Genomic DNA, 50,715 nt, shown 5'->3' with positions numbered 1-50,715 from the left:
GACACACGAGGTTCGAACTCGTGACCTCAACCTTGGCAAGGTTGCGCTCTACCAACTGAGCTAGTGTCGCATCAACAACGTTTCCGCTGTTCAGGGCTGCGAATTATAAGAGCATTTTGGTTTGATGCAATAGTCTGAGCCAAATATTTTGTTTTTTTTTATCGTTCGCGCAAAAAACCAACATTACGCATTAAAAATGGCGTTATTTACGCCATATCAACTGCTGCTGCGTTGCTCCCTACCGACGACCAACTCAGATCTTAAATACCGTTTCACGATAATATTGCAACTCAGCAATGGATTCGCGAATATCATCTAACGCAAGATGAGTGCCTTGTTTTGTAAAACCCGCGAGCAGCTCTGGTTGCCAACGGCGAGTCAACTCTTTCAAGGTGCTCACATCAAGATAGCGGTAGTGAAAGTATGCCTCAAGCTCGGGCATATGACGATATAGAAAACGACGATCTTGACCAATACTGTTACCGCAGATAGGCGATGCACCTTTTGGCACCCACTGAGATAAAAAGGCCAACGTCAGTTCAACCGCTTTCGCTTCATCGACGTCACTGCGCTGGACGCGCTCAACCAAGCCGCTTGCCGTGTGAGTATTGGTGCACCAATCGTCCATTTTATTGAGTTCAGCCTCTGATTGATGAATCGCCAATACCGGCCCTTCGGCCAAAATGTTTAATTGGCTGTCTGTCACAATCGAAGCGATTTCAATAATTTTATGCTGATCCGGATCGAGGCCGGTCATTTCTAAATCAATCCAAATCAAATTTTGATCGCTAAACGACATAACACCCTGCCTATTTGTTTGTGGGCAAAAGAGGTACTATACCTCAAAATATTGATTCTATCTCATTCAAACACGATAGATTGCGTACTGAGTGCCTCACTGCATGCTACGTCAGTACCTCCATCATTGATACCAACACACTAAGTAGAATTTTTGTGGCAAAAAAGAAAAAGCTAACCAAAGGGCAAGTGCGCCGTGTGCGCAGTAACCAACAAAAACGACTCTCACAAACCGAACAGGTCCACTGGGATGAATCGATGCTCGGCGCACAGCGTAAAGGGCTGGTTATTACTCGATTTGGTCAACATGCTGATATTGAAGACTCGCAGACAGGCGAGATTCAGCGCTGTAATTTGCGTCGTGGCATCGAGTCCTTAGTATCCGGTGATCGCGTCATTTGGCGTCAAGGGCTCGAGTCTATGGCCGGGATCTCCGGTGTTGTCGAAGCCGTTGAGCCTCGCCACTCGGTCTTAACGCGCCCCGATTATTACGACGGGCTCAAACCGGTCGCCGCCAATATCGATCAAATGGTCATTGTCTCCTCGGTACTGCCAGAACTGTCACTCAACATTATTGACCGTTATTTGATTGCGGCCGAAACGCTGCAAATTCGTCCTCTTTTGGTACTCAATAAGATTGATTTACTGGATGAGACCGAGCTTGTTCAATACCAAGCAACGCTCGCGTTGTATCAGCGCATCGGCTACCGCCTAATTTGCGTCAGCAAAAAAACCAAACACGGTATCGCCGAACTCGAAGCGGCTTTGCAAGGACAAATCAATATTTTTGTTGGTCAGTCAGGCGTTGGAAAGTCAAGTTTAGTCAATGCGTTATTGCCAGAACTTGAGCTTGAAGTTGAAGAAGGTGAAATTTCTGAAACCTCAGGTTTAGGCCAGCACACCACAACCGCCGCAAGGTTGTATCATATTCCATCTGGTGGCGATCTTATCGATTCACCCGGGGTGCGCGAATTTGGCTTATGGCATCTTGAACCCAATGAAGTTACCGAAGCGTTTGTTGAGTTTCGCCCTTATTTAGGAGGCTGTAAGTTCCGCGATTGTAAGCACGGTGACGATCCTGGCTGCGCTTTACGAGAGGCGGTCGAACACGGCGAAATCAGCACCTCTCGTTTTGAAAATTATCACCGTATTATCGAGAGCATGGCCGAGAATAAAGCCAATCGACAATATTCTCGAAATAAAAAAGCGGATCTGTAATTGCGCACAAAAACCGCGCTATCTACTGACAATCTCACGAATTTTCAGTAACATTCCGCGCCCTACAATCAATTCGATATTCGGAACAGATGATGGATAAGCTCAAAGTTAAACTGCAGTATTGGATCCCTCAGCATGGTTTGACCCGCCTTGTTGGCCTTTTTGCTGCCGCGCGCGCCGGTCGCATCACCACAGCGGTGATCCGTTGGTTTATCAAGCAATATCAAGTCAATATGAATGAGGCGAAGCACGCCGATCCTGCTCACTACGACAGCTTTAACGCGTTTTTCGTCCGTGAACTAAAAGACGATGCACGCCCTATTGCAGAAGGTGAAACGGTCATTACCCACCCTGCTGATGCGTGTGTCAGTCAATTTGGTCCGATAGAGCAAGGTCGACTGATTCAAGCAAAAGGACACGACTTCTCAGCGCAAGAACTGCTCGGTGGCGATGCGGCGTTGGCAAAAGAATTTGATGATGGTGAATTTGCCACACTTTACTTGTCACCTCGTGACTATCACCGCGTGCATATGCCGTGTGATGGCACACTACGCCAGATGATCTACGTCCCGGGCGATCTCTTTTCAGTTAACCCCCTCACAGCAGAAAATGTGCCTCATCTATTTGCGCGCAACGAGCGTGTGGTCTCGATTTTCGACACTGAATTTGGCCCCATGGCGCAAGTGTTAGTGGGCGCGACAATCGTTGGTAGCATTGAACAAGTTTGGGCTGGCACCGTGACGCCACCGCGCGGCAATACGGTGTACAAATGGGATTATCCGGCCACGGGTGACAAAGCCATTGTGCTGAAAAAAGGCGAAGAAATGGGCCGCTTCAAATTGGGTTCAACCGTGATCAATTTGTTTGCTAAAGATGCGATTCGTTTTGATGAAAGCATGGCGCTTGGTGAGCCGACCGTCATGGGGCGTCCATACGCTCACGGTAATGCTACCGCTAACGAAGCGTAAGCCACTTCCCCGATTTCTCCACAGATGAAAAAAGCCCTCACGAAAGTGAGGGCTTTTTTGGTATTGCTAATAGCATTCACACACTATTCGGTGCGTATACCTTGCACCAGTTTGGTTAAGCTCGAGGAATGCTGATGCAAGTCCGTGACATTTTTACTGGTGTTTTGAATGATCTCAGTCACCTGCCAAGCTTGCTCACGAACATGCTCGACATCGGACGAAATTGAGCTCGCAACAACGCCTTGCTGATTCGTGGCAGTTGCGATCTCCGTGGTACGATCGCTGATATTTTGGCTGCGCGTGGCAATATCAAGGATCTCTTGACTCACACAATCCATTAACGACTCACTTGCCGATGCATTCTCCACCGTCCCTTGCATAATCGTCCGCAAATGACCGGTATTGTTGGATAAGTCTTGGATCATACGTTGAATTTCGATCGTCGCTTGTTGAGTTCGTCCTGCCAATGTTCTGACTTCGTCAGCCACGACAGCAAAGCCTCGACCTTGCTCGCCTGCGCGCGCAGCTTCAATCGCAGCGTTAAGTGCCAGCAAATTGGTTTGCTCGGAAATAGCACTGATGGTCGCCACCATACTGCCAATTTCGGTACCATTATGTTCGAGCGACGAGACCGCATTTGACGCAGTATCAATCTCACTGCGCAAAGCTTGAATCGCTGCCAACGTTTGACTCACCTGCTGGTGACTGTGTTGAGACGCGCCGCTCGATTGCGTTACATCCGAAGAGGTCTGCGCCGCATGAGAAGCCACATCACGAATTGAGCTCGCCATCTCTTCAATTGCGCTGACCAAAGAGTCCAAATGAACGCCTTGCTGCTGCGACAAAAGCTCACTTTCACGATTACTTTGACTAAGCTGACTCGATAAGGACTCCATCCATTGCGCCGCTTCTTTGATTGCGATAACCAACGCTTGTTCGCGCTCTGCCACTTTATCCACCGTTGCCGCAATAACACTGAACTCATCGCGCACAGGCAGATAATTCATTCGGCTGGTTAAATCACCGTTTAACATTCGCTGAAGTGAATGATTCATGGTATACATTGCGCCGCCAATAAAGCTCGACACATAATATAACGCCGCTAAGGTCAGCCCCAGCAATACCACCAGCAAAGCCCAGTCACCCCCATCAAAATACGTCCACACATTTGCTGCTGTCGGTACACTTTCTAACGCGTTCAATGCCGTGGTTATTTGCGCGGGCGCTAAAGAAGTCGCGGCCAAGGCCGTTTGATAGCTTTGTGATAACTGCAGCAGTTGCGCCTCTGCGGCCTGATTGAATGCCGTTACCATCGCTGCGACCAGCAAAGTAAAGAAGAGTAAAATCAGTAAAAATTTATCCGTCAAACTGATTCGAATGAGATGTTGGTCTACCCAACGAAATGCGGTCGCTTTCATAAAATGCGAGATCCTTGCCTCAAAATCGGTATACATCTAAATCACATCAAAAGGTTCATTTCAAAGCCAGCAGGCTAAATTGCGCCACTTGATATCGCTTATACCCAAACAACTTGAAGATGCAGATAGGCAACAAGCGAGCAAAGCCTCTGAGCATAGATAAGCTATGTGATGAGGTTTGTGAGTGCCAGTCAACACCGCTGCAACTTCAAGTGGGACGGGTATAGATATAAGATCTAAAAAACGCATGATACACGGTGAAAGCGTTGCGACGCCATGTGAAATTTTTGATTAAAAACAAACCAATGGCAGTTAATTTTTTTTAATTACAAAACTCCCACTTGGCTCCAACATTAATAAAACGAAATCCCTTAGGCTCGTGATAATTAGGCTTTGTTGAGGGAGAAACTATGCCAAAACGTGGTATGGAAAATTTAGTCAAATTACTGATTTGTTTTGCAATTCCAATCTTTGTCTTATTGATGCCTATCAGCGCGATCCCGATTGAGGGATTGACCATCGTTCAGCATCGTCTACTCGCCATTTTCTTACTTGCTGCCCTATTGTGGGTACTTGAACCTGTGCCGGTATTTGCCACGTCCATTTTAATCATCGCGCTTGAGTTAGTGATGATTTCCAACAAAGGGTTAGTGTGGTTTCGACTTGAAGCGCCCGAGCATGAATTTGGTACTCTTTTGCCCTACACCGACATTTTTTCGGCGTTTTCATCGCCGATCATCATTTTATTTATGGGGGGATTTGCCTTAGCAATCTCCGCATCCAAATATGATTTAGACAATAATCTCGCTCGCGTGCTATTACGCCCCTTTGGCCAACAGCCTCGTTTTATCATGTTAGGTTTAATGTTGATCACCGCCATCTTTTCGATGTTTATGTCCAACACTGCGACAACCGTAATGATGCTCGCGCTGCTTGGGCCGATAGTGGCCGCAGCTCCCAAAGGTGATATTGGGGTAAAAGCACTGGTGCTTTGCATTCCCATCGCGGCCAACACCGGAGGGATAGCCACCCCCATAGGCACGCCACCCAATGCCATCGCGTTGCAATACCTTACTGGTGACAACAGCATCGACTTTTTAGCATGGATGACGATGGGCCTTCCTTTTGTGGTGGTGCAACTGACGATTGCCTGGCTACTGCTGCAAAAACTGTTTCCTTCAAATTGCCAAACCATGTCGCTCAAACTGACTGGAAAATTTCAGCGCAATTGGCGCGCCGTCGTGGTGTATCTCACTTTCGCGGTGACCATTTTGATGTGGATGACAACCAAGCTGCATGGCATGAACTCATATGTGGTTGCGATCATTCCACTGGCGGTCTTTACCTTAACGGGGATCATGGGCAAAGAGGAGCTGAAACTGATCAACTGGGATGTGCTTTGGCTGGTGGCTGGTGGTATCGCGATTGGCATTGGGCTTGATAAAACCGGCTTAGCCAAAGCCTTGGCTCACGCTATTGATTATGAATCACTCTCCCCCATCGCGGTCGCCATCACCCTTTCGCTGGTTTGCTGGCTCATGGCAAATTTTATGTCCAATACCGCAACCGCAAACCTATTGATGCCGATTGCGGCCGCCATTGGCGCTTCAATGCCGTCGCTGTCCGCTGTTGGTGGCTTACAAGGCCTGCTGGTGGTCGTTGCTTTCTCAGCCTCTTTAGGCATGATTTTACCTGTCTCAACACCGCCCAATTCACTGGCCTACTCAACTGGCTTAATTGAAAGCAAAGACATGGCAAAAATTGGCATTTTGGTCGGATTAATTGGCCTTGGCATCGTCTATGCCGCCATGCTGATATTGGGTTAGCGTCAACAGGCCTAAATGAGCGGCAATAAAAAACCCCGAATCTTCGGGGTTTTTTTAGCCTTAAGCACCAAGGTGACTCAAGCAGTTTGATACCTAAGCTCTAAGTCGGCTTAGGTTCAAGTGACTATTTGACAATCACGTCGCCTGACATCTCTGCTGGAATTTCCAAACCTTCCAGAGCCAACATGGTTGGAGCAAGATCAGACAGCTTACCACCGGCTTTAAACTCAACGGCTTTTTCACCAACGTAGATAAGTGGAACCGGCAAGCTCGTGTGAGCGGTATGAATGCCACCAGTCTCAGGGTCTACCATCATTTCAGCGTTACCGTGGTCTGCTGTAATCAACAATTGACCGCCAACCGCTTTGATAGCTTCGACGACGCGACCAACACAGCTATCAAGCGCTTCGATAGCCTGCTCTGCGGCATCGTATACACCAGTATGGCCAACCATATCTGCGTTTGGATAGTTACAGATGATGGTGTCGTACTTGCCAGACTCAATCGCTGCAACCAGCTTATCTGTCAGCTCATACGCGCTCATTTCTGGCTGCATATCGTAAGTCGCCACTTTAGGAGAAGCCACCAACTGACGCTCTTCACCGTCAAATTCAGTTTCAACACCACCGTTGAAGAAGAAAGTTACGTGCGCGTATTTCTCAGTTTCAGAAATGCGTAGCTGAGTTTTACCCAGTTTTGATAACCACTCACCGTACGTATTGTCTAATGACGCAGGTGGGAAGGCAGCAGCCAGAGGAATATCAGCAGCGTATTGCGTTAGCATCACAAAGTGAAGCGCTGGGAAAACCTCACGAGCAAAGCCGTCAAACTCAGGGACAAAAGTACGCGTGATTTGACGCGCGCGGTCAGCGCGGTAGTTCATGAAAATCACCGCATCGCCATCTTGCATGATGGCATCTTCTTGGCCTTCTGCTTTGATTGCGGTCGCTTTGACGAACTCGTCGTTCTCATCACGAGCGTAAGCGGCTTCTAAACCTTCAACCGCTGTCGCGTAGGTGTAGTCTGCTTTTGCTTGAGTCAAAAGATCGTATGCAACCTGAACGCGATCCCAGTTGTTGTCACGATCCATTGCGTAGTAACGACCAATCAAAGAAGCGACACGACCTTTGCCCAATTGAGCAAAAAGGTTTTGGAAACGCTCTAGTGACCCTTCCGCACTGCGTGGTGGTGTATCACGACCATCGAGGAAGCAGTGTAGATAGATTTTTTCTGCGCCACGGGCTGCCGCCATTTCAACCGCAGCGTAGATGTGATCTTCATGAGAGTGAACACCACCTGGTGACATCAAACCCATAATGTGAACCGCTTTGCCCGCGGTCACAGCAGCGTCTACCGCTTCAACAAGCGCAGCTGTTTCTTGGAATTCGCCATCCGCAATTGATTTGGTGATACGAGTCAGATCTTGATAAACGATGCGACCTGCACCGATATTGGTGTGACCCACTTCAGAGTTACCCATCTGGCCATCAGGCAGACCCACATCCATACCAGATGCAGAAATCAAGGTATTTGGGCAAGACGCAATAAGTGCATCCATTACAGGGGTTTTCGCGTTTGCGATTGCGTTGCTGGTGCTGTCTTCACGGTATCCGTAACCGTCAAGAATAACTAGAGCCATTGGCTTCTTAGCTGACATAGTATTGACCTCGTCAAATTGCGTAACTATCGGTCTGACGACCTTGAAACAAACTAGCGTAATTTTACTACACTTTTTAACCAAAACTGTAGGTTAAGATCAAGTATTGTGGTGTAAACGATGTTGCTTGCTTTCAATTCGTCGTGGATGATTCACCCGGCCGTTAGCTTTATACAGGCTAGGCTAAGCGGGTGATCAAAAGATAGCTTTAGCATGAACTAATCGGTGTCAATTCGACAGTCGGTTTTATCAATCGCTGCAATAGGTCCCACTCTTTTCACCTGGTGAACGTTTTCGCGATAACCCACTCGCCTCAGCAGTTTAACCTCGCTATACTGCTCAGCACTTTATGCCCAAACAACTGGGAATTGCAGCTAGACGGCAAACGAACAAAGCTGCAACTTCCAGTAGAAAGGGGATACCTACCTGCAACCGTGTAAGAGCTATAACTATGCAAGAATATATCGATTTTTTTCAGCAAAACACCATCATGGCCTTAGTTTGGCTGGGCTTATTTGCTGCACTTATTATGAATATCGTTAAGTCGATGAACGCGGCTTATAAAGAAATTTCTGTTGGCCAAGCCACTCACCTTATCAATCGTGAAAACGGCGTGGTTATCGACATTCGTACTCGCGATGAATTCAAAAAAGGCCACATCACTGACGCGCTTCACATTTTGCCATCAGAGATCAAAGCGGGTAACTTCGCGAGCCTTGAAAACCACAAATCAGACCCAATCATCGTGGTATGTCGCAACGGCCAAGCCGCGCAAGAAAGTGCAAACTTGCTTGCCAAAGCGGGCTTTAGCCAAGTCAACGTGCTGAAAAATGGCCTGACCTCATGGCTGGATGCCAAGCTACCGCTTATCCGTGGCGCAAAGTAATTCACCAGACTTTTTGCCTGTCGCCAGTGACCCACTGCGCAGCAAATCGGCAAATCGCGGCTTAAGATGTGACATTTTCCACGTAATTGCCGCTTGGCCTAGTTATTCCGATTCGGCTCGGTTAGTCTCAAGGCAAACGAATTTGGGCGCTATGCCCCGCAAATCATTAGTTAAGGATTCAATAAAATGGCTGAAGCAGCACCACAACAAGACGCGCAAAATTTCGCAATCCAACGTATCTTCCTAAAAGACGTTTCTTTTGAAGCGCCAAACTCGCCAGCAATGTTCCAAAAAGAGTGGAATCCAGAAGTCAAACTGGACCTAGATACTCAAAGCCGTGAACTTGGTGAAGGCGTTTATGAAGTGGTATTGCGTTTGACTGTCACCGTTAAAAACGCAGACGATACTGCGTTCCTTTGCGAAGTACAGCAAGGCGGTATTTTCACCGCTGGCAATATGGAAGCAGGTCAACTCGCACACTGCCTAGGTGCATTCTGCCCGAACATTCTGTTCCCATACGCACGTGAAACCATCTCAAGTTTGGTTGTTAAAGGCACGTTCCCACAATTGAACCTAGCGCCAGTTAACTTTGATGCTTTGTTCATGAACTACCTACAGCAGCAAGCTCAGCAAGGTGAAGGCGAAGCGCAAGCATAAGCCATCGTCTCACTCTTGAATAAAATGCACAGCGACACTTGCCGCTGTGCATTTTCTTTTTCTGCCGCTTCAAGTGGGAAGGGTATATACCCAAACAACTTGGAGATGCAGGTAGGCGGCAAACGAACAAAGCCTCTGAACATAGAGGAACTATGCGATGAGGTTTGTGAGAGCCAGCCAACAACGCTGCAACTTCAAGTAGGACGGGTATAATATTAGGGTTTGTCGTCGCGACTTAGGTATAATCGGCAAACCACGATTCACAGACTTTTCTTTTAGGTGAACGCATGACAGACACAACCGGTATCGACATTTACGGTAAACCCATCAGCATGACCGTAATTGGCGCGGGCTCTTACGGCACCTCACTTGCGATCTCGCTCGCGCGCAACGGCGCGAACGTCGTGCTTTGGGGTCACGAACCCTGGCATATGGCAACACTCGCAGCAGACCGAGCAAACCAAGCGTTTCTTCCGGGCGTCACCTTTCCTGACTCGCTGATCATTGAATCGGACTTGGAAAAAGCGGTGCAAGCCAGCCGTGACATTCTTATTGTGGTGCCAAGCCATGTGTTCGGCCTCGTGCTCAACAGCATCAAACCATTTTTGCGCGCAGACTCGCGTCTTTGCTGGGCAACCAAAGGGCTTGAACCTGAAACCGGACGTCTACTCAAAGACGTGGCCTTTGATATTCTCGGTGACACTCACCCGCTCGCCGTACTTTCAGGCCCAACGTTTGCCAAAGAGTTGGCTATGGGTTTACCCACCGCGATTGCGGTAGCCTCGCCTGACGCTCGGTTCGTTGCGGATCTGCAAGAAAAAATCCACTGTGGCCGCACGTTCCGCGTTTACGCCAATGATGACTTCATCGGCATGCAGCTTGGCGGCGCGGTGAAAAACGTCATTGCCATTGGCGCTGGTATTTCGGATGGTATTGGCTTTGGAGCTAACGCTCGAACAGCTTTAATCACTCGAGGCCTTGCTGAAATGTCACGTCTTGGCGCGGCGCTCGGTGCCAAGCCAGAAACCTTTATGGGCATGGCAGGTCTAGGCGATTTGGTACTCACTTGTACTGATAACCAATCTCGTAACCGTCGCTTTGGTTTGGCGCTTGGCCAAGGTCAAGGCGTTGACGAAGCGCAAGACGAGATTGGACAAGTCGTTGAAGGCTATCGCAACACCAAAGAAGTGTGGCTCTTAGCCGAACGAATGGGCGTTGAAATGCCTATTGTGGAACAAATTTATCAGGTGCTGTATCAAGGAAAGAGCGCGCAAGCAGCGGCGCAAGACTTGCTGGCACGCGACAAAAAAACCGAAGGGAAATAATTGCTCAGGGTGTCATGATGAAACATTGCGAGAAGAAAAAGGTTTGGCACGCAGTCGATGCCGAAGCGCGCCAATTAGCCGAACAAGAGCCGATGCTGGCCAGCTTTTACCACGCGACCATCATTAAACATGACAGTCTGTGTTCTGCCCTGAGCTACATTCTGGCCAATAAATTACAAACGCCATCCATGCCTGCCATGGCGGTACGTGAAGTGGTTGAAGAGGCGTTTGCCGCCGATCCTAGCATTACCGCATCGGCCGCCTGCGATATCTGTGCGGTGGTCAATCGCGACCCTGCCGTTTCTATGTATTCAACTCCCTTGCTCTATCTTAAAGGTTACCATGCATTGCAAGGTTATCGTGTCGCCAATTGGCTTTGGAAACAAGGCCGCTATGCGCTTGCAAGCTATTTGCAAAACCAAATTTCAGTCGCCTGTCAGGTTGACATTCACCCTGCAGCGCGCATTGGTAAAGGGATCATGCTTGACCACGCAACGGGGATTGTGATCGGGGAAACCGCCGTCGTCGAAAACGACGTCTCCATCTTGCAAGATGTCACATTGGGGGGAACAGGCAAAGAGTGCGGCGATCGTCACCCTAAAATTCGCGAAGGTGTCATGATTGGCGCTGGCGCTAAAGTGCTTGGCAATATTGAAGTTGGCGAAGGGGCTAAAATTGGCTCTGGCTCTGTGGTCTTGCAAGCCGTACCGCCTCATACCACCGTTGCCGGCATTCCCGCGAAAGTCATTGGCCGTCCGACCTCAGACAAACCGTCACTCGATATGGATCAAGCTTTCAACGGAAAATCACAGCAATTTATTGATGGTGATGGTATTTAATATATCGTCACTGCGTGCCATGCCATTGGAAGTCGTTTTTGTTAGGAATCTTTTTCGTGCTAGACGTTTGCCATATTCAGCATACCGCTTCACGCCGCATCAAAGCGGTTTGGTGGCTTATCACAGCCATTACCCTGACACCGCTCACCTGCATGGCATCGTCACCACAAGAGCTCAAAGGCGTTAAGGCCGAAATCGCTCGACAAGCCAACGCACTATCACAGCAAGAAAAGCAATTAAATCAATTGCAAACAGCTTTGAAAACTCAAGAGCTCGATATCGTAAAAATCGAAAAAGCGATTCGCGAGAGCCAAACTCGCCAGCGCAGCGCGCAGCAGGCCGTGTCTCAACTTGACACGCAAATCCGCGAGCTAGAACAAGATCAAAAGCGTCAAACTGAGCAGCTTAAATCACTGCTGCACACCTACTACATCACTCGTGGCCCAAATAGTGGCGGGATCAAACTCGAGCCCAATAACCACGATGAACGCATCGGTTACTACTTTCAGCATTTGGCTCAGTTGCGTAGCGATCTCATCGCCTCACTGGGTCAAACGCGTCAAGATTTGGCTGAGCGACAAGCACTGCGTCAGCAAGAGCTCAACCAAATCGAAGTGCAGCTTCGTCAGCAAACAGAGCAACGCACCGCATTGAAATCGGCGCAGCAACTGCGCCAATCGACGCTCGGCAACATCAAAAAGACGATCAAAAATGATCAAGGCTATCTTGCCGAGCTAAAACGCAACGAAAGTCGATTAAAAGCCGAAATTGCCAAGGCGGCCAAGCGTGCAGCGGTGCCGATGGACGGGTTGGCAAAACAAAAAGGCCGCTTGCCTTGGCCACTCAAAGGCGCATTGCTGCATCGGTTTGGCCAAGCACAAACAGAGCACATTGCCTGGAAAGGCACTGTCATTAGCGCGACATACGGTGATAAAGTCAACGCGATTTATTCTGGTACTGTGGTGTTTGCCGACTATCTGCGGGGCTACGGATTGGTGGTACTGCTCGACCATGGCAAAGGCGATATGACCCTGTATGGCTTTAACCAAGCCGTGCTTAAAAAAGAAGGGGATAAAGTGATGGCGGGAGAGCCAATTGCTCTTGTGGGCAATACCGGGGGCCAAGATCGCGCGTCACTTTATTTTGAAATACGCCGCAACAGTCACGCGCAAAATCCTGAACACTGGCTAACGAAACGCTAGAAGCCAATCACTGAACCGACAGCTGTGTTAAACAACTTGAAAATAGACTCGCTATTTCGCTGCGTTGTTTGCCTTGCTCTCAGCCCAGTGAGCCGGCTCTGAATCCAGCATCTTGAGGTCACTTGGATATACACGCAAAACCGAAATGTCGCCACTAAGCCAAGTGGCGAATCCCATCTTCAAGCAGCAGCAACTGTTCGCGGCCTTGAGTCGTTGCAACAGGCTTCACCACATCAATCATCTGCAGCATTCCCTGACTTATCAGAGTTTCGCTAATTTCCGTGCGTGGCGTTAATGCCGCTTGATACGACAGCCAGCATGAAGCAATGAGATGAAGGGTTCGCACCAACGACACAAGCGCTTCTTCATCCAAATCCAACAATTCAAGTTCCACGAATTGGCGCATGATCACCACCAAATTGGTCTGCAAGCGATCTTGCACTGCACGATAATCGTGGTGAAGCGCTTCATCACGCGAGAGAATTTCCGGTAAATTGGCGTAGAAAAACCGATATTTCCACATCAATGAAAAAATGGAGTCGAGATAACGCTTTAATAACGTCAGGCTCTCTTGTTGGTGATCAACTGGCGTGAAGCGCTCCAAAAGTTCTTGCGCATAAAGCTTGAAGATCTCGTGAATGATCTCTTGTTTATTACGAAAATGGTAATAAAGGTTACCTGGGCTAATACTGAGGTGATCTGCAATATGGTTGGTGGTGATATTACGCTCACCATGCTGATTAAACAGCTCAAGCGCCGATACAACGATCTTCACTCGTGTTTTCATTTGTCGCTACCGCTTCCCTACAACACAAACCATTCGCTATGGGATATCAAGATGCTCGCCATTCCGATAACCACAAAACGTATCGTTGTTGATGACTTAAATTATACCCAAGTCATCTCAAGATGCATGATTCAGCGAGAATGACTTGGGCATATAACAACTCACTAGTACAACTAGTCAATGTAGTACAACCTACAGCGACCACCGAAAAATTGAGTCAAAGAGTGGTGCGCAGTAGAAAGAAACGCGATCTCGATCTCATCAAGATCGCAACTCTCACCTATCACGCTCGAGGAAATGGGAAGGCGATCACTTGCTCAATATGGTCGCATTGCAGCGCCAACATGATCAAACGATCCACACCCAACGCCACCCCAGCGCACGCAGGAAGCCCAGATTCCAGTGCCGCTAACAAATGCCGGTCAATGGGCTGAACACTTTGACCTTTTAATGCACGCGTCGCATTGTCAGCCTCAAATCGCGCCAGTTGCTCTGTCGCGTCGTCCAGCTCATGAAAGCCATTCGCCAGTTCAATCCCTTTAAAATAGACCTCAAAACGGTCAGCAACGCGAGGATCGGCTGGATTAATTTTTGCCAATGCCGCTTGTGTGGCAGGAAAGTCATACACAAACACTGGTGCGCTTTGACCAATTTTAGGTTCAATGCCGACGCTAAATAACAGTTGAAGTAACGTATCTCGGCACGTTTCTGGCTCAGCAATATCACTTAAACCTAACGCGGCAGCGGCGGTTTTTAATTGCGCCATGCTCGCTTCCAGCGGGCACACACCAAGCACTTGCAAAAACGCCTGCTGATACGTCAATCGCGTTGGTGTTTCGCAATGCAACACTAAGCTTAATAGCTCGGCCATTTCATCCATTAATTGGTGATGATCAAAGCCAATCCGATACCATTCCAGCATAGTAAATTCAGGGTTGTGATATCGACCGTTTTCTTCATTACGAAACGCCTTGCTGATTTGGTAAATCGAACCGTATCCTGCGGCAAGCAAGCGTTTCATGTGAAACTCGGGGCTGGTCATCAGATAGAGCATCGTGCCTTTGGGATAACCGGGACCCACAAATTCGGTTTTGAAAGTATCAAGATGAATGTCGGTAACCGTTGCGTGGCTCATCGCAGGGGTATCTACCTCTAGCACAGCGCGCTCGGCGAAAAAGTGACGGATCTGAGCCAAAATAGCGGCGCGTTGCACAAGCTGTGCTGCGCTCGCGCTCGGTTGCCAAAGCGTTTGCATGATGATGTCTCACACTGAAAGAAATGCGGCAAAAGTTACCATCATTTACGCCCTTTGCAAGCCGTTTCTCTCGCCAGCCTAGCACGAAAAACCCGCAATACAGTGCAGTTTCCTCATTGCCAAATGCGAACCATTCTCCTTTTGACAAAATCGTCGCTATCGCTTGATAAACAAAGCGATAAGAGACTTATTGATTCGATTAATTATTGTCGTGACTACTATCACATTACCTATTTTTTTTACATCTCACGCTTTATTTCTCACCGAAAAAACCATTTATATCAATTTTTGTCCCATCACCATCTTCTACACTGACCCTAGTTTTTTTATGGGCTTTTTCCACTGTTTGCGCCGCGATGAGTATCGGCAATACCCATCGTGCTTTCCTGCCACTCAGCGTGAAACTCGCTCGTCCTTATAAGCGGATCCCATCCGCACAATCACTTGGAGGGTAACTGTGAAAACGATTATCACAGATATCGCAGTCATCGGCGCCGGCGGCGCTGGACTTCGTACGGCCATCGCTGCTGCAGAAGCGAACCCTGAGCTGGAAGTTGCGCTGATTTCCAAAGTCTACCCAATGCGCTCACATACCGTTGCGGCAGAAGGTGGCTCGGCAGCCGTTATCAAAGACGAAGACAGCTTAGATAACCACTTTAACGACACGGTTGGCGGTGGTGACTGGCTGTGTGAACAAGATGTGGTGGAATACTTTGTCGCCAATGCCACGCGTGAAATGATCCAAATGGAGCAATGGGGTTGCCCATGGAGCCGCAAAGACAACGGTGAGGTCAATGTTCGCCGTTTCGGTGGTATGAAGGTCGAACGCACTTGGTTTGCTGCCGATAAAACCGGTTTTCACATGCTTCACACCCTATTTCAAACCTCAATGAAATACCCCAACATCAAGCGCTTTGATGAGTACTTTGTCGTGGATTTATTGGTCGATGAGGGCGAAGCGCAAGGTTTGATTGCGATTCACATGTCAGAAGGTGAACTGGTAACCATCAAAGCGAAATCGGTGGTGCTTGCCACTGGCGGTGCGGGTCGAGTTTATCACTGCAATACCAATGGCGGCATTGTGACCGGTGATGGCATGGCGATGGCCTACCGTCATGGCGTGCCTCTGCGTGATATGGAATTTGTGCAATACCATCCAACCGGCTTACCGGGCACCGGAATTTTGATGACCGAAGGGTGTCGTGGTGAGGGCGGTATCATCGTCAATAAAGATGGTTACCGTTACTTGCAAGATTATGGCATGGGACCTGAAACACCGGTCGGCCAGCCAAAGAACAAATACATGGAGCTAGGCCCGCGCGACAAAGTGTCGCAAGCGTTTTGGCATGAGCAGCAAAAAGGCAACACCATCAAACACCCATTAGGGGATGTGGTGCATCTTGATCTTCGCCACCTTGGTGAAGAGTACTTACAAGAGCGCTTGCCGTTCATCTGTGAACTGGCAAAAGCGTACGTCAATGTAGACCCAGCCAAAGAGCCGATCCCGATTCGCCCAACAGTGCATTACACCATGGGTGGTATTGAAACCAATGGCGAATGTGAAACTCGAATCAAGGGTCTGTTCGCGGTCGGCGAATGTGCCTCTGTCGGTTTACACGGCGCCAACCGTCTGGGTTCTAACTCGCTGGCAGAATTTGTGGTCTTTGGCCGCGTTGCGGGTGAGCATGCCGTCAAACGCGCTGCGGAATTCAAAGGCTGGAACGATAGCGCCATTGCCGAGCAAGTGGCCGATGTGGAAGCTCGCATCGCCGCGCTTATGGCACAAGAAGGGGATGAAAACTGGGCAACCATTCGTACTGAAATGGGTCACACCATGGAAGCCGGTTGTGGCATCTACCGTCAAGAAGACTTGATGCAAGAGACCATCGAGAAAATCACCGAGCTGAAAGCACGGTACAAAAACATCAGCATCAAAGACAAAGGCAAAGTGTTCAACACAGATTTGCTTTATGCCATTGAAGTGGGTTACGGGCTTGAAGTTGCTGAGGCCATGGTCCATTCCGCTATCTTGCGCAAAGAGTCACGCGGCGCGCACCAACGTCTCGACGACGGTTGTACTGAGCGCGATGATGTGAACTTCCTTAAACACTCATTGGCGTTCTATCAAGCCGATAGTGCGCCAAGCATTGATTACAGCGATGTGACCATCACCAAATCTCAGCCTAAAGCGCGTCTTTACGGTGAAGCAGCCGAAAAAGCCGCCGCAGCGGAAAAAGCCGCAGCCAACCAAGATGAATCAAGCGTGAAGGAGTCTACCAATGTCTAACTCCCGTATTCAAAAAGTCGACATTTTGCGTTACGACCCTGAGCGTGACGCAGAGCCCCACTTTGAAACCTTTAAGGTGCCGTTTGATGACACCATGTCGGTGCTCGATGCACTGGGCTATGTCAAAGATCATCTGGACAAAGATCTCGCTTACCGCTGGTCATGCCGCATGGCGATTTGCGGCTCGTGTGGTGTGATGGTGAATGGCGTTCCCAAACTGGCGTGTAAAAGCTTCTTACGTGATTACCCAGACGGCGTGAAAATTGAACCGTTGGCCAATTTCCCGATTGAGAAAGATTTGATTGTCGACATGACGCCGTTCATCGAACGTTTAGAGGCGATCAAACCTTACATCATTGGTAATGACCGCACGCCAGAAGATGGCACTAACTTGCAGACTCCAGAGCAAATGGCGAAATACAAACAGTTCGCTGGCTGTATTAACTGTGGTCTGTGTTATGCCGCTTGCCCTCAATTTGGCTTAAATCCTGAGTTTATTGGCCCTGCTGCGCTGACGCTGGCACACCGTTATAACCTTGATAGCCGTGATAACGGCAAAGCCGAGCGTATGCCACTGATTAACGGCATAAATGGTGCTTGGGGCTGTACTTTTGTCGGTTATTGCTCTGAAGTGTGTCCGAAAAATGTTGACCCAGCCGCGGCAGTAAACCAAGGCAAAGTGGCCTCTTCAATGGACTTTGTGATCGCGATGCTAAAACCGGACGGCAAACCGACCCAAACCGAAAAACGTACCGAGGAGGCGTAACATTATGAGCAACCGTAAACCTTACGTACGCGAAATGAAGCGCTCTTGGTGGCAAGCCAGCCCGTTTTATCGCTTTTATATGTTGCGTGAAGCCACTGTGCTGCCTTTGATTTTGTTTACTTTGTTCCTGACCTTTGGTTTAGGCGCCCTCGTCAAAGGCCCAGAAGCTTGGCAGGCTTGGCTCGATTTTATGGCCAACCCCGTGGTGATTGCGATTAATATCGTGGCGCTTGCAGGCAGTTTACTTCACGCGCAAACCTTCTTTAGCATGATGCCGCAAGTGATGCCGATCCGCATCAAAGGCAAGGCACTGGATAAGAAGATGATCGTGCTCGCTCAATGGGCCGCAGTCGCATTCATTTCACTGATCGTGTTGATCATTGTTTAAGGAGAGAGTGTTATGCAATCAAATTATCACGTTGATCGCACTCCGGCCCGTTCCGATGAGCCGATTTGGTGGAGTTTGTTTGGTGCCGGCGGCACTTGGTTTGCAATGATAACGCCGATTACCGTGCTGGTTTTGGGTGTTTTAGTGCCACTGGGTGTGATTGATGCCGATGCGTTAAGTTATGACCGTGTCGTAGCGTTTGCAACGACGTGGATTGGCGCGCTGTTTATTATCGCCACCCTTGCCCTACCCATGTGGCACGCCATGCACCGCGTACATCATGGACTACACGATCTGCAATGCCATGTCGGTCTTGCCGGCAAAGTCGTTTGCTACTTTATCGCAGCGCTCATCTCTATCTTAGCGATCATTTTTGTCTTTATGCTGCACTAACGATCGCCATAAGCCCACACAAAAAAAGCTGGCCATGCCAGCTTTTTTAATGAATATGAGTTGCAGGTATATCGTCTTATTTGACGCGACCGACGTACTCACCAGAACGAGTATCAACTTTGATCACTTCGCCAATGGCGATAAACAGAGGAACACGCACAACAGCGCCCGTTGATAGCGTAGCAGGTTTGCCACCAGTGCCTTGAGTATCACCTTTCAAACCTGGATCGGTTTCTGTCACTTCAAGCTCAACAAAGTTTGGTGGCGTTACCGCGATTGGGTTGCCATTCCATAGCGTTAGCATACAAGTGTTGTTTTCTACCATCCACTTTGCATTATCGCCAACCGCTTTGGCATCTGCGGCAAATTGCTCAAACGTTTCGTTGTTCATGAAGTGGTAGAATTCGCCATCTGAGTACAGATAATCCAAATCAAGATCCATCACGTCAGCCACTTCAACGGTGTCACCTGATTTAAAGGTTTTCTCTAGCACTTTACCAGAAAGCAGCTTACGGATTCGCACGCGGTTGAACGCTTGACCTTTGCCTGGCTTGACATACTCGTTTTCGAGAATGACACAAGGCTCGTTATCAAGCATAATTTTCAGACCGCCTTTAAATTCATTCGTGCTAACAGTAGCCATTTTTTCCTCTTATTTTCTTCGAGTCCAATTTAATGCCGCACATCATAACCCGAAAAGTCGAATCTGTTGAGCAAAACTGGCTCAAACAGTTAGCGAATGGGATCTCCGATCCTTTGACGCTTTTACAAACGTTAGAGATTGATCCCACTCCGTGGCAAGCCGGATTTGAAGCTCGAAAACCGTTTGCGCAGCGTGTGCCGAAAAGTTTTGTTGAGCGAATGGAAAAAGGCAATCCTTATGATCCGCTTTTGCGTCAAGTCTTACCCTTGAGCGAAGAGTTAGAATGGCATGACGGTTACTCCACCGACCCATTAGTAGAGCAAAACAACTCAACGCCAGGGCTGCTGCATAAATACCGCAATCGCGCGTTGATGATTGTAAAAGGTGGCTGCGCCATCAATTGCCGTTACTGCTTTCGACGCCATTTTCCCTACAATGACAACCCAGGAAGCAAACAGGCGTGGCAACAGGCATTGGATTACCTTGCCCAGCATGATGAAATTAATGAGCTCATTCTCTCTGGCGGCGACCCTCTTATGGCCAAAGACGAGGAGTTACGTTGGCTGATTGAGCGTGTTGCCGCCATTTCGCACATCAAGCGACTGCGCATTCACAGTCGTTTACCTGTGGTGATCCCCGCAAGAGTAACCGAGACACTGGGTTCATTACTCGAAGCGTCTCGACTGCAAATTATTTTGGTGACTCACATCAATCATGCCAATGAGATCAACGATGAATTTCGTCATGCGATGGCAAGGCTCAAACGCTTTGGCGTCACCTTACTCAATCAAGGTGTGCTGCTCAAAGGGGTCAATGATTCGGTTGCCGCTCAGGTGCAATTAAGTGAAGCACTTTTTGATGCGGGTATTTTGCCGTACTACCTACATGTTCTGGATAAGGTGCAAGGCGCGGCGCACTTCTATATCAGTGATGATGAGGCTCGCACCATCATGGCGGGGCTGCTTGAGCAAGTCTCCGGCTATTTGGTGCCGAAGTTAACGCGTGAAATTGGTGGTCGTCCAAGCAAAACACCGCTGGACTTGCACTTAGAGTGAGCGACTCAGTTAAGCTGTCGATGTCGTTCACTAATAAGAAAGCCGAGGCTATTGCCTCGGCTTTTGAAATGATAAAGGGTTTAAACGTTATGATGCAAACCGTTATCTTTAAGCTATAACCTGTGAGAGCAAAGAGAAAGCGCACAGTTTGCTATTGCAAATGAGCACTTTCGATGCCGATATCACGGGTTATCGCGACAAGATAAAGGTTTATGTCGGGTAGCAGTAGCGCATTGCTGCGCCACCGCCCCCTAAGAACCGTACGTGCGAGTTTCCCCGCATACGGCTCAAGCCTTTATAAGTTTCCCTTAAGAGAAACCAGCAACTAAGATAATATTGTCTTAATACCAGCTAAAACGCTTACAACTGTAGCAAGAACAGAACAGACAACGCAAACGCCTTTCCAAGTCCAATTTATAGAACTACGAAAACGCTTAGCTAGACTCGGTTTGGAAGCCTTTATCTGGGCAAGATACTGCTCTCCTTTTAGCGTCATTCTGACGTTGAAGAACATACCTCCCCCATCGGAGCTTCCATCTATTCCTTCAACTAACCCTTGAGATTTTAGATCTCTGAACACACCAACATCAAAGTCAGGTTCAGCGATTGTACAATCGTCAGGATTTGCCGAAATATAGTCTAATATCTTTTCTGCTTTCTCTTGCATATAATGCCCTTTGTTTAAACTTTGAGCAATTATACCACGTTTGAATGCAGCATTTTGTGGCAGTTAATATGAAGCATCATCAAGTTAGAGTTGTTATCTGAACCACCATCAACTCGCCTAATGATATGGTGAATATCCCATTCATCATTTGAGCCAAACTCTTGATTACAGACCCCACATTTGAAATCCTGCTTTTCAGCAATCTTCCAAAGTTTCATGTTTCCCGACAGTGACTTTTTAAGCCTCTGCATCCTTAAACGTTCAAAATATTGTTCGTCTTCAGGCAGGTAACAATTCATCTCCGACTTAATCTTAACGTGCTTGTCGATTTTCACTCTCGATGCACTGAGCAAACGGTAGTGTCCATCTTCCCCTTTTGGTTTTGGCGCACTGAATACCCAATTCCGATCCCCCACTGTTTTAAAGTATTTATCTTTAATCCAGCGTTTACGGCGATTGGAGTGGATACGTCGGCACCATTGCCAAAGCATCTTCCAGATACGGTAATCAACATACTTGAAAGCCTCACTTGCACAGACCCAACGATGGTAGTAACACCAACCACGGATCATTGGATTCAACTTAGCAATAACAGCCGATGCTGGCACCATTTTGTGACTTTGTAAGTAATCTCGTATGTTTTTCAAGAACGTCTTTACGTTTTTCTTCGACGGCTTGATTAACATCTTACCGTTGTATTTCCGTACGTTCTGACCCAAAAAGTCGAAACCCTTCTCTATGTGTGTGACAAATGTTTTCTCATCCGACAGTGACAAACCTCGCTCCGCCATAAAGGCTTTCACAATTGGCAGCACTTGTTCTTCTAGTAACTCTTTCGAGATACCAGTAATGATAAAATCATCTGCATAACGCACATAGTTGACCTTGGTTTTGTAACTGGCTTTTGTATTCTTCTTCCCAAATTGGGATTCGAGTACATCAATTAATCCATCCAAAGCCATGTTGGCAAGTACCGGTGAGATAATCCCACCTTGTGGTGTTCCTGCCTCAGTTTCGTTCCAACTTCCTGCTTCCATGTATCCAGCTTTTAGCCATTTCTTGAGAATTGCTTTCTCCATAGGAATATTTGCAATCAACCAATCGTGACTAATGAAATCAAAACACCCTTTAATATCGCCCTCTAGTACCCACTGGGCACTTGCTTTGCGACTGAGGTTCACGAAGCATTGTTCGATAGCATCAGCGCAACTACGATGAGGACGAAAGCCATAGCTATGTCGATCTGCTGTTGATTCTGACACGGGTTCAAGTGCTAGCAGATATAACGCCTGCATTGCCCTATCCTTCATTGTCGGTATACCCAGCGGTCTCTTCTTACCATTGGCTTTTGGAATGTATATTCGACGTAACGGCTTGGGCTTGTAGCCTTTGCGTGTTAGACCTTTTATTGCATCCCACTTTAGTGCTGGAGTGTTCCAAGTTTCCTTATCAACACCGGGTGTTTTCTTTCCACGATTCTCGGTTACCCGTCGAACCGCAATTGCTTTGGCAGAAAAAGAGCGTACAAGCATACGTTGTAGCTTCTTAACCTGTCGCCAGTCCTTATTTAACGTTGCTTTCGCAATTCGCACTTGTAGCTTCTTCACTCTTCGATTGCATGACTCCCAATCAATGGTGTGCCAGCTTTCATTTGAGTGTGAGAACGCAGGTAGACGTTGTGTGCTACTCATCTTGCTTTCCTCAAGGTTAATGTCCCTTAAAGGAATGAAGATAGATCTCCCCTAAGGGTGAAATATTTTCACCCTTAGGGGGACGGTATCGACCAACGAATAACTTTTCGTCAGCCAGTCCGATCAGCTTTACAAGCCATCTTACGATTAAAGACCTAATGGAAGTCTGCACTCTTTCAAGTTAAGGCAAAGTCTGAACCTCTATCCTGACCATTACAGCCAAGCATTCGCTTTTTCCATCGTTCCCATACCCACTTATCCAACAGCTTCTCTTACGAGTCACCTGCCACTTGGGCGGATAATTGGGCTTACCAAGTTCCTGTGTTTGTACAAATAGTTACTTAGGTTCTGTCTATTCAACGGTGGCACAACAGTAGCGTTCTCCCAGATGTAAAAGGAAAAACCTGTCCACATACCTTTTGGTCAGAGCGTATCAAAGACATTTCGCTCAACGCGGCTGACGTTGTTTATCAACAGTTCACGTACGTTAACCCTATAACCAAGCCTAGCCCCTCAATCGCTTGTCATTAGCAATATCTACAATACTGCTCACGCAGAAATTGCACCTTTTCAGGGGGTACATTGTCAGGAAGCTTCGCACCAATCCGTTACCAGATTCGCACTATCCCTAGGCTACAACTTGCTACAAAGTTGGTCTTATCCATTCAAACTGCTGCTGAAGGTAAGACAATACAACACACAAGCTTCAGTCGTTTTGACCGTGAAGCGCATCTTCTTGTAATGAAAACACATTGAATTACCGTGTTCTGCTAAGAAGTCAGTGCTTTAAGTGGAGGGCATATCTGACGTTGTCAGATATGTCGGTCCCAAGTTTTATTTCCTAAATAGCGGTTTCCCGCACACATTCTGTACCTTCAGATTTTGCCTAAAGGATAAACGTGCTCATAGTGAAAAGTGAGGCAGCATGGCTGCCTCAGCACTTGTTTCCTAATTGCCGTTTCCGGCGAGTGGTGTAGTGGTGAGGAACTCTTGGGAGAGCGCTATCCTTACATCCTCAGGCAATAGCTAGAACAGTTATATCTACTGATATTTCTGTTCACCTTAGTGATTAACACCAAGGAACGGTCAAATGCGACCCTTGTCGCATTACATCATGCCGCCCATACCACCCATTCCGCCCATGCCGCCCATATCTGGCATGCCTGCGCCTTCTTTTTGTGGTAGGTCTGTCACCATCGCTTCGGTGGTGATCATTAGGCCCGCAACAGAAGCGGCAAACTGCAGTGCAGAACGCGTCACTTTAGTTGGGTCAAGGATACCCATCTCTAGCATATCGCCGTACTCGCCAGTGGCCGCGTTGTAACCGTATGAACCTTCGCCAGCGCGAACATTATTCGCCACAACAGACTCTTCATCACCCGCGTTTTTGGTGATTTGACGCAGTGGAGCTTCCATCGCGCGAAGGGCTACGCGAATACCCACGTTTTGCTCTTCGTTGTCACCTTCTAGTGATGCGATTTTTGATGCTGCGCGGATAAGAGCTACGCCACCACCCGCAACAATACCTTCTTCAACCGCAGCGCGAGTTGCAGCCAGTGCATCTTCTACGCGGTCTTTCTTCTCTTTCATTTCAACTTCAGTGGCTGCGCCTACTTTGATCACCGCAACACCGCCGGCCAATTTCGCCACGCGCTCTTGCAGTTTCTCTTTGTCGTAATCTGACGTCGCATCTTCCACTTGTTGACGGATTTGCGCCACACGGCCTTGGATCATCGCTTCTTCACCCATGCCATCAATGATGGTGGTGTTTTCTTTCGTGATGCTCACGCGTTTGGCTTGGCCAAGATCTTCTAGTGTTGCTTTTTCAAGTTCTAGACCCACTTCTTCAGAGATCACAAGGCCACCAGTTAGGATTGCGATGTCTTGTAGCATTTGCTTACGACGGTCACCAAAACCAGGCGCTTTAACCGCGGCCACTTTAACGATGCCGCGCATGTTGTTGACAACCAATGTTGCTAGCGCTTCACCTTCAACGTCTTCTGCGATGATAAGCAGTGGACGAGAGGCTTTTGCGACCGCTTCAAGTGCTGGTAGCAGTTCACGAATGTTCGCGATTTTCTTATCAACCAGTAGGATGAATGGGCTGTCGAGATCAACTGAACCCGCTTCTTGGTTGTTGATGAAATAAGGAGATAGGTAACCACGGTCGAACTGCATGCCTTCTACTACGTCCAGCTCATCGTGCAGTGCTTGGCCTTCTTCAACAGTGATAACGCCATCGCGGCCTACACGCTCCATCGCTTCAGCAATGATTTTACCCACGCTAGAGTCTGAGTTTGCCGAAATGGTGCCCACTTGCTCGATTTCAGTCGTTGTAGAACAATCTTTTGATAGCGCTTTAAGCTCTTCAACTGCAGCCGTTACCGCTTTGTCGATACCGCGCTTAAGATCCATCGGGTTCATACCCGCCGCAACCGCTTTAAGACCTTCGTTAACAATGGATTGAGCCAAAACGGTCGCCGTGGTGGTGCCGTCACCCGCCACATCGTTTGCTTGTGAAGCCACTTGCTTCACCATTTGCGCGCCCATGTTTTGGAACTTGTCTTCAAGTTCGATTTCACGCGCAACTGACACGCCATCTTTCGTGATGGTTGGCGCGCCAAAAGATTTGTCGAGAACGACGTTACGACCTTTAGGGCCTAGAGTCACTTTTACCGCATCAGCAAGAATATTGACGCCTTCTAGCATTTTTACGCGAGCGTCATTACCAAATTTTACGTCTTTAGCAGCCATTTTTATTTCCTTCTAAATTCGATGATTGAATGTGCCGTTGTGATTCAGAATGAATTACTCAACGATTGCCATGATGTCGTTTTCAGACATGATCAGAACTTCTTTACCGTCGATTTTTTCGGTTTTGGTGCCATAGCCTTCCGCAAAAATCACTGTATCACCCACTTTCACGTCCAAAGGTTGAACTGTGCCGTTTTCAAGAATGCGGCCCTTGCCTACAGCAAGAATAACGCCACGAGTTGACTTTTCCGCAGCCGAGCCAGTTAGCACGATGCCACCAGCAGATTTTGATTCAACTTCTTTGCGCTCTACAATAACTCGGTCGTGTAATGGACGAATGTTCATCGGTTGTCTCCTGATCTATCCATTTGAAATTTGCTTAACGTCCAGCAATTCTAGGCTGGTTAAACGATATGTGGGGACAAAGCCTGCGATCCCAAGGGTGAGAAGAAATAATTTTGTGACTTTGCGCAAATATTCAACGTTTTAACATTTCATCGGCAGCAAAACCTTAGTGCAACCAAACTATAACAGCTCGGTCGCCGCGCACTTCAATTTCTTGTATTCTGGTTGGCCATAACCGCAACTCAGGCGTCACACCTTCTATGCGAGATAAACACGGGTTACTCAGCGCCCCAATTGCCAAAACGCTACGCACACTTACCACTCCCATGGTGTTTGGTATGGTGGCCATTTTGCTGTTCAATTTGGTGGACACCTTTTTTATCTCGATGTTAGGCACGGATGCGCTTGCTGCCGCCAGCTTCACCTTTCCAATCACGTTTGCGTTAAATTGCATCACCATGGGGGTCGGCGTCGGATTATCCACCTCGATTGGTCATACGCTTGGCCAAGGCGACACTCGCCGAGCTGCCCAGCTGACCATTCACGGTATTTTGCTGGCACTGCTGTTGGTCACTTTCGCAGCGCAAGTGCTGTTGCTCGGGCTCGCGCCCCTGTTCACTTTGATGGGCGCAGAACCGAATTTACTGCCGCTGATTCACGACTATCTGGTGATTTGGCTTATCGCCATTCCGCTTCTCGTGGTGCCAATGACCGCAAACAGCGCCATTCGCGCAACCGGCGATACCAAAACGCCCGCCATGATCATGGTCATCGCGGGACTGATCAACGGCGTGCTGGATCCATTGTTAATTTTTGGTATTGGTCCATTTCCTCAATGGGGCATTCAAGGTGCGGCTATCGCTAGCGCAATCAGTTGGGCCGGGGCGCTCATCGGCTCAACCTGGGTATTGCAGCGGCGCGTGCACCTTATAAGCTGGCCCCATTGGCGTGATATTTTGCCCGATTGGCGCCACATTATGAGCATCGCCACACCGGCTGCGATGGCGAATCTATTAAACCCTCTGTGCGGCGCTCTACTCATGATGCTGCTTGCCAAACAAGGGACAGAGGCAGTAGCAGCCTTTGGCGCCGCGCAGCGCATTGAGTCGATTTTACTGTTAGTGATGATGGCGCTGGGTTCGGCGCTCACGCCTTTTATGGCGCAAAACTTAGGCGCAAAACAGCCCCAGCGCGCTTTAGCAGGTTGGTTTTTAAGCATGCGGTTTGCTTTGGTATTTCAAGGCGTGATTTTTATTATGATGGTGCCGCTGAGTGTGCCGCTTTCGGCGCTGTTTTCTGACGATCTTGGCGTGCGCCAAACCTTATGGCATTACTTACTGATTGTGCCTGCAAGCTATGGCTGTCAAGGGATCATGATGCTGTTAGTCAGTGGGTTAAATGCGATGGTTGAGCCGTTGAAAGCCTTTTTTTGGAGTGCGTTACGCCTCTTTGTGTTTACGCTTCCCAGCGCATGGCTTGGCAGTAAACTGGCCGGCATTGAAGGGCTTTTTGTGGGAATGGCACTCGGCAACGTGATTGGTGGGCTGCTCGGCTATCGCTACGCTCGTCGTCATGAAAAGATCGTATTACGCAAACAGGAAGAATAAAAAAACGCGCTCCAATTTGAGCGCGTTTTTATCAAGATACCGACACCACTTAAAGATGCCGCATCAAGCGGCCATTGTGGCTTGGTAAGGGAATTGCGTTTTAGAACAACTCTTCCGCCACTTCGTACAAATCGTTACGAACTGGGCGCTTCATGTTCTCAATCGCGTCAATAATATCGTGATGCACTAACTGCTCTTTCACGATACCCACGCAACGTCCACCATGACCTTCCATCAATAGGTGCACAGCGTAGTTACCCATGCGTGACGCCAACACGCGGTCAAACGCTGTTGGGCGACCACCACGTTGAATGTGACCTAGCACGGTCGCGCGAGTTTCACGGCCAGTTTCCGCTTCAATTTCTTTTGCTAATTCGTTGGCGTCCATCATCAGCTCAGTCAATGCGATGATCGCATGCTTTTTGCCTTTAGAAATGCCATCTTGAATATTCTGAATCAGCTTCTGTTTATCCAAGCCTGTTTCTGGCGAGATGATGTATTCACAACCACCAGCAATCGCTGACATCAGGGTCAAGTCGCCACAATGACGGCCCATGATTTCAACAATAGAGATACGTTGGTGTGATGATGAGGTATCACGCAAACGGTCAATCGCATCAATAACGGTGTTTAATGCGGTCAAATAACCGATGGTGTAATCAGTACCTGCGATATCGTTGTCGATAGTGCCTGGCAAACCAATACATGGGTAACCCATTTCGGTCAGTTTTTTCGCGCCCATGTAAGAGCCGTCACCACCGATAACCACAAGAGCCTCGATGCCATGTTTCTTCAAGTTTTCAATCGCTTTTTGGCGAACTGACTCTTCTCTGAATTCAGGGAAACGCGCAGAACCTAGAAAGGTACCACCACGGTTAATCACGTCAGAAACGCTAGAACGATCTAGCGGGACGATGCGGTCTTCATAAAGTCCAAGGTAGCCATCTTGCACACCATAAACTTCCAATCCTTTAGACAGTGCCGTACGGACAACGCCGCGGATCGCAGCGTTCATACCCGGTGCATCACCACCACTCGTTAAAACACCGATCTTCTTAATCATGCTCACCCTCGATTTTGGCAATCAAATTTAAAACTGTAATTGTTGATAACGTTTTCTTCGCTATCATTTTATGCGCTAAATTTGGTCGTTATGTTACATTCACTGGGTGTGATTACCAATCAAAACGCCAAATTTTGTGTAATTTTTCTACTTATGTAAGAGTATTACGATTTTATTCATAAACTTCGTTGATTCATATCAGAATAGTGCGGCTTTCACTACTCTGCAGCAGATGCAAACTCTGAGCGTTGCAACGCTTTTCTTTGACGCTCTTCGCTCACCACAGACAATGGATCTTGATGAATCAAAACATCTGCGCCTACAAACTCAGCCATCAAATCCGCCTCTACCTTATCGGCAATACGATGCGCCTCAATTAACAAAAGCGTGTCTTCAAGCTCAAGATGCAATTGAATAAAACGGGTCGGCCCTGAAAGCCGCGTACGCAAATCATGCACGCCAAGCACCCCAGGTACCGCTAATGTGATTTGGCGAATGCGCTGATTTTCGTCTTCGGGTAAGGCGTGATCGAGCAAGGTTTTTAGAGCCTCTCGCACCATATTGACCGCGCTAAACAAAATGAACAGGCCAATTCCTATAGCAAACACCGCATCTGCGTGACCAAAGCCATACGCGCTTAAGCCCAGTGCGATAATAATCGCGATGTTCATCAAGACATCCGATTGATAGTGCAAAGAGTCCGCAGCAATGGCTTGACTGCCGGTTTTACGCACCACTTGCTTTTGAAACAGCACTAACGCTGAGGTAACCACAATGGCAAACACACTGACCATCATTCCATACTCAGGGTCGGCAACCGACTCGGGATGGAAAAAACGTTCAATGCCATAAAGGATAAGAAAAATAGCTGAGCCAGAGACAAACATGGCTTGAGCCAGGGCGGCAAGCGATTCCGCTTTACCGTGACCAAAGCGATGCTCTCGGTCAGCAGGTTGTAGCGCGTAACGCAACACCACTAAATTGAGCACCGACGCGCCAATGTCCAGCATAGAATCAATCAAAGAGGCCAGTAGGCTGACCGAACCCGTCAGCCACCACGCAGAAATTTTGGTGACCAAAAGTAAAACGGCGACGGCGGTGGTTAGCCATGCTGCTAGCGTCACTAAGCGATGATATTCCGTATTCATAAAGTCTGTGTCGGTTTTTTACGCCGATTATATACCTAAGTTAGCACCATAGCTAAATCGGCATCATAACTAAGTTACTTTCGCTTAACAAAACAAAAACCGCACAAGCACAACGCTTGGCGGTTTGATTTCTAACTCTCGTGAGCGATGTCGAATCAGTGAACTTAGCGACGACCTTTACCGCGTTTTTCACCACATTTTTCCAAACGCTCTTGCTGCAGTTTCGCAAGCTCAGTCTTCTGCTCTGGCGTTAACACGCTCAACATTTTATGTTGCATTTCCATGCGTTTAACGCGGCGCTCAGCTTGTTGGTTTGCCATCTCTTGCGCCAATGTTTGCGCTTGAGACGCATCAAAGGTATCGGCAAGTATCAGCTTCTGCACCGCTTGTTGCTGAGCTTTACGCTGATCGATGCGAGTTTGACGCTCTGCATCAGACACATTTCGCATCGCGTCACGCTGAGTATCACGTAGTGTCTTCAGTTCAGATTTTTGCGCTTCTGTCAGATCCAACTGGCGCAGCATTTTTTTACCCATATCGAGCTCACATCGGCCTTGCTTGCCTTTGTGACCACCAAAGCCATCTGCACTGGCTGTGCCAAATGTTAACGTCAAAGGTAGGGCTACTGCCGTTAGAATTAATGCTTTTTTCAAGTTCATAATCTGTATCCTCATTGAGTTGGGCGACGCTCTGTATTGCGCTTGAGATTAGAATAAATCGTGCAACGTAAAGTGACGTACAGAGAGCGTAAAGATTCGTAAAGTGCGCGGTTGATACTCGCGGCAAAACAAATTCACAGTACAATGCCCTATATCGCCCCAACACTTGAGGTCATTATGGCGCATATCTTACTGATTGATGACGACATTGAGCTGACAAGCCTGCTCAAAGAAGTGCTTACACTTGAGGGATTTCATGTCACTGAAGCCAACGACGGTGAAGCGGGCCTCGCTGCGGTCAACGAGCACATTGATCTCATCTTACTTGATGTGATGATGCCTAAGCTCAATGGCACAGAAACGCTGAAAAAACTGCGTGAGCAGTGGGAGACCCCGGTGCTGATGCTGACCGCCAAAGGCGATGAGATTGATCGCGTGCTGGGCTTAGAGTTGGGCGCCGACGACTATTTACCCAAACCCTTTAGTGATCGTGAGCTACTGGCTCGTATTCGCGCCATTTTGCGCCGAACTCAAAGTGGGCGTAAAGACAAGCCGTCGGAACAGATAGAGTACCAAGAGATTGTACTTTATCCCGGCAAACAAGAAGCTTACTACCAAGGTGCGCTGCTCGATTTGACCACCACCGAGTTTGCTCTGCTCAGCCACTTGGTTCAGCACCCAGGTCAAATTTTAACCAAAGAGGCACTGAGCCTTGATGTATTAGGAAAACGTCTCGCCGCGTTTGATCGCGCTATTGATATGCACGTGTCTAATTTACGTAAGAAACTGCCCGACCGATTTGATGGCAAATCACGCATTAAAACCTTACGTGGTCGAGGTTACATGTTAGTGGAAGAAGATTGATGCGCTTGCCTAAATTTAACAGCCTGTATGGGCGCATCTTCGCGATTTTTTGGTTCACCATGCTATTAGTGCTCATGGCGGTTTTATCATTGCCAGATCTCGACCCGCGAAAAACCCGTACGATTGAGCCCGAACACTATCAGCATTTACTGATGATCCGCGATAAGTTACAACGCCGCTATGCGCACTTTGATGATATCTCGCGCATTGTTGAGCGCTTTGAGCAGCGCGATGATGATGACCACGACAAAGAGAATAAATTGCGTTTTTTCTTGGCCGCAGATGATGGCACCGTGCTGACAAACAAAAAACGCGGCGACTTTCGTACCAAAGCAATTCGCAATTTCATCACCAGCCTTGATGACTCACATCAGCCAATGCAAAAGCTGTACGGCCGTTACATGCTTTCTGGACCACTTCCGATTACGCTAGATGGTCAATCATTACAGCTATTTATCGCTCAAAAGTGGGATAACGGCATGCCACTTTTGCTACGGCTGTTTGATCACCCACTGCAACTGTTACTTGCGGTGATGGCGGCCAGTACACCATTGCTACTTTGGCTCGCATGGGCATTATCACAACCGGCGCGACGCTTAGAGAACGCGGCGATGCGTGTGGCAAAAGGCGAATTCGTTACCGACCCCAGCCTTGAAACGGGCACGAGCGAATTTCGTCAAGCTGGCACCGCCTTTAACCAAATGGTAAAAGCGGTCAATCAAATGATCTCCGGGCAGCAACGCTTGTTGTCTGATATTTCTCATGAGCTGCGTTCACCTTTGACACGGCTGCGCATGGCGCAATCATTGGCAGTGCGTAAACAAGGCGACAGCGCCGAGCTTGAGCGCATTGACACCGAAGCGCAGCGCTTAGAGCGTATGATCGGCGAATTATTAGAGCTATCGCGTATGCAGCTTAATAGTCACATGACGCGTGAAAATCAGCCGTTAAGTAGCCTGTGGGAAGAGATGCTTGAAGATGCGCAATTTGAAGCCCAGCAGATGGACAAACGTCTCACACTCTCGGCAATCCCAGAGCGCATAATTTGTGGCAACCCGAAATTACTCATGAGCGCGCTTGAGAATGTGGTGCGCAACGCCATTTATTACAGTCGCGATGAGATCATGGTAACGCTACAAGACAACGCCGACAGCATCGCCATTCAAGTCGATGACAACGGCGCAGGTGTCCCTGACGACGAATTAGAGATGATATTTCGCCCGTTCTATCGCGTGTCGACCGCTCGTGACCGGCACAGTGGTGGTACCGGACTGGGGCTCGCCATCACCGAAAGTGCGGTGCGTCAGCACAGCGGAACGATACGCGCCAGTCGTAGCCATTTGGGCGGATTATCCATCCGCATCACGCTGCCGCTGGTCCTCGTATCTTGAGCGCGCTTGAGTATACTAGGCACATCGTTTTCCGTTTAAGGTTATTTGCATGTTTGACATTGCTCTGTTCGAGCCCGAGATTGCCCCCAATACTGGCAATATAATCCGACTTTGCGCCAATTGCGGTGCTAACTTACATCTCATTGAACCTTTGGGCTTTTCATTGGAAGAGAAGAAAGTGCGTCGCGCGGGGTTGGATTATCACGATCTGGCACGCGTGACGCGTCATGCCAATTATGAGGCTTTCTTAGCCTACCTTGAACAGCAGCGATCAGGACAGTATCGCATTTTTGCCTGTACCACTAAGACCACAGGGCACCACGTTGACGCGCAATTTCAAGCCGGCGATGTGCTGCTGTTCGGCCCGGAAACTCGTGGCCTGCCGGCGGATGTGATAGAAAGTTTGCCGATGGCGCAACGCATTCGCATTCCGATGATGCCCGATGCGCGCAGCCTCAATTTGTCGAATGCTGTCGCGATTATCGCGTTTGAAGCTTGGCGTCAGATGGGCTTTGACGGCGCGCGCTAGTCTAAAAAAATAACGGCAGCGTCATGCTGCCGTCACTTATTAAAATCAGATATACCCAAACAACTTGGCGTTGCAGGTAGGCGGCAAACGAGCAAAGCCTCTGAGCATAGACGAACTATGTGATGAGGTTTGTGAGAGCCCGCCAACAACGCTGCAACTTCAAGTGGAAAGGGTATAAATGGTTATTTTAACCGCTTATCCTCATCTTTACGCTCATACTCACCTTCAAACGTCTGGCCAGAGTCGGTATTTGACGGGCCTGAGCGAAAAGGATCATGCTCTTGAGACGATGGGCCAAATGGTCCATGACCACCATGGAAGCCTGCGCTCTGCACCTTCACTTTTCCCATAAGGTATTTGGCGAGCGTAGCACGTGGCGCTGGCAGCAAGACCGTCATTCCCATGGCATCTGTCATGAACCCGGGCGTCAATAACAACACGCCTGCCACCGCAAGCATAACGCCCTCAACGATTTGTTGCGCAGGCAACTCACCGCGCTGCATGCGTGATTGCACGCTTAGTAAGGTTTGCAATCCTTGACTTCGCACTAAAGAAGCCCCAACAAACGCGGTAAGCAGCACCAAGCCAATGGTCGGCCATAGACCTAAAAAACCACCCACTTGAATAAATAGCGCGATTTCGATGATCGGCACCGCAATGAACATCAGTAATAAAATCGGAAACACATGTCCTCCTTTGTTGCGTTCAAGATAATCGTGAACGCAACGCTGTGCAAGCTTTGTGCGACCACAGCGTATGAGCATCGAGGTTCGCATGGTTGAAAAATATTGACTACGTTTATACCGATATATCGGTATATACCCAAGTAACCTCAAGATGCGAGGTTCAGCGAGAATGACTTGGTTTGTCAGTGAGGCGAGGATTTGAAGATTGAGTGGTTCTCAATCGAAAATCGTCAACAAAGCTGATGAGCCAAGACAGCTCGCCCCTTGGGAGCCAATCACTGAACCGATAGCGGCGTTAAACAACTTGAAAATAGACTCGCTATTTCGCTGCGTTGTTTGCCTTGCTCTCAGCTCAGTGAGCCGGCTCTGAATCCAGCATCTTGAGGTCACTTGGGTATAAAACACTCTATTTCGTCAAAGGTGAGTTATGAATTTATTGCTGAGCCAACTGAAAGTTCTCGCGCTCAGTTGGCTCGTTCTCTGTGTGATCCCTCTTTCGCTCTATGCATTAGAACAGTTTCTTCACGTTCCAGCCTTTAGCAGCAGCTTCTACATCAACCTCGTGTTGGCCCTTGGCGTCTGTGCGGCGCTGTTTACCTTTGCGATGCAAAGCCTCACATTAAGCCATTTGCAACACGCCCTCTTACTATTGGAGCCCAATCCACAAACCACCGTGGTGGTGCTTGATCGCCGCTTTCGCATTCTCTACGCCGATCCTCAATTTGCGCGTCAAGTGTGGGGCCGAGGTGACTGGCTGTATCATTACCCTATTACTCGATTTGTGCATGACACGACCTTTGATAAGGCAATGGCGCAACACGCAAAAACCTCAACAGACGCGCCATCTTGGCATGGCCGCGTATCGTTAACGGATGGAGAAGAGCAAGACCATCCTTATCAAGCCAAACTCAGTCAAATACCGGGGTTATTACCGCGCAGCCATTACTATTTACTGCAACTGACACAAATTAATGACCAAGATCCACTGACCACCACCACCGTGGCTGGCGTTGATTACGACCCGACGACAGGCCAACTCAGCGCAAGTAAGTTTGATCAGCTACTGCATTTACACACTCGCCTGCAATCACGCTATCAATCTTCCCCTCCCGATTGTTTAGCGATTTGTAATATCGATGCCTTTCGTACTCTCAATCAGCGTCATGGCCACGCCATTGGCGATCAAATTTTGCTCGAAGTGGCTCGGCGCCTCAAAGTATCGCTGCGCGATACCGATGTGCTCGCACGCATCGGCGGAGATGAGTTTGCGATCATTATTTTGCACACCACTATTGAGCAGGCGTGTGCTTTGTTAGAGCGCATTGGCGATGATGTGGCCCGTAGCAGCAATAAACTCTTCACGTTAAGCATTGGCGTATGCGAGATTACTGCCGATCAAACCGAAAGCTATCAGCACGCGCGCACCGCACTCACTCGCGCTCAGAACAAAGGACGCAATTGCGTCTCCGCCTACAATTACACCCATTTCAAATTGGTTGGCAAACCGGACGAACAGCGTTAGCGGCGATATACCCAAGTAATGCAAAGTTATTTCTCACCTTTTCAAATAGTGATCCAGTTACTATTTTTATGCGTTTGCTTGGGTATTATGGCTGGGTAATTTATCGCACTAAGCATGAAATTCTTCTTAGCGATTGCGTGATGAATTGCAACGCAATAACAGCAAGCGAGGATCGGCTTGCGCACAACGCATATTTCACAAAAACCAACGCGTTGTGTCGATACCCAAACCACTCAGAATTGCAGCGCGGCAGTGTCGAGTCGCAAGGGTATACATTGTCGGATTTGCGCACGGATGCAGGCATAAGGCTAGTGCCATTAATAACAATAAACGTCATTCCGAGCTCAGAGGATCCTACATGACCACTCTATCAAATACCGCCGCTGAACCCTCAGCCATCACCCGCATTGAAGAAGATCTGCTCGGCCAACGTCACGTGCCCGCTGATGCTTACTATGGGATTCATACGCTTCGCGCGATGGAAAACTTTTCAATCTCTAACGTCACCATTTCCGATGTGCCTGAATTTGTGCGCGGCATGGTCATGACCAAAAAAGCCGCCGCACTGGCCAACCGTGAGTTAGGCGCCATTCCCAGCGATGTGGCCCACTACATCATCGAGGCGTGTGACTTGATGCTTAACACTGGCAAGTGCATGGATCAGTTCCCTTCCGATGTCTACCAAGGTGGCGCGGGAACCTCGGTCAACATGAACACCAATGAAGTGATTGCAAACCTTGCCCTTGAATTGATGGGCAAACAAAAAGGCCAATATCATTTTATCAACCCAAATGACCATGTGAACAAAAGCCAATCGACCAACTGTGCTTACCCAACCGGATTTCGTATTGCCGTCTACAACTCAGTGCAAAAACTGCTCACCGCCATCGACTATTTAAAAGCGGCCTTTGAGCTAAAAAGCCAAGAGTTCAGCAGCATTCTAAAAATGGGCCGTACTCAGTTGCAAGACGCCGTGCCCATGACGGTCGGTCAAGAATTTCACGCTTGGGCCGTCACGCTGAACGAAGAAATTCGCGTACTCGAGTACACATCAAAACTGCTGTTGGAAGTGAATATTGGCGCCACCGCGATTGGCACCGGTCTCAATGCGCCTCAAGGCTATCAAGAGTTAGCAATCAAACATTTGGCGCAGGTGACAGGGCTGGATGTGGTGCCTGCAGAAGATTTGATTGAAGCGACCTCCGATTGCGGTGCGTACGTGATGGCTCACGGCGCGCTTAAGCGCTTAGCGGTGAAACTGTCCAAGATCTGTAACGATTTACGCTTACTTTCTTCTGGTCCTCGCGCGGGTTTAAATGAGTTAAACTTGCCTGAGCTGCAAGCCGGTTCATCGATTATGCCTGCCAAAGTGAACCCTGTGGTGCCTGAGGTGGTGAACCAAGTGTGCTTTAAAGTGCTTGGTAACGACAACACCATCTCTTTTGCTGCAGAGGGCGGGCAATTGCAGCTTAACGTGATGGAGCCAGTTATCGCTCAAAGCATGTTTGAGTCTTTGTCTTTACTGACCAACGCGTGCGTTAACTTACGCGACAAGTGCATTGATGGCATTACCGTCAACAAAGAGATATGCGAGAGCTATGTGTACAACTCAATTGGCATCGTGACCTACCTGAACCCGTACATTGGTCACCATGAAGGGGACATTGTCGGTAAAATCTGCGCGGAAACCGGTAAGAGCGTGCGCGAAGTGGTGCTTGATCGCGGCCTGCTCACCGCAGAAGAGCTCGATGATATTCTCTCGGTCGAAAACTTCATGCACCCGACCTATAAAGCCAAACGTTACGAGTAAGTTACTCGCTAAATTGTGATGCCACATCAACCCATTAAGCCCCTCTCGGGGCTTAATTTATTACGAACAGCCAATCCATTGGGTTGTGATCCTGATATGCCTCTTTTGATTTGTCGCTAACGCTTTGCAACGATTTACCTTATCCTACGGTCTGATAAGTTTTAATGGGTTTATTTAATGAGATCACCAATGCGTATTTGGTTTGCTACAGCTTTGGCGCTGCTACTCCATTTTGCCGCGCCCAGTTACGCGTTTTTTGACGATAATGCGCCACTTCTCAGCAGCGGCAGCAACCAATTTGTTCCCGTTGACCAAGCCTTTCCCTTTAACTCGGTCCAACGTGGAGCCCGAGTTTTGGTCGATTGGCAAATTCGTGACGACTATTACCTCTATCAAGAGCGCTTAAGTTTTCGTGGTGAAAACGTCACCATCGATAACATTGCCATGGAAGATGGCACGCCTTATCACGATGAATTTTTTGGTGATGTACACATTTACACCACCACGTTAATGGCAACGCTGCAGCTGCAAGATTGGCAGCCGGGTGCTAAGCTGATTGTCGAATATCAAGGATGCGCGGCAGCAGGTTTCTGCTACCCACCAGAAATTCGCACCGTCGATATCACCGCGTTTGACAATGTCACTGCAACACAAACACCAAGCGCGAGCGCTGACACCACAACTCAATCGCAACCCACGAGCACCACGCCGCAGCCTGAAGACTCACTGGCGGCGACATTGGGACAAAACTGGTGGACACCATTGCTGTTTTTTGCGCTTGGCATCGGTTTGGCATTTACGCCCTGCGTGTTGCCAATGTATCCGATTTTAACCAGTTTAGTGCTAGGTCAAGGCAAGTTATCACCACGTCGCGCCCTCGCACTATCTTTGGTTTATGTGCAAGGTATGGCACTCACCTACACACTACTTGGTCTGGTTGTCGCCTCAGCTGGCATGCAGTTTCAAGCCGCAATGCAGCACCCCTATGTACTTATCGGCTTGAGCGTGCTTTTTGTCTTGCTCGCACTCTCTATGTTTGGCGTCTACACCCTGCAATTACCAAGCAGCGCGCAGACCTGGTTAAATAAACTGAGCAATCAGCAGCAAGGAGGTCGCTGGGTTGGCGTGTTCATCATGGGCGCCATTTCAGGCTTAGTTTGCTCGCCGTGCACCACAGCGCCACTTTCAGGCGCGCTGCTTTACGTGGCGCAAACGGGAGATCTATTGACCGGCGGTATCACCCTTTACGCCTTAGCGCTTGGCATGGGCATTCCGCTGATTTTAGTCGCTGTATTTGGTAACCGATTACTTCCCAAAGCGGGCAATTGGATGACCCATGTGAAAACGCTGTTTGGCTTTGTACTGCTGGCTGCGCCGTTGTTTTTGCTTGAACGAATTGTGCCAACATTTTGGGCGCAACTATTGTGGTCACTGCTTGGCATCGCCGCCTTTGGCTGGCTTTACCATTTGAAAAACGCACTGCCCTTTGGTGGCTGGAAACAGAGTGTCGTGGGCATTATTGCGGTATTGGGCCTAGTGGCATCAGCCCAGCCTTTAGTCACGCAGTGGCTCAACCCTCAAAGTAGTGCAGAGCACGCCACGAGTGTCAGCTTTATTCAAATTGAAACGCTCGCGGATCTCAATCGAGAGCTCGCCAGCGCGAAAGCACAAGGCAAACCGGTCATGCTCGATTTCTACGCTGACTGGTGCGTCGCTTGTAAGGAGTTTGAAAAGTACACTTTTCATACGCCTGCCGTGGCAAATAAATTGCAGCACTTTGTCTTGCTGCAAGCTGATGTCACGGCAAACCGAGTGCAAGACATTGAACTGCTCAAAGCCATGCGCGTGTTAGGCCTGCCGACAATTGAATTTTGGAATGCCGAAGGGGAGGCTCTGCCTCAGGCGCGCCTGACTGGTTTTATGGCCGCCGATCCCTTCTTGGCCCATTTAAATCAGATGATGGCAACCTCATCAGCGCAATAGCGAAAAGCGATCTTTCTTACGCCGGCGTATTGCGCAGCAAAGCAATACGCCAAGGCCCCAAATGGATATATTGCCACCACTAGAGGTGGTTGACAGCGCTTGGTTGGCCTCATCGCGCGAATTGGCATCATCCAACACCATATTATCTCGCATCGCTTGGGTTACCACGAGCGCGGGAGCCTCTCTGTCGTTTTTGACACGCTCTATCCACGGTAGGTATTGGTCAATTTTAGTAAACACGGCGGTATGATCTGAAAACGTCACCGAGCAGCCATTCCAACCAAAACTGGTGATACCAACCTGAACGTACTCACTCCCATTATGCCAATACAAAGGACCACCCGAGTCACCATCACAGGTGGTATTGTTGACTTGGGTTGTCGGGTTATATTGCCCTGAGGTGCAAATTTGCGTCGACTCCGCTGGCAGCTCGCAATCGGTGTTGGCCACATAATTCAAGGTGATTTTCAGCAACTGTCCTGAGGTCTGTTTTTCGGTCAGGCCATAGCCTAAAGCCACAAACTCCTGACCCGCCTTTTGGTAATAATAAGTATCAGCACTAGAGGCTAGCGGTAAATAAGCTTGTGCCGGCAAACTCAATGGCTGATCCAAGCGAATGATCGCAATATCATTGGGCCAAGCGCGGCCTTGATAGTCGGATGAATTGACAAAATCGGGGTGCACATAAAATGCGGCGGCGCGAATCGCTTGTTCGGGATTTGCCACAAATTCACTTTCATCCCCCATCTGCGGTGCAATCGAGGTGTACACCAAGCGTGAGGTGGCCAATGCCTTGCCATCGTAAAGACAATGGGCCGCAGTCAAAACATAGTTGGCATCTAATACCGTGGCGGAGCAATACAGTCCATAGAAACCGTTATAATGCGTCGTATCGTAATAGATGGCGGCAAGCGCGGGCCACTGACGGACGTCAACACGGTCGCCATTGTATATCCGTGGCGCAATGGTCGTTTCATTGGCGTGCAGCGAGGCACTTAAGACCAGCAACAGTCCTAATGTGGTATGTGAAAGATGCGTCCTCATGCTAATTCATCCTTGATCCATTTAGCGGATTTAAACACCATCATGGTGCGATGAAAAGCCATTCCAATCACACCAGACATCAACTTAACCTACTGAGTAAGAATAAAAAAATCAACAAGGATACGACTAGGACGTGAACTCGTTCACCCGCACAATTTCGGCTTAATGTTGGTATAAAAGACGATGGAGCTCTGAATTTTGTTGCTTATCTATTGTGTCCTTCTTGCTCAATGCGGATAATTTTGTAACGAATTCGTCAAAAGTGATTAACCTCATGAACGCCAGTTACACGATCATTATCGCCGATGACCATCCGCTGTTTCGTAATGCCCTGTTTCAGTCGGTGCACATGGCTATCAGTGGCGCTAATTTGCTCGAAGCCGACTCATTGAGCGCGCTGCTTACTTTGCTTGAAAAAGAGCCTGAGCCTGATTTAATCCTATTGGATCTTAAAATGCCTGGCAGTAATGGCATGTCAGGGCTGATCCAACTGCGCGCCGATTTTCCCGATCTGCCCATTGTGGTGATCTCAGCCAGTGAAGAGCCCGCCGTGGTTTCACAAGTCAAAAGCCATGGGGCGTTCGGTTTTATTCCCAAATCCAGTGACATGCGAGCGCTGATCGCCGCGCTCAATCAAGTGCTCTCGGGGGATCCTTATTTTCCTGCGGCGCTGCTGAACAATCCCGAAGCTTGTAACGAGCTAGCCGATAAAATTGCCGCTCTCACGCCGCAGCAATACAAGGTCTTAGGCATGCTCTCAGACGGCCTACTCAATAAACAAATTGCTTACGAACTGAATGTATCCGAAGCCACCATTAAAGCGCACATGACGGCGATTTTCCGCAAGCTTGGCGTAACAAACCGCACCCAAGCGGTCATTTTGCTTCAGCAAATGAGCCCCGAACATTAATCTTCTTTCTCACTCAGCCCGACCCAGTGCGGGCTAGTGCGTCAAACCTTGCTCGCTGTCACCTCATCTTAATGACTTGTAATCTCCCCCCTTCCGACCTTTGGCTAATAGCCGACAAGTGCCAGCTCACACTTTGCGCTGTTTTTTGTACCGCCCCCACAGTTTTGCCTACTTTCTTGCCATCGCGCCGCGACTAAAGTTGAAAAGCCCCACTCGTTTGATCCTGCTAAATTAGCATTGAAACATTTTTTTAACAACCACACATCAAAGGGAGGCGGCAATGGCGATTGAAAGTCAGGATAAAGCCAAAGCCTATTGGCAAAAAAACGTACGTTTGATGATCACACTGATGGTGATCTGGTTCGTGGTTTCATTTGGCTGCGGCATTTTGTTTGTCGACGAACTCAATCAATTTCAGTTAGGTGGCTATAAGCTTGGCTTTTGGTTTGCTCAGCAAGGCTCCATCTACACCTTTTTAGCGATCATTTTCTTTTACGCATGGAAAATGCGTCAAATCGATCGCGAATTTGACGTCGACGAATAAGGAGTTACTCACATGGATTTAAAAACGATCACTTATCTCGTTGTCGGGGCAACCTTTATCCTCTATATCGGCATTGCGATTTGGGCTCGCGCTGGCTCGACAAAAGAGTTTTATGTGGCAGGCGGTGGCGTTAACCCCGTTGCCAACGGTATGGCGACAGCGGCAGACTGGATGTCGGCCGCCTCTTTCATTTCAATGGCCGGCCTCATCGCCTTTATGGGCTACGGCGGCTCGGTTTTTTTAATGGGCTGGACTGGCGGTTACGTGCTGCTTGCACTGCTGCTCGCACCTTACCTGCGTAAATTTGGTAAATTTACCGTTCCTGAATTCATCGGCGAACGCTTTTACTCAAATGCGGCGCGCATTGTGGCAGTTGTCTGCCTGATTATCGCGTCAGTCACCTATGTTATCGGCCAAATGAAAGGCGTTGGCGTGGCATTTGGTCGCTTCTTGGAAGTGGATTACGCCACCGGTCTTGGCATTGGTATGTGCATTGTGTTCATTTACGCCGTGATGGGGGGAATGAAAGGGATCACCTACACTCAAATTGCTCAGTATTGCGTCCTCATTTTGGCTTACACCATTCCGGCCATTTTCATCTCATTGCAATTAACTGGGCATCCATTGCCTCAAATTGGCCTTGGCAGCACCATGGCTGGCAGCGATGTCTATTTGCTGGATAGGCTCGACCAAGTGGTCACAGAACTTGGCTTTAGTGAATACACCACGCAAGTGCGAGGGGATACCCTCAACATGTTTGTCTATACCATGTCACTCATGATAGGTACGGCAGGTTTGCCACACGTTATTATTCGCTTTTTCACTGTACCGAAAGTGCGTGATGCGCGTACCTCAGCCGGTTGGGCACTGGTGTTCATTGCCATTTTATATACCACGGCACCTGCGGTTTCCGCGATGGCGCGCCTTAACCTTATCGACACGGTTAACCCTGCGCCAGGTCAACATCTTGCTTATGATGAACGCCCTGACTGGTTTAAAAACTGGGAAACCACTGGCCTTTTGAAATTTGACGATAAGAACAACGATGGTGAAATTAACTACACCTCAAACCCGTCAACCAATGAACTTAAAGTCGACCGTGACATCATGGTACTGGCAAATCCTGAGATTGCTCAACTGCCCAACTGGGTGATTGCACTGGTGGCCGCTGGCGGCCTTGCCGCAGCGCTTTCAACCGCCGCAGGGCTGCTCCTTGCGATTTCCTCTGCGATTTCTCATGACTTGATCAAAGGGGTCATTAATCCGCGCATCTCGGAGAAAAAAGAGCTGATGGCGAGCCGAATTTCCATGGCGGTCGCGATTGGTGTGGCTGGCTATCTTGGCTTGAACCCTCCGGGCTTTGCCGCTGGTACGGTGGCGCTGGCCTTTGGCCTTGCAGGCTCTTCAATCTTCCCTGCGCTGATGATGGGGATCTTTAGCAAATCGATCAACAAAGAAGGCGCCATCGCAGGCATGGTGGCTGGCCTTGGCATCACATTATTTTATGTGTTCCAGCACAAAGGCATCTTGTTTGTGGCGGATTGGACTTACCTACAAAGCTGGGGCAGCAACTGGTTCTTTGGTATTGAGCCAAATGCGTTTGGCGCAGTCGGTGCCCTGTTCAACTTTGCTGTCGCCTATTCCGTCTCACGCGTGACAGCTGAAACGCCACAAGATGTGAAAGATCTCGTGGAACACGTACGTATTCCTGCTGGTGCAGGCGAAGCGCACGACCACTAAGATTTTCCTTAGGGTATACATCACAAAGCCCCTATCTCGGGGCTTTTTTCATCGCTCAAATTGGTTATGGTTAGGCTTATACCCAAACGGCTATTCTGAATGCGAAAAGGACTCGCTTATGTTTAAGAATAAACACCTGCTTGCGGCGCTACTCATTGCGCCTATCTTGTCGATAGTCGCCTATGTTGGCACGGATTTGGCCCTAAGTGAAAAGCCGCACGCCGCCAAAGAAGGTGAAACCTATAAGCTGGCCGCGCAATCCAATTGTCGCTATACCAGTGGCTTGTGTGATTTAAAAAATGGCGACTTTGGCATTCAATTTCGCTCTGATCCGCAAAGCTCTGGTGAGCTAACGTTAAGCTTAACCGCCAAATACCCACTGCAAGGCGTGCGAGTCGCACTTGTCGAAACACCGAGCGAACAGGGGATCCCATTAACAATGGCAGCGACCGATGATTCCGGGTTGCGCTGGCAACTGCCTCAAGCTGTTGCTCCGGCCAACGATCAATGGCTGCAAGTCGCGGTTCAGGCCAATAACACCCTCTATTACGGCGATACCGAAACCACTTTTTTTGTCTATCAAACCTTACTTGATCAGTAAGTGGAATCACACTAGTTAACGCCAAAACCTATCGTAAGGCAGCGTGGTGTTATTGACTGCAACACTCTTATATTAAGCGGGTTCGCGTAGCGCAACTCGATTCAGCAACGCGCGCAATTTCAAGGGTTTCACTGGCTTGGCAATAAAATGAAAACCGCCCGCCTCAATGCCATCAAGCATTGCTTGAGTGCGATCGGCACTAATGATCACCCCAAGAAAGCGATCGCCCAAACGTAATCGGCACTGCTGCAAGACTTCTAAACCGTGCCGTCCATCATCTAAGCGATAGTCCGATAAAATAACGCTAGGTTGCCAACCATCACTCAAGTGCGCCAAACTTTCGACCTGATCATGCGCGCAACGCACCTCACAGCCCCAGCGCGACAACAGCGTTGTCATCGCAGTCAAAATCTCTGGCTCGTTATCAACGCACAACACCGACAGCCCTACCAAATCATCATTGGATGGCGTCGCCACAGTGCGAGGCGCAGCATGAGTCACACTGTGGGTGCGTTGTAATGTGAGAGAAAAAACACTGCCTCGACCGGGCCATGAGCGCATCGAAATTTGATGCCCTAGCACGTGTGCGATGCCCTTTGATATCGCAAGCCCCAAACCCAAGCCTTGATCGGCGCGAATTTGGCTTCCTCGATGAAATTCTTCAAATATGACTTGCTGTTTATCTGGCTCAATCCCCAGACCATTGTCCCACACATCAATACGTACCAAATCCCCTTGCCGACGCACGCCGAGCAGCACTTTTCCATTGGGGCTGTAGCGAAAGGCGTTGGTCAAAAAGTTTTGCACCACTCGACGCAATAATTTGGGATCGGACAGCACAGTTAACGAGGTGGGCTGCATCGAAAATTGAATGCCTTGAGTACGCGCTAATGCGCTGAATTCAGCGTTGAGATTGGCCAGCACCGTATTCAGTGCCAAGGGTCGAACATTGACATCAAGCTTGCCTGACTCCAAACGAGAGATATCCAAGAGATCGCCAATCAGATCTTCTGCGGCGCCCAGGGCACTCTCAATGTGGTGCGCGAGCTGCTGAGTTTCTGCCTCGCGCGCCACTTCAGAAAGGGACGATGCAAACAAACGTGCGGCGTTGAGCGGTTGCATCAAGTCATGGCTTACCGCAGCCAAAAATCGCGATTTGGATTGAGATTCATGCTCGGAACGTTGAGTGGCGGCCACCAGTTTTTTATTGAGCTTTTCTAGCTCGTTCGTGCGCGCTTGAACGCGCTCTTCTAACGACTCATTGGCCTGTTTCAACGCTTGTTCTGCATCACGGAATACCGTGATATCGGTAAAACTCATCACAAAGCCGCCGCCAGGCATGGGATTGCCTTGCACCTCAATCACTCGGCCATCTGGGCGCACTCGCGAGGAGGTGTGGCGCGATCCTTGTTCCAGATAATAGACTCGGCGCCGCACATGTTCTTCAGGATCGCCCGGGCCACAAAGCCCTTGCTGCGCGTTATGGCGAATGATATCGGCAATCGGACGGCCCACTTGAATAAGGCCCGATGGAAAGTCAAACAGCTCAAGATACCGCTGATTCCAAGCCACCAAGCGGAGCTGTTTATCCACCACCGCAATCCCTTGACCAATATGCTCAATCGCCCCTTGCAGTAAGCCGCGACTAAAGTCATAAAGCTCCGAGGCCTCATCGACAATCGCCGCCACTTCTTCAAGTTGCATGTTGCGCCCTTGCAGCGCCGACGTCAGCACCAATTTTGCCGAGGATGCGCCAAAGACCCCAGCCAGCACTCGCTCCGTGTGACGAATAAGCGTTGCTGGTGCCTGCTGGTGAGCCAAACGCTCACCGGGCTGCTGAGCCCAATAGTGTAAAAATGCCGCTTGGACACGTGACTCGCCAACAAAACGCGAGGCCAGCATCTCAAGCTCTGCCACCGTCACTCGGCTTTCGTACAAAGAGAGATTCTCACCTTCTGGCAAGGGCGAGCCAATAAAAGACGCCGATTGCAGGCGCTCACTTAAACTGGGCCGAGTCAGCAGTGACAGCGCAATAAAGCAGCTCGCGTTGGCAACCACGCTCAAAAGCATGCCCCAATCGGCACTCACTACGCCCCACTGCGCCATGATGCTAGGTGGCGTGATAAGCCAAATAAGCACATTATTGCTCGCATCTCCAGCGAGCAGTTCAGTCTGACTCATTAGCGTGATAAGCCATAGAGTAAAACCAACGGCCAGTCCTGCGTAGACCCCTTTGCGATTACCTTGCCGCCAATAAAGTGCCCCCAATAATGCCGGTGCAAATTGCGTGATTGCGGCAAACGAGAGAAAGCCAATCGCCGAAAGTGAGCTTATCGCGTCCAGCGCGTGATAAAAGCCCCACGCACCTAACAGTAAGAGCACAATCAACCCGCGACGAATGCGCATCAACAGTGTAGAAAACTGACGATTATCGCGCTGCGACAGTTTGACATGGCGCAGTAACAGCGGCATGACTAACCCATTAGAGACCATGATGGCGAGCGCAATCGTCGAGACAATCACCATGCCGCTGGCCGCAGAAAAGCCGCCGACAAACGCCAGCAGCGCCACCCAATCGGCCTCAAGCGCCATCGGAATTCGCAGCACAAATGTATCAGCTCGCGCGACGCTGGTAAAAAGCGCTTCTCCGGCCCACGCAATCGGTAGGACAAACAGCCCCATCAGCAGTAAGTAACAAGGAAACAGCCAGCGGGCGGTATGCAGATCTTGCGCTCGTTCGTTTTCCACCACCATGGTGTGGAACTGCCTAGGTAAGCAAAGAAATGCCAACATGGTTAACACGGTATGGATCAGCAGCGTGGCGGCATTCGGCGGCGCATAACTGTGTGTGGCGCTGCGCCATACATCAATCGTTGCATCCGTGAGCGCCAAATGCAGCACAAAACCGCCCACCAGCAAAAAGGCCAATAGTTTGACCACCGACTCAAACGCCACCGCCATCATCATGCCACGGTGATGCTCGGTATTATCGACATGTCGCGTACCAAACAACATGGTAAACACGGCAAGCGCGCCAACCACCATCCAAGAAATGTGATTGTCACCTGAGGCGTCCGTTATCACCTGTGGCGCGACGATGCTCAGCCCCATCGTGATCCCGCGCAGTTGCAGTGCGATGTAGGGTAAAATTCCCGCCACCGCGATAAGCGTCACGACGACGGCAAGCCCTTGAGACTTGCCGTAACGAGCGGCGATAAAATCAGCAATTGAGGTAATGTGCTCGCGTTTGGCCACCAAAATCAGCCGCGCAATGATGCGCCAACCCAACACAAAAATCAGAATGGGGCCAAGGTAGATGGGCAAAAACGACCATGGATTGCTCGCCGCTTGCCCCACCGTGCCAAAAAAGGTCCACGAGGTGCAAAAGACCGCGATAGAGAGGCTATAAACCCAAGGACGCCAGCGCGCTAGCCAGCGAGGATTTCTATCTCCATACCAAGCAATCCAAAATAACAGCCCAAGATAGGCCATCGAAACGGGTACCACAAACCATCCATGCATGGGGGTCTCGCTGAATCTGTTTTAAGAGTGATGTTTAATGCCATTTGAAAAGAGAAAATTACATAACATCAAGAAAGCAAATTCATTAAATCAAGAAACCCACCACAGACCAACACGTAAGGTCAATTTTGCGGCATTACGCAGACGCACCGCGCTCTTTGGTCGATTGCGTCATGTCAGTCGCCGGTGGTAACTTTATCACCAACGCCATAATGCCCATTGCGGCCATTGCCCAAAACACATTGGCGCCCCATAGCTCATAACCAATACCACTGAGCGTGGTCATCAATGCGATAAAGCCGCCGAGCGGTAAAGCGTTGTACAAGGCTTGCAAAGCCACCATGCGATTTTCTGGCGCGCTTTGGATATAGCGGATCGCAGCGATATGCGCCATCGCAAAGGTAATTCCATGCAGCAGCTGCACCAAAATCAGTGCCGGTAATACCGTGGTTGACGCCGTGAGTCCCCAGCGAAGTGCAACACCAAGCGATGCCACAATAAATAAGCTGCGCAGTGAAAAACGGCCAAACCAACGACGACTAAAGGCAAAGACCACCACTTCGGCCACTACCCCTAAGCTCCACAAAAAGCCGATGATCTCTTCACTATGACCAGACTGTTTCCAGTAAAGCGCGCTAAATGCGTAATACGCGGCATGGCTACCTTGGATGAGCGCCATGAGTGCCAAAAAACGCCACACCGAATTTTCGCGCATCAAGTGAAGCAAATTAGGGCGCGCCTGCGCTGCATTTGCGTGGCTGGTGGGTCTGGGAGTTGGATTTAGCAAACCAATCACAATACTAAACGCCACGCCCACCAAAGCGGTGATCAAAATCATGTTGGCACCATATCGACTGACAAGATACCCGACCACAGTCGAGCCTGCGACAAAAGCGACCGATCCCCACAATCGCGTACGACCATAATCCAGCATTTTTAACCGAGCGTAGTAGTTCGCTAACGCGTCCGATAACGGCACAATCGGGCCACAGCAGAGGTTAAACAGCACAATCGCCGCGCCCATTAACCAAAGACTGCTGGTGGTAAAAAAGTGCAGCGTAATAAACAAGAATGCACCAGCACTGAGGATCCGCAGCGCAGGCAAAATAGCGTCCGGGCGATGAAATCGAGGTGTGATAAAAAGGTTAGCTACGCAGCGCGCCGCCAGACCAAGGCCAAGCAATAATCCAATGTCTGCCGCGTTGACATTTTGCGCCTCGAGCCACAAGGACCAAAAAGGCAAATAGACGCCGTAAGCAAAGAAAAAACCAATCAAATACTGGGCAATCCAGCCATAAGGAGACGGCGAAAACATACACAACATCCAAAAAAAGCGCGCAGCGCAAACGTTAAAATCGGCGCATTATCCCTCGTATCTAACCGAATAAAAAGGGAATATGCGACCTTGCGTGTTTCCTTATTCCATACTTTTCTACGTGCGCTGAACCGCGTGTTGCGAAGTCGACGGGTATAGACCAAAGTCGTCTGGAGGAACCGCGCAGTTTTGTCATGCTGTAATGGTCGTAGCGGCCGTGCGACATCGACTGAAACTAGGATAAGGAACGCTGAATGCCACATTCGCTCAATATGGCCATTGCCCCGTTTAATCTACTGACGCCTCGCGAGCAGCAGCAGATCAATCGAGCCTTAGATGTCGCCTATTATCGCAGCGATGAGCGACTCTTTGCTCTTGATAGCGCCAGTTGCTTACACGTCGTGATCAAGGGCACCGTCGAAGAACGTCATGCCAGCACAGGGGAGATCTTGGCGCACTACACTCATGACGATCTTTTTGATGTTCGGGCTCAATGGCATTCAACGCCGCGCCATCACTACATCGCCCTTGAAGACACGCTCTGCTATTTAGTGCCAAGTGATCTGTTTCGTCAGCTTTACCAAAACAACGCCGCCTTTGCCGATTATTTTGCCAGTGATTTAGCCACACGTAACGCGCTTATCGACACAGCCAAGCAACAACAAAATTTGGCCGAATTCATTCTGACCAAGGTGGATGCCTCGATTTATCACCCTGCGCTCATTTTGTCGCCAACGCTGTCGATACAAGCCGTCACGCAGCGCCTCAAAGCGGCAAGAGTCGATGCCGCGCTCATCGAATTGACTCACGATGCCCATCAAGCTCCCACACCAGCAAATTATGGCATTGTCACTCGCACCAATATGCTGCACGCCTTGATGTTGGACTCTCACGACGCCAATACGCCTATCGGCGAAATCGCCACCGCGCCAGTCTGCTTTGTCGAGGAGGGGACGTTTCTTTTTCATGCTATGGTGATGATGACGCGCCAGCGCATGAAACGAGTTATGGTGTGCAAAAACGGAGCCGCGGTCGGCATGCTGGATATGACTCAAATCCTCAGCACATTTTCGACTCACTCGCACGTTCTGAGTTTGGCGATTCATCGCGCGACGACCATTGATGAACTGGTGCAAGCTTCAGCCAAACAGCGCCAACTGGTGGCCAGCTTAGTGAACAACGGCATTCGTACTCGCTTTATGATGGCACTGACCGCCGCAATTAATGAGCTCATCATGGAAAAAGCGTTTCAACTGATTGTGCCGCAAGACAGACAAACGCAGTGCTGCTTGGTCGTTCTTGGCTCAGAAGGTCGCGGTGAGCAAGTGCTCAAAACCGATCAAGACAACGCGCTGATCATCGAGAACGGCATCGACTGGCCGGAATGCGCGCAAGTAATGCAGCAACTGACCGATACCCTATTGCAGCTTGGCTACCCAAGATGTCCAGGCAACGTGATGGTCAGTAACCCTGACTGGGTTCGGTCGCAGCAGCAGTGGCAGCAAACGTTAACCCTCTGGATTGAACGGGCTCAAGCAACGCATGTGATGAATTTATCCATTTTTGCTGATGCTCATGCTGTTGCTGGCAATCGCGATTTACTCACGCCAGTACGCGAGACACTGACCACTCAGCTCAAACAGCGAATGCTCGCCTTGCAAGAGATGGTGCGACCAGCGATTCATTTTGCGCTGCCATTAACCCTCTTTGGCTATGTTAAAAACGACCAGCATGGTGTTGATCTTAAAACCGCCGGTATTTTTCCGATTGTGCACGGGGTTCGCGCCTTAGCGTTTGAGTGTGCGATAACTCAAACCAATACCTTTGAACGACTCAGCGCGCTGCAACAAATCGGGCTGTTGGAAAAAGAGAGCGCAGACAACCTCAGCGAAGCGTTGAAACTGTTTATTCGCATGCGGCTCAATCAACAATTGCTCGCGATCTCAGACAGT

The 50,715-nt window shown here is 49.1% G+C and carries 42 protein-coding genes (1 of these 42 cut by a window edge); 25 read left to right on the top strand and 17 right to left on the bottom strand.

The genetic code is table 11. The annotated features are described in order from the left end of the window. Positions 1-253: 253 nt before the first annotated feature. Positions 254-799, bottom strand: a complete 546-nt coding sequence (orn, locus tag HGP28_RS14130) for an oligoribonuclease (RefSeq protein ID WP_168837122.1) — start codon at positions 797-799, stop codon at positions 254-256. 155 nt (positions 800-954) lie between these two features. On the opposite strand from orn, the gene rsgA reads away from it, so the two are divergent. Continuing rightward, on the top strand, positions 955-2,016 hold the full coding sequence (gene rsgA / locus HGP28_RS14125; protein ID WP_168837121.1) for a small ribosomal subunit biogenesis GTPase RsgA: 1,062 nt from the start codon (positions 955-957) through the stop codon (positions 2,014-2,016). A 92-nt stretch (positions 2,017-2,108) separates the two neighbouring features. After that, positions 2,109-2,984, top strand: a complete 876-nt coding sequence (asd, locus tag HGP28_RS14120) for an archaetidylserine decarboxylase (protein ID WP_168837120.1) — start codon at positions 2,109-2,111, stop codon at positions 2,982-2,984. A gap of 83 nt (positions 2,985-3,067) precedes the next feature. On the opposite strand, the gene HGP28_RS14115 is transcribed toward asd, so the two are convergent. Further along, entirely contained in the window at positions 3,068-4,402 is a 1,335-nt protein-coding gene (locus HGP28_RS14115; protein ID WP_168837119.1) for a methyl-accepting chemotaxis protein, read from the bottom strand. Between the two features lie 410 nt (positions 4,403-4,812). Between HGP28_RS14115 and HGP28_RS14110 the strand changes: the two genes are divergently transcribed. Then, positions 4,813-6,228, top strand: coding sequence for an SLC13 family permease (locus HGP28_RS14110; protein ID WP_168837118.1), 1,416 nt, complete (start codon positions 4,813-4,815; stop codon positions 6,226-6,228). A gap of 124 nt (positions 6,229-6,352) precedes the next feature. Here the strand turns inward: HGP28_RS14110 and gpmM are convergent, their stop codons facing one another. Next, entirely contained in the window at positions 6,353-7,885 is a 1,533-nt protein-coding gene (gene gpmM, locus HGP28_RS14105; RefSeq protein WP_168837117.1) for a 2,3-bisphosphoglycerate-independent phosphoglycerate mutase, read from the bottom strand. 451 nt (positions 7,886-8,336) lie between these two features. Between gpmM and HGP28_RS14100 the strand changes: the two genes are divergently transcribed. From HGP28_RS14100 to HGP28_RS14080, 5 genes are all read left to right on the top strand, one after another. Continuing rightward, positions 8,337-8,771 (top strand): rhodanese-like domain-containing protein, encoded by a 435-nt coding sequence (locus tag HGP28_RS14100; protein WP_168837116.1) that lies wholly within the window; start codon positions 8,337-8,339, stop codon positions 8,769-8,771. A 186-nt stretch (positions 8,772-8,957) separates the two neighbouring features. Continuing rightward, positions 8,958-9,428 (top strand): protein-export chaperone SecB, encoded by a 471-nt coding sequence (secB, locus tag HGP28_RS14095; RefSeq protein WP_168837115.1) that lies wholly within the window; start codon positions 8,958-8,960, stop codon positions 9,426-9,428. A gap of 287 nt (positions 9,429-9,715) precedes the next feature. Continuing rightward, the gene (gene gpsA, locus HGP28_RS14090) at positions 9,716-10,753 is read left to right on the top strand and encodes an NAD(P)H-dependent glycerol-3-phosphate dehydrogenase (protein ID WP_168837114.1); all 1,038 of its coding nucleotides are present in this window, start codon (positions 9,716-9,718) and stop codon (positions 10,751-10,753) included. A gap of 17 nt (positions 10,754-10,770) precedes the next feature. Beyond that, positions 10,771-11,592 carry a serine O-acetyltransferase gene (gene cysE, locus HGP28_RS14085; RefSeq protein ID WP_168837127.1) on the top strand — a complete coding sequence of 274 codons (822 nt, stop codon included), beginning with the start codon at positions 10,771-10,773 and terminating at the stop codon, positions 11,590-11,592. Between the two features lie 152 nt (positions 11,593-11,744). Beyond that, positions 11,745-12,794: a peptidoglycan DD-metalloendopeptidase family protein gene (locus tag HGP28_RS14080; RefSeq protein WP_168837126.1), complete on the top strand. Its 1,050-nt coding sequence runs from the start codon at positions 11,745-11,747 to the stop codon at positions 12,792-12,794. Positions 12,795-12,948: 154 nt separating this feature from the next. Here HGP28_RS14080 and HGP28_RS14075 read toward each other — a convergent pair whose 3' ends face one another. Continuing rightward, positions 12,949-13,581: a TetR/AcrR family transcriptional regulator gene (locus HGP28_RS14075; protein WP_168837113.1), complete on the bottom strand. Its 633-nt coding sequence runs from the start codon at positions 13,579-13,581 to the stop codon at positions 12,949-12,951. Between the two features lie 283 nt (positions 13,582-13,864). Further along, the gene (gene epmA, locus HGP28_RS14070; RefSeq protein WP_168837112.1) at positions 13,865-14,836 is read right to left on the bottom strand and encodes an elongation factor P--(R)-beta-lysine ligase; all 972 of its coding nucleotides are present in this window, start codon (positions 14,834-14,836) and stop codon (positions 13,865-13,867) included. A gap of 457 nt (positions 14,837-15,293) precedes the next feature. On the opposite strand from epmA, the gene frdA reads away from it, so the two are divergent. From frdA to frdD, 4 genes are read left to right on the top strand one after another with little or no spacing between them, the layout of a single operon-like run. After that, entirely contained in the window at positions 15,294-17,123 is a 1,830-nt protein-coding gene (frdA, locus tag HGP28_RS14065; protein WP_168837111.1) for a fumarate reductase (quinol) flavoprotein subunit, read from the top strand. Continuing rightward, the gene (locus HGP28_RS14060) at positions 17,116-17,889 is read left to right on the top strand and encodes a succinate dehydrogenase/fumarate reductase iron-sulfur subunit (RefSeq protein WP_168837110.1); all 774 of its coding nucleotides are present in this window, start codon (positions 17,116-17,118) and stop codon (positions 17,887-17,889) included. Before frdA ends, HGP28_RS14060 begins: the two co-directional genes overlap by 8 nt. Positions 17,890-17,893: 4 nt before the next feature. Then, the gene (gene frdC / locus HGP28_RS14055; protein WP_168837109.1) at positions 17,894-18,277 is read left to right on the top strand and encodes a fumarate reductase subunit FrdC; all 384 of its coding nucleotides are present in this window, start codon (positions 17,894-17,896) and stop codon (positions 18,275-18,277) included. A gap of 12 nt (positions 18,278-18,289) precedes the next feature. Next, the gene (gene frdD / locus HGP28_RS14050; RefSeq protein WP_168837108.1) at positions 18,290-18,670 is read left to right on the top strand and encodes a fumarate reductase subunit FrdD; all 381 of its coding nucleotides are present in this window, start codon (positions 18,290-18,292) and stop codon (positions 18,668-18,670) included. Positions 18,671-18,746: 76 nt separating this feature from the next. Here frdD and efp read toward each other — a convergent pair whose 3' ends face one another. After that, positions 18,747-19,313 (bottom strand): elongation factor P, encoded by a 567-nt coding sequence (gene efp / locus HGP28_RS14045; protein WP_168837107.1) that lies wholly within the window; start codon positions 19,311-19,313, stop codon positions 18,747-18,749. A gap of 32 nt (positions 19,314-19,345) precedes the next feature. Here efp and epmB point away from each other — a divergent pair, with 32 nt between their 5' ends. Beyond that, entirely contained in the window at positions 19,346-20,368 is a 1,023-nt protein-coding gene (gene epmB, locus HGP28_RS14040; RefSeq protein WP_168837106.1) for an EF-P beta-lysylation protein EpmB, read from the top strand. Positions 20,369-20,693: 325 nt separating this feature from the next. Here the strand turns inward: epmB and HGP28_RS14035 are convergent, their stop codons facing one another. From HGP28_RS14035 to HGP28_RS14020, 4 genes are all read right to left on the bottom strand, one after another. After that, positions 20,694-21,035 carry a hypothetical protein gene (locus HGP28_RS14035; RefSeq protein WP_168837105.1) on the bottom strand — a complete coding sequence of 114 codons (342 nt, stop codon included), beginning with the start codon at positions 21,033-21,035 and terminating at the stop codon, positions 20,694-20,696. Between the two features lie 29 nt (positions 21,036-21,064). Next, positions 21,065-22,726 carry a group II intron reverse transcriptase/maturase gene (gene ltrA / locus HGP28_RS14030; RefSeq protein WP_168837104.1) on the bottom strand — a complete coding sequence of 554 codons (1,662 nt, stop codon included), beginning with the start codon at positions 22,724-22,726 and terminating at the stop codon, positions 21,065-21,067. A gap of 1,107 nt (positions 22,727-23,833) precedes the next feature. Continuing rightward, a complete protein-coding gene (gene groL, locus HGP28_RS14025) occupies positions 23,834-25,480 on the bottom strand; it encodes a chaperonin GroEL (protein ID WP_168837103.1) in 1,647 nt (548 codons plus the stop codon). A gap of 54 nt (positions 25,481-25,534) precedes the next feature. Then, positions 25,535-25,825 (bottom strand): co-chaperone GroES, encoded by a 291-nt coding sequence (locus tag HGP28_RS14020; RefSeq protein ID WP_168837102.1) that lies wholly within the window; start codon positions 25,823-25,825, stop codon positions 25,535-25,537. 260 nt (positions 25,826-26,085) lie between these two features. On the opposite strand from HGP28_RS14020, the gene HGP28_RS14015 reads away from it, so the two are divergent. Continuing rightward, positions 26,086-27,432 (top strand): MATE family efflux transporter, encoded by a 1,347-nt coding sequence (locus HGP28_RS14015; RefSeq protein ID WP_168837101.1) that lies wholly within the window; start codon positions 26,086-26,088, stop codon positions 27,430-27,432. 100 nt (positions 27,433-27,532) lie between these two features. Here the strand turns inward: HGP28_RS14015 and pfkA are convergent, their stop codons facing one another. The 3 genes from pfkA to HGP28_RS14000 form a co-directional block, all read right to left on the bottom strand. Beyond that, positions 27,533-28,495, bottom strand: coding sequence for a 6-phosphofructokinase (gene pfkA / locus HGP28_RS14010; protein WP_168837100.1), 963 nt, complete (start codon positions 28,493-28,495; stop codon positions 27,533-27,535). Positions 28,496-28,713: 218 nt separating this feature from the next. Then, positions 28,714-29,643, bottom strand: a complete 930-nt coding sequence (gene fieF / locus HGP28_RS14005; RefSeq protein ID WP_168837099.1) for a CDF family cation-efflux transporter FieF — start codon at positions 29,641-29,643, stop codon at positions 28,714-28,716. 164 nt (positions 29,644-29,807) lie between these two features. After that, positions 29,808-30,302: a CpxP family protein gene (locus HGP28_RS14000; protein ID WP_168837098.1), complete on the bottom strand. Its 495-nt coding sequence runs from the start codon at positions 30,300-30,302 to the stop codon at positions 29,808-29,810. Positions 30,303-30,479: 177 nt separating this feature from the next. Between HGP28_RS14000 and HGP28_RS13995 the strand changes: the two genes are divergently transcribed. The 3 genes from HGP28_RS13995 to HGP28_RS13985 are packed head-to-tail and all read left to right on the top strand — an operon-like array spanning position 30,480 to position 33,086. Beyond that, positions 30,480-31,166 (top strand): response regulator, encoded by a 687-nt coding sequence (locus tag HGP28_RS13995; RefSeq protein WP_168837097.1) that lies wholly within the window; start codon positions 30,480-30,482, stop codon positions 31,164-31,166. Beyond that, positions 31,166-32,557: an envelope stress sensor histidine kinase CpxA gene (cpxA, locus tag HGP28_RS13990; RefSeq protein ID WP_168837096.1), complete on the top strand. Its 1,392-nt coding sequence runs from the start codon at positions 31,166-31,168 to the stop codon at positions 32,555-32,557. The genes HGP28_RS13995 and cpxA overlap by 1 nt, the downstream gene beginning before the upstream one ends. Before the next feature lie 49 nt (positions 32,558-32,606). Beyond that, complete coding sequence (locus HGP28_RS13985) at positions 32,607-33,086, top strand: tRNA (cytidine(34)-2'-O)-methyltransferase (RefSeq protein ID WP_168837095.1); 480 nt, start codon at positions 32,607-32,609, stop codon at positions 33,084-33,086. A 182-nt stretch (positions 33,087-33,268) separates the two neighbouring features. Here HGP28_RS13985 and HGP28_RS13980 read toward each other — a convergent pair whose 3' ends face one another. Beyond that, on the bottom strand, positions 33,269-33,772 hold the full coding sequence (locus tag HGP28_RS13980) for an FxsA family protein (RefSeq protein WP_168837094.1): 504 nt from the start codon (positions 33,770-33,772) through the stop codon (positions 33,269-33,271). Positions 33,773-34,199: 427 nt separating this feature from the next. On the opposite strand from HGP28_RS13980, the gene HGP28_RS13975 reads away from it, so the two are divergent. The 3 genes from HGP28_RS13975 to HGP28_RS13965 all read left to right on the top strand — a co-directional run bounded on the left by HGP28_RS13975 (position 34,200) and on the right by HGP28_RS13965 (position 39,087). Further along, positions 34,200-35,294 (top strand): GGDEF domain-containing protein, encoded by a 1,095-nt coding sequence (locus HGP28_RS13975; protein ID WP_168837093.1) that lies wholly within the window; start codon positions 34,200-34,202, stop codon positions 35,292-35,294. Positions 35,295-35,652: 358 nt separating this feature from the next. Beyond that, positions 35,653-37,104, top strand: coding sequence for an aspartate ammonia-lyase (aspA, locus tag HGP28_RS13970; RefSeq protein ID WP_168837092.1), 1,452 nt, complete (start codon positions 35,653-35,655; stop codon positions 37,102-37,104). A 189-nt stretch (positions 37,105-37,293) separates the two neighbouring features. Further along, a complete protein-coding gene (locus tag HGP28_RS13965; protein ID WP_439333863.1) occupies positions 37,294-39,087 on the top strand; it encodes a protein-disulfide reductase DsbD in 1,794 nt (597 codons plus the stop codon). Here the strand turns inward: HGP28_RS13965 and HGP28_RS13960 are convergent. Further along, entirely contained in the window at positions 39,076-40,131 is a 1,056-nt protein-coding gene (locus tag HGP28_RS13960) for a trypsin-like serine protease (protein ID WP_168837090.1), read from the bottom strand. The two genes, HGP28_RS13965 and HGP28_RS13960, sit on opposite strands and share 12 nt — an antisense overlap. A gap of 274 nt (positions 40,132-40,405) precedes the next feature. Here HGP28_RS13960 and HGP28_RS13955 point away from each other — a divergent pair, with 274 nt between their 5' ends. The 4 genes from HGP28_RS13955 to HGP28_RS13940 all read left to right on the top strand — a co-directional run bounded on the left by HGP28_RS13955 (position 40,406) and on the right by HGP28_RS13940 (position 43,926). Continuing rightward, positions 40,406-41,041, top strand: coding sequence for a response regulator (locus tag HGP28_RS13955; RefSeq protein WP_168837089.1), 636 nt, complete (start codon positions 40,406-40,408; stop codon positions 41,039-41,041). A gap of 280 nt (positions 41,042-41,321) precedes the next feature. Beyond that, on the top strand, positions 41,322-41,585 hold the full coding sequence (locus HGP28_RS13950) for a DUF4212 domain-containing protein (RefSeq protein ID WP_168837088.1): 264 nt from the start codon (positions 41,322-41,324) through the stop codon (positions 41,583-41,585). A 12-nt stretch (positions 41,586-41,597) separates the two neighbouring features. Beyond that, on the top strand, positions 41,598-43,325 hold the full coding sequence (locus tag HGP28_RS13945; RefSeq protein WP_168837087.1) for a sodium:solute symporter family protein: 1,728 nt from the start codon (positions 41,598-41,600) through the stop codon (positions 43,323-43,325). A 118-nt stretch (positions 43,326-43,443) separates the two neighbouring features. Beyond that, the gene (locus tag HGP28_RS13940; protein ID WP_168837086.1) at positions 43,444-43,926 is read left to right on the top strand and encodes a hypothetical protein; all 483 of its coding nucleotides are present in this window, start codon (positions 43,444-43,446) and stop codon (positions 43,924-43,926) included. Between the two features lie 72 nt (positions 43,927-43,998). Here HGP28_RS13940 and HGP28_RS13935 read toward each other — a convergent pair whose 3' ends face one another. Continuing rightward, positions 43,999-47,448 (bottom strand): hybrid sensor histidine kinase/response regulator, encoded by a 3,450-nt coding sequence (locus tag HGP28_RS13935; protein WP_168837085.1) that lies wholly within the window; start codon positions 47,446-47,448, stop codon positions 43,999-44,001. A 136-nt stretch (positions 47,449-47,584) separates the two neighbouring features. Next, positions 47,585-48,763 (bottom strand): 3-phenylpropionate MFS transporter, encoded by a 1,179-nt coding sequence (locus HGP28_RS13930; RefSeq protein WP_168837084.1) that lies wholly within the window; start codon positions 48,761-48,763, stop codon positions 47,585-47,587. Between the two features lie 254 nt (positions 48,764-49,017). On the opposite strand from HGP28_RS13930, the gene HGP28_RS13925 reads away from it, so the two are divergent. Further along, positions 49,018-50,715: the 5' portion of a DUF294 nucleotidyltransferase-like domain-containing protein gene (locus HGP28_RS13925; protein ID WP_168837083.1), read on the top strand. The gene runs 159 nt beyond the window's last position; only the first 1,698 of its 1,857 coding nucleotides appear in the window; its start codon is at positions 49,018-49,020; the stop codon falls past the right edge of the window.

The organism is Vibrio agarilyticus (assembly GCF_012641465.1).
Classification (GTDB): domain Bacteria; phylum Pseudomonadota; class Gammaproteobacteria; order Enterobacterales; family Vibrionaceae; genus Vibrio; species Vibrio agarilyticus.
This window is presented reverse-complemented; position numbering and strand designations above follow the sequence as displayed.

Bases quoted from the DNA above. Each gene is read 5' to 3' on its own strand.
- orn (WP_168837122.1), bottom strand. From the start codon at position 799: ATGTCGTTTAGCGATCAAAATTTGATTTGGATTGATTTAGAAATGACC.
- asd (WP_168837120.1), top strand. From the start codon at position 2,109: ATGGATAAGCTCAAAGTTAAACTGCAGTATTGGATCCCTCAGCATGGT.
- HGP28_RS14115 (WP_168837119.1), bottom strand. From the start codon at position 4,402: ATGAAAGCGACCGCATTTCGTTGGGTAGACCAACATCTCATTCGAATC.
- HGP28_RS14110 (WP_168837118.1), top strand. From the start codon at position 4,813: ATGCCAAAACGTGGTATGGAAAATTTAGTCAAATTACTGATTTGTTTT.
- gpmM (WP_168837117.1), bottom strand. From the start codon at position 7,885: ATGTCAGCTAAGAAGCCAATGGCTCTAGTTATTCTTGACGGTTACGGA.
- HGP28_RS14100 (WP_168837116.1), top strand. From the start codon at position 8,337: ATGCAAGAATATATCGATTTTTTTCAGCAAAACACCATCATGGCCTTA.
- secB (WP_168837115.1), top strand. From the start codon at position 8,958: ATGGCTGAAGCAGCACCACAACAAGACGCGCAAAATTTCGCAATCCAA.
- gpsA (WP_168837114.1), top strand. From the start codon at position 9,716: ATGACAGACACAACCGGTATCGACATTTACGGTAAACCCATCAGCATG.
- cysE (WP_168837127.1), top strand. From the start codon at position 10,771: ATGAAACATTGCGAGAAGAAAAAGGTTTGGCACGCAGTCGATGCCGAA.
- HGP28_RS14080 (WP_168837126.1), top strand. From the start codon at position 11,745: ATGGCATCGTCACCACAAGAGCTCAAAGGCGTTAAGGCCGAAATCGCT.
- HGP28_RS14075 (WP_168837113.1), bottom strand. From the start codon at position 13,581: ATGAAAACACGAGTGAAGATCGTTGTATCGGCGCTTGAGCTGTTTAAT.
- epmA (WP_168837112.1), bottom strand. From the start codon at position 14,836: ATGCAAACGCTTTGGCAACCGAGCGCGAGCGCAGCACAGCTTGTGCAA.
- HGP28_RS14060 (WP_168837110.1), top strand. From the start codon at position 17,116: ATGTCTAACTCCCGTATTCAAAAAGTCGACATTTTGCGTTACGACCCT.
- frdC (WP_168837109.1), top strand. From the start codon at position 17,894: ATGAGCAACCGTAAACCTTACGTACGCGAAATGAAGCGCTCTTGGTGG.
- frdD (WP_168837108.1), top strand. From the start codon at position 18,290: ATGCAATCAAATTATCACGTTGATCGCACTCCGGCCCGTTCCGATGAG.
- efp (WP_168837107.1), bottom strand. From the start codon at position 19,313: ATGGCTACTGTTAGCACGAATGAATTTAAAGGCGGTCTGAAAATTATG.
- epmB (WP_168837106.1), top strand. From the start codon at position 19,346: ATGCCGCACATCATAACCCGAAAAGTCGAATCTGTTGAGCAAAACTGG.
- HGP28_RS14035 (WP_168837105.1), bottom strand. From the start codon at position 21,035: ATGCAAGAGAAAGCAGAAAAGATATTAGACTATATTTCGGCAAATCCT.
- ltrA (WP_168837104.1), bottom strand. From the start codon at position 22,726: ATGAGTAGCACACAACGTCTACCTGCGTTCTCACACTCAAATGAAAGC.
- groL (WP_168837103.1), bottom strand. From the start codon at position 25,480: ATGGCTGCTAAAGACGTAAAATTTGGTAATGACGCTCGCGTAAAAATG.
- HGP28_RS14020 (WP_168837102.1), bottom strand. From the start codon at position 25,825: ATGAACATTCGTCCATTACACGACCGAGTTATTGTAGAGCGCAAAGAA.
- HGP28_RS14015 (WP_168837101.1), top strand. From the start codon at position 26,086: ATGCGAGATAAACACGGGTTACTCAGCGCCCCAATTGCCAAAACGCTA.
- pfkA (WP_168837100.1), bottom strand. From the start codon at position 28,495: ATGATTAAGAAGATCGGTGTTTTAACGAGTGGTGGTGATGCACCGGGT.
- fieF (WP_168837099.1), bottom strand. From the start codon at position 29,643: ATGAATACGGAATATCATCGCTTAGTGACGCTAGCAGCATGGCTAACC.
- HGP28_RS14000 (WP_168837098.1), bottom strand. From the start codon at position 30,302: ATGAACTTGAAAAAAGCATTAATTCTAACGGCAGTAGCCCTACCTTTG.
- HGP28_RS13995 (WP_168837097.1), top strand. From the start codon at position 30,480: ATGGCGCATATCTTACTGATTGATGACGACATTGAGCTGACAAGCCTG.
- cpxA (WP_168837096.1), top strand. From the start codon at position 31,166: ATGCGCTTGCCTAAATTTAACAGCCTGTATGGGCGCATCTTCGCGATT.
- HGP28_RS13985 (WP_168837095.1), top strand. From the start codon at position 32,607: ATGTTTGACATTGCTCTGTTCGAGCCCGAGATTGCCCCCAATACTGGC.
- HGP28_RS13975 (WP_168837093.1), top strand. From the start codon at position 34,200: ATGAATTTATTGCTGAGCCAACTGAAAGTTCTCGCGCTCAGTTGGCTC.
- aspA (WP_168837092.1), top strand. From the start codon at position 35,653: ATGACCACTCTATCAAATACCGCCGCTGAACCCTCAGCCATCACCCGC.
- HGP28_RS13965 (WP_439333863.1), top strand. From the start codon at position 37,294: ATGCGTATTTGGTTTGCTACAGCTTTGGCGCTGCTACTCCATTTTGCC.
- HGP28_RS13960 (WP_168837090.1), bottom strand. From the start codon at position 40,131: ATGAGGACGCATCTTTCACATACCACATTAGGACTGTTGCTGGTCTTA.
- HGP28_RS13955 (WP_168837089.1), top strand. From the start codon at position 40,406: ATGAACGCCAGTTACACGATCATTATCGCCGATGACCATCCGCTGTTT.
- HGP28_RS13950 (WP_168837088.1), top strand. From the start codon at position 41,322: ATGGCGATTGAAAGTCAGGATAAAGCCAAAGCCTATTGGCAAAAAAAC.
- HGP28_RS13945 (WP_168837087.1), top strand. From the start codon at position 41,598: ATGGATTTAAAAACGATCACTTATCTCGTTGTCGGGGCAACCTTTATC.
- HGP28_RS13940 (WP_168837086.1), top strand. From the start codon at position 43,444: ATGTTTAAGAATAAACACCTGCTTGCGGCGCTACTCATTGCGCCTATC.
- HGP28_RS13935 (WP_168837085.1), bottom strand. From the start codon at position 47,448: ATGCATGGATGGTTTGTGGTACCCGTTTCGATGGCCTATCTTGGGCTG.
- HGP28_RS13930 (WP_168837084.1), bottom strand. From the start codon at position 48,763: ATGTTTTCGCCGTCTCCTTATGGCTGGATTGCCCAGTATTTGATTGGT.